This window comes from Microcoleus sp. Z1_B2, from assembly GCF_036700325.1.
In the GTDB taxonomy this organism is placed as follows: Bacteria; Cyanobacteriota; Cyanobacteriia; order Cyanobacteriales; family Microcoleaceae; genus Microcoleus.
In genome coordinates, this window is sequence record NZ_JAUBOQ010000037.1 from 24486 (window position 1) to 74476 (window position 49991).

The window sequence follows — 49991 nt, forward strand, 5'->3', positions numbered from 1 at the left end:
CTCACCAAGATTTAGGAAAAAACCCGGTTTCTGAACCCCTGCCATTAGCAATTCCCAATTCCCAATTCCCTAAATGTTTAACAAAGTTTTGATTGCAAATCGCGGTGAAATTGCCTGCCGAATTATCCGCACACTCGATCGCCTCGGAATTGCTTCGGTAGCAGTATATTCTGAAGCCGACGCCCATGCCAAGCACGTTTTCGCCGCCAGCGAAGCTGTTTGTATCGGTGCAGCCGCCGCAGCCGAGAGTTATTTGCGGTTCGATCGCATTCTCGAAGTTGCGCGCCAAACAAAAGCTCAAGCTATCCATCCGGGTTACGGCTTTTTGAGCGAAAATGCTGAATTTGCCGAAGCTTGTGCAAGCGAAAATATTGCATTTATCGGCCCGACTCCGACTCAGTTGCGCTGCTTTGGATTGAAGCACACCGCGCGGGAAATAGCCGCTGCAAATCAAGTGCCGCTAACTCCCGGAAGCGAACTTTTAGCAAGTTTGGAGGATGCCCAAAAAGCGGCTGGGGCGATCGGCTATCCGGTGATGCTCAAAAGTACCGCAGGCGGCGGTGGTATCGGTTTGCAGGCTTGTTTTGGCGATCGAGATTTGGCAGAAGCCTTTGAAAAAGTACAGCGTTTGAGTCAAAGCAATTTTAAACAAAGCGGCGTTTTTTTAGAGAAATACATTCAAACAGCCAGACACATTGAAGTCCAAATCTTTGGAGATGGCAAAGGAAACGTCATAGCCTTGGGCGAGCGAGATTGTTCCGTGCAGCGGCGCAATCAAAAAGTAATTGAAGAAACCCCCGCCCCTGCTATTAGCGACGAACAGCGAAATCTGTTGTACGGTGCAGCAGTGCGGCTGGGAAAAGCGGTAAATTACCAGTCAGCCGGTACTGTTGAATTTGTATTTGATGTCGATGCGAAACAGTTTTATTTTTTGGAAGTCAACACGCGCCTGCAAGTTGAACACGGCGTTACTGAAGCTGTCAACAACATCGACCTCGTTGAGTGGATGGTAAAACAGGCTTCGGGAGATTTGTTCCCCCTGGAAGAGTACCGCTATCAACCGCAGGGCCACTCAATTGAGGTGCGAATTTATGCGGAAGATGCCGGCAAGAATTTTCAGCCGAGTTCCGGGTTGCTGAATCAAGTTGCGTTTCCCGAAAACGTCCGCTGCGACAGTTGGATAGAAACCGGCACGGAGGTAACTCCTTTTTACGATCCGCTGCTAGCCAAAGTAATCGTTTGCGGGGATAATCGATCGCAGGCGATCGTAAAACTAAAAGCTGCTTTAGATGCCAGTGAAATAGCGGGAATTGAAACTAATTTAGATTACCTCCGCCAGATTTTGGACGATTCCCGATTCAGCCGGGGCGAACTGAGCACGCGCTTTTTAAACTCTTTTGAATACGCACCTTTAACGATCGATGTATTGGATGGGGGAACCTACAGCAGCATTCAGGATTATCCGGGGCGGATTGGCTATTGGGATGTTGGCGTGCCGCCTTCCGGGCCGATGGATCATCTGGCATTTCGATCGGCAAATCGTTTAGTAGGAAATCCCGAATCGACAGCAGGATTGGAATTCACAGCTACAGGCCCAACTCTGCGCTTTAATGCCGATACAGTTATTAGTTTGACTGGGGCAACTATGAAGGGAACGCTAAACGGCGAATCGGTGCCGTTTTGGACAGCTATTCCCGTAAAAGCTGGCAGCATTCTCAAGTTAAAAGCCATTCAAGGCGGCGGCTACCGCACTTATTTAGCAGTCAAACACGGCTTTAATGTCCCCGATTATTTGGGCAGCAAATCAACTTTTGTACTGGGCAAATTTGGCGGACACGCGGGCCGCACGCTGCGTCCGGGAGATGTGTTAAAACTCAACCAAACTGCAACTCTGGAAGCGGAAATATCTTTGCCTCCAGAATTAATTCCCACCTACAGCAATAATTGGGAAATCGGCGTTTTGTACGGGCCTCACGGCGCGCCGGATTTCTTTACTGAGTCAGACATCGAAATGTTTTTCTCCACAGAATGGCAGGTGCATTATAACTCGACGCGGACGGGCATTCGGCTGATCGGCCCGAAGCCCACCTGGGCGCGTCAAGACGGGGGAGAAGCGGGTTTGCACCCGTCTAACATTCACGATAATGCTTACGCGATCGGCACGATCGATTTTACGGGCGATATGCCTGTAATTCTGGGTCTGGACGGCCCGAGTTTGGGAGGTTTTGTCTGTCCTGCTACTATTGTGCAGTCGGAATTGTGGAAAATCGGGCAACTGAAACCGGGGGATAGCATTCGCTTTCACTGTTTGAGTTTTGCTGAAGCTTTGCAGCGGGAATTAGCACAAAATAGGCAAATTGCTACTTTTTGTTTGCCTGTTTTTGGGGAAACTTCGGCGGAATTGCCCGCAGTTCCCGCTTCTCCAATTTTGCACGAAATTCCAGAATCTCCGGGACAGGTTGCTGTTACTTACCGTCAAGCTGGGGATAAATATATTCTAGTTGAATACGGCCCGTTGGTGCTGGATTTAAATTTGCGTTTTCGGGCGCACGCATTGATGGAACAGTTGAAAGCAAATCCGTTGCCGGGTGTTATCGAATTAGTGCCGGGAATGCGATCGCTCCAAATTCACTTTGAGGGCAGCCAGATTTCGCAACAGCAGCTAATGCAGGCGCTGATTGCGGCGGAGGCGGAACTTCCGGCGATCGAGGATTTGGAAGTGCCGGCGCGAATTGTGCACTTGCCTTTATCTTGGGAAGATGAATCGACGCTGTTGGCTATTGAAAAATATATGCAGTCTGTGCGATCGGATGCACCTTGGTGTCCCAGCAATATTGAGTTTATTCGCCGCATAAACGGGCTTGAGGGCATCGAACAAGTCAGAGAAATTGTATTTAATGCTAGCTATTTAGTGATGGGTTTGGGAGACGTTTATTTAGGCGCGCCCGTCGCAACTCCCCTCGATCCGCGCCACCGTTTGGTTACTACTAAATACAATCCCGCCCGCACTTGGACTCCTGAAAATGCAGTTGGCATTGGCGGCGCGTATTTGTGCGTTTACGGGATGGAAGGGCCGGGAGGTTATCAATTTGTCGGCCGCACGGTGCAAATGTGGAATCGGTTCAAACAAACGGCGGATTTCCAGTCTGGTAAACCTTGGCTTTTGCGCTTTTTTGACCAAATCCGATTTTATCCGGTTTCTCATGAGGAATTGCACCGCTGTCGGGAAGAATTTATTGAAGGTAAGTTTAAATTAAAGGTTGAGGAAATCACTTTTAATTTGAGAGAATACAATGAGTTTTTGCATTCTATTGCTAACAGTGCGGCTGAGTTTAAAGCGCAGCAGCAGACCGCATTTAATGCAGAGCGCGATCGCTGGGCCGCCTCCGGGGAATTTGACGCTGAAGCTGCCGCAGAATCCTCGGCGGATGGGGCTTCTGACACGGCGGCGGAGGTTACTTTGCCGATCGACTGTGAGGCAGTTGTCGCTCACGTTTCGGCTAATGTTTGGCAGGTGCTGGTTAATGTGGGAGATGTGGTTGCTGAGGGCGATCGTCTGTTAATTTTGGAAGCGATGAAAATGGAAATTGCTATTACTGCTGATGTTGCTGGCACTGTGGCTCAATTGTTTTGTGAAAAGGGGCAAACGGTGACAGCAGGGCAAATTCTAGCGGCTATTCAACCGAATTAATCCCTCTGGTGTCAGGAGTGAACACTTACGCGCTTATGCGGGAAACACTTCTGTAATGAGGCACACTACTATCGTCTTTTAAATGCCGAACAGCTTATCGCCCATGAGTCCTGGCGCAAAACAAAGGATATACTTAGGAATGAGAATTAAATAATTTCCACTCTTGAAAGTGGGATGGGCGTCCCGCCCGTCCACTCATGACGGGCGGGACGCCCATCCCACAATAACAATTAAAATTGTAAGTTATTTAATTCGCGATCCTTACCTACAACTCGTGGGATCAAGATTTCAAAATAAGATTGAATCAAGCTTTGGTGACTTGGTTGATCCTTGTGGGTTATGCCGCAGGTTTGTTGCTCAAATACTTACCAGATAAAGCAAAACAGTGGTGGTATTTTCTGGATGAGTCCTCGATGTCTCCGGATAATAATTTAGCAGAACTTTCTCTATGGCTAGCTGTAACTAAACGGAAAGTTTTTGGCGGATCTCGTTCGATGAAACGATTTGAGGAAACTGCTAATCTCCGCTCGTGTGATTCAAACCTGTCGTTTTCAAGCTCGTTGAGTAATGGCTTTTTTCCGTGAGGCTATTTCTGCACATTCTTGTGCCTTGCCTATGCCGCTCGTTTATTCCCATTTTTCAGACCTGAATCCTTACACTGCAATAATAGCTTCAATTAAATTCATGGAGCTATGCACAGAGTTTGGATAGAACGGGCGATCGTCCCCTAGCCTCGCGCCGGTTCTATTATATAATCATCCGGTCAGAATAAATCCGCCCGGCCTGGCTTCTAGCCGTGGGGAGTGTCAATTTGCGACTCAAGCCCAAGCGCAGCGAGTGTTAGAGGCATATCCGGGCGATCGGTTTAAGGTCGATCGACATCGAGACTCGATCGCTTGCGAAACCCTGGGTTAGATTTTATCTGCCAACAGCCTCGGTTAATGATGAAGGCTTTTTTCGGTGATTGTACGAATTGAAGAACACAAATTGATCGGCTAAAATTGTCTAATTGTTGAGCTTGCGGTGCGGGTGCAGCTATGACTTACAGCTTGAGAATTGCCGATTTGCCAACGAGTGAACGGCCACGGGAACGGTTGATGGCGGGTGGCCCGAAAAGTTTGGCAACTGCAGAATTGATTGCGATTCTCCTGGGTACTGGTCAGGGCCCCGGCAAACTTTCCGCCGTAGGGCTTGGACAGTATATTTTAAATCAGTTGAGTTTGCATTCCCGCGATCCTCTGGCTGTGCTACGCAGTATTAGCGTTCAGGAGTTGACGCAGATTCACGGGATTGGCCCGGCTAAGGCGACTTCGATTTTGGCTGCGGTGGAGTTGGGGAAGCGGGTTTTTCAGTCGCGGCCGCCGGAAATGGCTGTGGTTGACTCTCCCCAAGCGGCGGCTGATGCCCTGAGTCAGGATTTGATGTGGCAGTCTCAGGAACGTTTTGCTGTGGTGTTGCTGGATGTGAAAAATCGGCTGCTGGGTACTCAGGTAATTACGATCGGCACAGCCACGGAAACTTTGGCTCACCCACGGGATATTTTTCGCGAGGTGATCCGCCAGGGGGCGACGCGGGCGATTATCTCGCACAATCACCCATCGGGGATTGTGGAACCGAGCCCGGAGGATATTGCTTTGACGCGACAGTTGCTGGCGGGAGCGCAGTTTTTGTCGATTCCGCTACTGGATCACTTGATTTTGGGGAATGGCGATTTTCGGAGCTTGCGGCAGACGACGACGCTTTGGGACGAGTATCCCCAGGGTGATTGAACTCTTCTACTTAACTAATTTCATTACTATCATTAGTTATTTGTATCTTTGGGCTCTCGAACGGCTGAATCAGCCCTGACAGCAGGCAAATTTTCCGGCTGGAGTCCCCCGCGAGAGCCTGTTTTGGGTGAATGTTGCTGCTGATACTTCGTTTCGATCGCAACTCGGTTAATCTAGTATACGTAGGCTGAAGAGGTCGCTAATCCGATTTTTTTTGAGCATACTAAACGTATACTGAACCAGCACCTAAAGACCCACTTATTAAGAAATTATTAAATGGGATGTAAAATACACGGTGTGGTGATAGGAGGAGAACTGTGTTTCTGAGACTTGCAGAACAACACCGTAAATTCGTTCAAGATTTGGTAATGAACCTCCAAGCTTTAGCGATCGTGCTAGAGCATCGGGGTTATCTGGCATCCTGCTACACTTGCGGGGGTCAGATGAACAGTGCCTCATTTATGGTCAGTTTGACGGACAACCATCTGATTCGATTTTTAGTGTCAGATTACGGTATCACTTGGACTGAGATGCGGGACGACCGCGAACTCATGAAACTAGAAGGTGCAGAAGCGATTAATCAGTTACAAGAACTGGCAAATCTCGTAAAGTATCAAATCCAACCTTCGGAAGCTACTTTAGCGACGGCCCAGTGAGTGTAGCGATTGCACGGTTCCGAGGAAGGCGACGCAAGAAAGTGGCTGCTTGTCTGCTAAAACCGAATCCCCAGCGAGTTAGTTGGGAGGATTCATTTAGGTGCACAGCGATGGCTGCTCAACAGCCAAGAGTGCTATCAGGGTGCCTTGAGACTGTTTAGCGATCGGTCGATCGAAGTGAGCCTGGGCAGACGGCATACTTGATGCCAGAAGTCTCAAACTTGGAACCTCTAGTTTTTTTTCAGCAGTTGATTCTCCCTTGAGAACGATTAGCAAAATGTAGAAGTGTGACGGCTCGTCGGCTGCGATGTTAAATTTCCCCTTGGGCATTCAAAAGTCAAGGAATTGAAATTAACTTTGAGCAGGCAGGTATAATTTAACATCCAGAGTGAGGATGAGGCTGTGAAGATTGGGCAAAAGGCAGCCCACGGGGTGTGATGTGCGGGCGAATGGCGTTTATTTTTGCTCTTAGATTTAGCCGATCGGGCTAATAATTAACTTGAAGCAGCATCACTGCTGTAAAACATCTCACAGCCGGCCCAAGCCGGCTAAGTTTTGCGTATATCTAGGCTTTTGGCCAATGTTGGGCTGTTAGGTTAAACGGCTCTTTGAAGTGCACGATCGCACTTGCTACACTAATATTTTATAATATTTTAATGATTAGTCCGAAAATATTTATCGCCAAGTTTGGAGTCAGTATCAAATGGTAAATTTAAGCGAACTACTAGAACCCATCGCCAGTCAATTTCGCAGTCTAGGAATTCCCGAACCAATTACCCATTGGGGACACCCTGTAATGATGGGGATCGTGGTAGTGGCGATGGGCAGTTTTGTCGGGTATACGGGATGGCAGGGACGTTTGGCCACCGATAAAGATGTCGCACTCAAAAGTCGCTCGGATCACCGCAAGCTTGCACCGTGGATGTTTCTGTTTCTAGCTTTGGGCTATACAGGCGGCTTGCTGTCGCTGGTGATGCAGCACCAGCCAGTCATGGAAAGTCCGCATTTTTGGACGGGTTCGGCAGTGCTGGTTTTGCTGGCTATTGGCAGCTTGATTTCGCTAACGGGTTTTGGGGGCAATAAGCTAGCACTGCGCGCGGTTCACGCTTATTTAGGCACGACGGCCCTTGCACTTATGGTGCTGCACGCGGCTTTCGGTTTAAAATTGGGGCTGTCTATTTAGAAGAAGACTTATCAGGCAGTGGTAGTATATGTAGGGTCGCAATGTGTACCCTACATACAGAGGTTATATGAAATCCTCTCTTCATCGGCATTATTCGTCTCTCTCTCTTCTCTTCCTCTGCGTTCTCTGCGTTCTCTGTGGTTAAATCATTCCGATATAACCGGAATTGATATTATGTGTTCTGGACTGAAACCAACTCTACTTTGGACAGTAAAAATTGCTAATTACTTGCTAATTAATGAATCAAGCAACGGGTGTCATTTTCTGTCTTGCCTACATTTTGGGATTGATTTCTACAGCGGTTTCTTGGGGTAGATACGGGATACTTGCTTTGGGAATAACGGTAGCGATCGCCCTGCCGAAATTGTTGCGAAAATATACTAAAAATTCTGTCAAAGTTACTAAGAAAAGACGCAGCAGACAAAAAGAAAATGCTCTTGAAGCACCCTTAGATGCGAGGGAAGAGTTGAGTTTGTTGGAGATGCTGCCGAGAGCGAAATGGGTGTGGGCGGTTGCTGGTTTGCTGGCATTTCTAGCTAGCGTTTATTTTGCAGTTCGATCGCCCCAACCGGCAATAGATGACATCAGCAAACTGATTCCGGCGGTTGGAAACACTCAAGAAGTGGCAGTGACAGTTCGCGGTAGAGTTGTCAGTACGCCTCGATTGACTCGATCGGGTCGATCGCAATTTTGGCTAGAAACAGATTTAGTTAGCGAAATCAACGGCGGCGAGGGAGGAGCAGTCGTAAACCGCCCAGTATCCGGCAAACTCTACGTTACAGTGCCCCTGCTGCAAGCAACGGGTTTGTACGCCGACAATACGATCGCAGTTGTGGGTTCCTTGTACAAACCGCAGCCGCCGTCGAATCCGGGGGCTTTTAATTTTCAAGCATATTTAGCCAGAGAAGGAGCTTTTGTAGGGCTCAAAGGGCGTCAAATTGACTGGAAGAGAGAAAAGGCGATCGCGGATGTAAATCGAGTTAACAGCCAAACGGCTGCTTTCTTGGAACCAAGCGGGATGCAGCCATCGAAAATTCAAGCGATGCGGCAGCGGATCGTGCGATCGCAACTATCGCAGTTAAATGTTCCCGAAGGCCCGCTAATCAGTGCGATCGCCCTCGGCAAACAAGCAGTAGATTTACCTTACAACATCCGCGACTATTTTGTGCAGGCTGGATTAGCCCACGCGATCGCAGCTTCCGGCACTCAAGTTTCGATGGTTTTGGCTTTAGTTCTAGCTTTAACCAGGCGTTTTTCCAAACAATTGCAATTTAGTTTTGGCGTCGGTGCTTTATTTTTGCTAGTGGCATTAACTGGCTTTGAACCATCAGTATGCCGCGCTGCTTTGATGGGATTTGGAACACTATTTGCTTTGGTGCTCAGCCGCCAAGTTAAGCCGCTGGGATTGCTGTTAATCGCTGCTACTATTTTACTGCTGGTTAACCCTTTGTGGATTTGGGATTTAGGTTTTCAACTAAGTTTTTTGGCAACTTTGGGGTTAATCGTGACAACGCCACCACTGATGGCAAAATTGGACTGGATGCCTCCTGCGATCGCTTCGATTGTTGTGGTTCCGATCGCCGCTTCAGTTTGGGTGCTGCCGCTGCTACTTTACGTTTTTAGCGTGGTATCACCTTACAGCATTTTAGTTAATATTATTGCGGCTCCTTTGCTGTGGATTTTGAGTATTGGGGGGATGGTTAGCGCTTTAGCTGGATTGATTTTTCCGCCCGCTGGCAGTGTTTTAGCACAACTGCTGGACTATCCGGCAAAGGGGTTAATTGCGATCGCCCAATATTTCTCGCAATTACCCGGTAATTCGGTAGCTGTCGGTCAAGTATCGGTGTTTCAGCTAATCGCGCTTTACAGTTTAATTTGCTGGGTTTGGATCGGGGGAAGAAAGAAGAAGGAAGAAGGAAGTTCGGCAACGGATTCTGTAACGGATGTAACGGATAGAAGGAGGAAGGAAGAAAAAAGACGGAAGCCGGAAGCAGTCCGAGGAAAAAATCAGGAAAAGGGGAAAGGGAAGAAGGGGAAAAGCAGAGTTATTGCGCTGCCGAGTTTTTCATCTGCTTGGATTTTACCGCTGGCGCTGGTAGCGGGAATAAGTATCATAGTTTTGCCAGCTTGGCACGTTCAATCATCTTTATTTCAAGTTACTTTGCTGGCGACATCTGGCGAACCTGTTTTAGTAATTCAAGATAGGGGAAAAGTGGCGCTAATTAATAGCGGTGATGAAAATACCGTAAGGTTTACAGTGTTGCCTTTTTTGCAGCAGCAAGGAGTTAATTCTGTGAATTTTGCGATCGCCACTCACGGTCATTTAGGATTGAGCAGTGGTTGGGGAAAATTACTAGCACGCTTGCCAATAAAAACCTTTTATGATAATAACGCTCCCAAACAAATTTACCGTAGCAACAATCAGGAATTTATGACGGCTGTGCAATCTCGCCAAGGCGTTTACTTTCCTTTAGAAACTAACAGTACAGTTGATATGGGTGCGACGCGGTTGCAGTTGGTGAATGCGGAGATTCCGGTGGTAGAATTCCTGGTGGGAAATCGAACTTGGTTGCTCGTCGGTGAAATGACACCGGAAGCGCAAAAAAAATTGGCAGCAACGGGAACCTTGAAGCCGGCTCAAGTGCTGTGGTGGTCAGGAAAAGCCCTGACGGCTGAGTTGTTAAGCGCAGTTGGGCCACAAGTGGCGATCGCCTCTGCTGACGAAATCGACCCAGAAACCGCAGCCCAACTGCGCCAAAGCAAAACCCAGATTTTCTGGACAGGGCGCGACGGAGCCCTCCAGTGGACTCCAGCAGGGGGATTTAAGACCACTTTGGAATCTGAAGAAAATCAAACTTCTTTTTTATAAAGATTTACAATCTGGCACACTGTGCGGTAAAATACTTTTAGCTCACATCTCAAATCAATTGGAGAGGTGGCAGAGCGGTTGAATGCGGTAGACTCGAAATCTACTTTAGGGGTAACTCTAACGTGGGTTCAAATCCCACCCTCTCCGTACATCCCTTACTCCACAAGGCTTTGAGGCTATCCGCTTTTTTAGCCATCTGTGCAATTTATCGGCAGTGGTATACAAAAGTGGTATATAAACCACTCTTGTATACCACTTTTTGCTTTCACTCCACACCGCATCAGGGCGATCGGTCAAGACAAAAGTATTTCTAAAATTGCCTCGAAATCTATTTTAACTACCAGCCGGGAAGTCCCGGGCGTATATTCAGAGGGGATGAATCTGAGCGCTAAGCGAAGTACCCCGAATGAATTACGCCCGCGTGATGAAAGGCTCGTCGGATGGAGGAACGGAAGCCGACAATTAGACTTGCCTACTATGAATCAATCTTCGGGAGCATCTTGATTTTCGATGTTCTTCCCAGTGCTAAAATAGTAATTTGGTGTTGCATTTTAGACGTACATAAACTATACTATGCAAAGGTCGAAAATAGGAAGTTTAGAAATGCAACTAACTTACAAATACCGCCTCAAACCAACCATTGCCCAACTAACGACGATTGTGGCTCACTTAGAACTTTGTCGCCGGCAGTACAACTACCGACTCAGCGAAAGATTTAGGTGGTGGTCAGCCACGAGAACGCCCATAAACGCTTGCCCATTGATTGTTTCGATAGTCCCTGTTGAGGAGATTTATCGAAATATTCCTTTGACGAGAGTGCAAACTAGAGATGGCAGAAAGAAGGATGAATCAGGCAATCCTTTGACCAGGAAAGGTGACGTTTTCTCGAACATTGAAGGCGGATATGTACAGTGGCAGACGATACAACTTGCTGACATAAAAAACACTAAAAAGCTGTTTCCTAATTATAAAGTGTTGGATTCTCAGGTTTTGCAAGATGTCGTCAACAGAGTAGAAACTTCCTTTTCAAACTTTACTACGCCCGACAAAAATGGCCATCGTAGAGGCAAGCCTAAATTCAAGGGGCGACCCTACTACAAATCCTTCACTTATCCTCAATTAGACAACCTAAATATTGTCAAGGATGAGCAAAATAGGATTTGTATTAGCCTTGCCAAAATAGGTCAAGTACCTATGGTTTTTCACCGCCCAATACCAACAGGGTTCAAAGTTAAGACGGGTAGTGTTATCTCAGAAGCGGATGGGTGGTATATTTCCTTGACGCTAGAAGATAAGACGGTTCCCGTAACGGTTGCAGAAATTCAACCGACTGATGAAAATACTGTGGGTATCGACTTGGGAATTACTAATTACGCTTACCTTTCCAATGGTGAAAGAGTTGAGAATCCTAGATTTTTGAGGAAATCGGCTCAGAAATTAGCAAGGCTTCAAGCGAAGTTAGCTAATAGAGTCAAGGGTTCTCAACCTTGGAAAATAATCAAGGACAAGGTTTCCCAACTCCATCAGTTCGTGGCTAGATCCCGATTAGATTTTCAGTTCAAAACTGCACATGAGTTATTCGGTAAATGTGATGTTTTAGTTGTTGAAGACTTGAGTGTCAAAAATCTGACTAGACGTGCCAAGCCCAAGACCGATATTGAGAATGGTAATTTGGTTTATTTGCCTAACGGTCAGTCAGCTAAGAGTGGTTTGAATAAATCCATGCTTGATGCTGCTCACGGGCAATTCGCCAACGTTCTGAAATATGTCGCCTGGAAACTAGGTAAAAGTGTTTTATTTGTTGATCCAAAGGGAACTTCCCAGCACTGTTGGAACTGCCTCAATAAAGTCCCGAAAGAATTATCGGAACGGTGGCATTCTTGCCAGTGTGGGGAATCTTTAGATCGAGACGAAAATTCAGCTAAACTCGTCAGAAAGATTGGTCTGAGTTATGAAAGTGGCGGGGGAACTCCGTCACTCAAAAAAGCCTTTGAAAAAAAGGAAAAAGAAGCCTGCGGTCTAACTGTACCCAGTTGACCGTCAGGTTAGTTCACCTCCACAATCTGAGTAGCATGATAGCTGCTTTCATTTCGGCAAGGTAGAGGCTTAAAATCTCAAGGGAACTCTTGACTCAAAACGGGCACAAAAAAAGGGGAGAGTGTTGGTAAAGCGGGCGGTTGGAAACCGCTGTCTCAATCACGAATAAGGTGCGGGCTGATGATGGGAAAATTAGCCTCGATTCTTTGTTTTCCAAGTCCGTAGTCGCCAGTTTCTAGCACGACAACCCCTAGCCTGTTGCTCGTTCCCCGTGCCCAGTTTCCTGTTTATTCTAACAACGTGGCTTGTCATTTCGAGGGTCTGCTAATTGCCCTCAAGCCTTACTACAAAAGGCTCACACCGGAATAGAAATCACAAACTCCGAACCCTGGTCTAAAGAAGAATTCACCACTAATGTACCTCCATGTTTTTCCACAACAATTTGGTGGGCGATCGACAATCCTAATCCGGTTCCTTGACCCACAGGCTTGGTTGTAAATAAGTGGTTAAAGATGTTTTCCTTGACTTCGGGCGACATCCCCACTCCATTATCCTTAATCCGAATCACAACCTGATTGTTGTCTTCGCTCAGAGCAGTTTGAACCGTGATTTGATTAGGTAGGGCTTTAATTTCACTAAAACAGCGCCCCTTATTTGACTCCTCCAGAGCGTCAATGGCATTAGCCAGCACATTCATAAATACCTGGTTTAACTGTCCAGGAAAGCATTTCACTAGGGGCAAGTTACCATACTCTTTCACAATTTCAATGGCAGGGCGGAACTCGCTGGCTTTTAAACGGTGCTTGAGAATTAGCAGAGTGCTTTCAAGTCCATCGTGAATATTGAAAGCAACTGGTCGATCGCTATCTGCCCTGGAAAACGTTCTCAAACTTGTACTGATATTGCGGATGCGATCGACTCCCTCTTTCATTGAACCAATCAATTTGGGCAAATCTTCTCGCAAATACTCCAAGTCCATATCTTCAATTTCTGCTTCAATTTCTCCTCCCGGATTAGGAAATTTTTCTTGATACAAATCAATCAAATTGAATAAATCCCCCACATATTCTATAGCCGGTTGCAAATTTCCCGCGATAAAGCCTACGGGATTGTTAATTTCGTGGGCTACCCCTGCGACTAAATTTCCCAAAGCAGACATTTTTTCACCCTGCACCAATTGCAACTGCATCTGTTTGAGATCGTGGATAGATTGTTCTAGTTTTTGGGCATATTCCTGGGATTGTTGATACAGTCTGGCGTTTTGTAAGGAAATTGCTGCTTGGGAGCACAGGATGTTGAGGATGGCGACGCGATCGCCCGTGAATACCCCGGTTGCTAAATTATTTTCCAAATACAAAATCCCCATCATTTTCCCTCGCTCGCTGATCGGAGTGCACAGCAGGCTTTGAGGTTGGTGGTGGATTATGTAGGGGTCAGATGCAAATCTTGGTTGATTGCTAGCATCATCAAAAATCAGGGTTTCTTTTGTACGTTTGACGTAGTTGATCAGGGTGAGAGGAATTACTTCACTCTCCTCAACCGGCATTGATTGCAGAAGGCACTCTTGGCGGTTTGTGCAGTGGACGTTTATCCTCCAGTTTCCCTCTTCATTCAAAATTAATGCTCCGGTTTGTGCTCCGGCATTCTTTACCACCACTTGCATGAGGGTAGTGAGCAATTGATCGAGTTTAATTTCGCTCGATAGAGCTTGAGAAGCTTTGATTACTGTCGGCAAATCTACTAAGCCCCAACTGCTAGTGCTACCGATAATTGTTCTATTCGTGTTAGATACGGATGATTCACTGCTGGATGTGTGAGTTGTTTCGGTCGGATTCTGGCGAGTTCGCTCCTGTTGCAGGATCACAGCCAGCAATTGGGGATAACGCTGTTCTAAATGGTCAATCTTTACTTTTGCTCCCCAACGAGCGTAAGCATAGTAAGCATCAATTAAATAAGGTTTTGCCAGTTTTTCTTTACCCCATTCTAAATAGAATTTAGCAGCGAGTTCGTGAGCTAGAGCTTCCTCGTTGAGGTATTCGTTTTCTTTGGCGAGGGCGATCGCCTTGTCGTACATCTCAAGCGCTTCTATTTTTTGGTTTAAAACCCGATGCCGCTCTGCCTCTACTAGATAGAATTTATGCAGATGATTCATGGGGGCATGATGCGCCCATTTCTGGATTTTTTCTTGATTAGCTTGTACTCTGTCAAGAAGTTCCTGTTGTTCGGACTGTGGAGTATCGGCATACACTGCCAGCCGTACTAGAGAATCGTAGAAATAGAAGAGGACAACAGTTATCTGCCCTGAAGCTGCGCTCAAATAACTTTCTATTTGAGCGATATTTTTTAAGGCTTCCGGGTAATTTTCAAACAGATAACAAAGCACAAGTTTGTGCAAGTATAAGTAATGAATCCCCAGGTAGTTATTGGTTCGCTCATACAGTTGCAACATTGTCTCTTCGTCGTAGGCTTCTCCCTTTAAATGGCATGGGTCTTGCGCTCTTCCTATCAAGTTCAAAACGGCTTGCCAACAAATTTTCTGATAAGAAAGTGCTGCTTCCTGATGAATTTTAGTGACGGCATCTGCGTAGCTTGCTATCTCTCGTTCGAGTTGCGTTAGTTGCTTGCCAATAAAATACGAGTAATAACTGTATTGAAAGATAGCATAGCCAGCAAATTCTAACTCTCCGGTTTCCAGCCCACAAAAATAATCTGACAGCAAAGGTTCTAAGCTCTTTCTGAAGTGTTCTTTCCAAGGTTGAATACTAGAATGTACCATTGCGGATGTCTTGGCTTGGATTTCTTTGGCATCCAACTTTGACAAGAGACGTAAAGCCATTTGACCGAACTCATAGCCCCGCTCAATATCTCCCATGCCACAGAGAAGATAACTATATATGGCAAAAGCATAGGGTGACAAAGAAGCATTGCCATATTGGACAGATAAATTGACTTGTTTGCAAACTACCAAAGGCGCGAGTGGCGGCAGCGCTATGTAGGCAGGAGTAAATAGGCTTGACAGAATGGTTATAGTTGCTATTTGTTGAGGATCTGTCATTAGAGGGAGATCGATTAAGTCCTCAGTTCCCTTTCCGCTCAAAATTGACGCGGTTTCTCCTAGTGCCTGTCCAATATCAGAGAAATTTGGCTCGGAGGGAAACTCTACCCCCAACTGCTGTAAGACTGGCAACCCTGTATTCAGAGCTTCCTGTAGCTTATTTTGCGCCATATAAGCTTCTATCTGTACTTCATATACCTTCACTTTGTCCAGTAGCGTTTTGGCGCAGCTTTCCACGAGTGATGCTAATGTCTCCATCCGGTCAAAGTCACCGCTTAGATATGCCGCTTCTGCTGCTTCGGTATGCAGCGCTAATGTTAGTTCGTATTGATTCTCCCAACTATTTACTGCCAGTAATTCTGTGCCAATATTTAAATATTCAACCGCAGCAGAATAGGCAGTAGCAGCTTTAGCTTTCTTTCCGGCAACCAGATTTAACCGTGCTAATTGCTCCCTATCTAGCTCGTGGGTAATTAGATTTACTCCCATATTCAAGTGGTTGACAATATCAAACATTCTTTCTTCTCGATCGGCTTCGCGCGTATTCTTTAACAGCAGTTGACCGATTTTTAAGTGAGTAGAGCGCTTTTGGTCTTCAGGAATGAGGGAATAGGCTGCTTGTTGGACGCGATCGTGGAAAAATTTGTATTTAACTAATTGGTCATTGTTAACTGGTGATTGCTCGGATTCTTCTCCAGTGATTGATGTTGATAAACTGTTACCACATTTTTGATAAAATTTATAAACATCGCTAACTGGTAAAATCAACCCTTCTTGCAATGCTTTCCACAAAGCTGTTGCTGTTTCTGTTGGTGAATTCTCATCAACAATTGCTAATGTAGCCAAATCGAACTGATTGCCAATACAAGCAGCTAACTTTAAAACTTCCTGTGTCCGGGCTGGCAGCTTTCGCAACTGAAGTGCCATGAATTCTAGTACATCATCCGTTAGAGCCAAGGTTCGGACTCTAGCAATATCGCACTGCCAATACCGAGCTGCAAAATTAAATTCAATTATCCCATCTTCATGCAAAGATTTGAGGAATTGTGTGCTAAAAAATGGATTGCCTTTGGTTTTCTGATAAACGAGTTCTGTCAAAGGCTGAGCCAACGCTGTAGAACAAGCTAATGTATCGGCAATCAGACAATTCAAATGGAAGCGCTCAAGCGGATCTAGAGTAATGGTGTTTACCGTAGCTCCGGTTGTTTGAATGTCGGCTAATGTCACCATCAAAGGGTGTGCGGGAAAAACTTCGTTATCTCGATACGCTCCAATTAAAAAGAGATAGCGCCGATCGCGATCGCTCGTCAGGAGTTGAATCAACTTCAATGAGGCTGAGTCTACCCATTGCAAGTCGTCTAAGAAAATAACGAGGGGATGTTCTTTAGTGGCGAAGATAGAGATGAAGTTCTCGAATAACCGATTGAAGCGATTTTGGGCAGCACTGGCGACGAGTTCTGGTGCCGGGGGTGGCGAGCCAATAATCCGCTCTAGTTCGGGAATTACCTCAACGATTACCTGAGCATTTTCGCCCAATGCTGCCAGGATTTGAGTCTTCCACTCCTCAACTTTAGCATCGCTTTCCGAGAGCAATTGTCCCATTAAATCGCGAAAAGCTTGTACAAAAGCTGAGAAGGGCTGGCTGCGCGCAAATTGGTCGAATTTGCCTTTGATGAAGTAGCCACGCTGTCTCACAATTGGTTTGTGAACTTCGTTGACAACAGCGGTTTTACCAATGCCGGAGAAACCGGCAACGAGCATCATTTCGGTGCTGCCGCCACTCACGCGCTCGAAGGCCGATAGCAGGGAGAATACTTCGGTTTCTCTACCGTATAATTTTTCTGGGATGATGAAGCGATCGCACAAATCTCGCTCCCCTATTTTAAAGTTAGTTAACCTCCCTGTCTCTTTCCACTGGAATAAACAAATTTCCAAATCAAACTTGAGTCCTAGGGCGCTTTGATAGCGAGCTTCAGCATTCTTCGCCATCAGTTTGCTGACAATCTCCGACAGCACCAATGGAACGCTCTGGTTTAAACTTGAGGCTGGGAGGGGCTGTTTGGCGAGGTGGCAGTGTACCAAATCCATTGGATCGTCTGTTTGGAATGGTAACTTTCCTGTTAATAATTCGTAGAATGTGACTCCCAGCGAGTAAAAATCTGTGCGGTAATCAATGCCTCGGTTCATCCGCCCAGTTTGTTCGGGAGAAATGTAAGGTAAAGTGCCCTCAAGCACGTTGGGATTTTGAATTTCTTGGGTTTCGCGCGGTAGTAGGGAAGCGATGCTGAAGTCAATCAGCTTGACTTGTTTGCTGGTGGGGTTAATGAGAATGTTGGCAGGTTTGAGGTCTTTATGGATGACGTGGTGGCGATAAAGTCCGTCGAGGGAGTTGGCAATTTGAATCGCAATAGGCAGAAACTCGCTCACGGGCAAGCCTTCTAGGGGTTCGTTGCTCTCAGATGCTAGATTAGCCAGGTAGCTACATAAGGAAATTCCGCCAAAGTCTTCCATCACCAGAGCATAGTGGTTGTGGTAAGTCTCTAGGCTGTATGCCTTGACACTGCCAGGGATATCTAAGTTTTTAGCAATGACGTACTGGTTGCGGAAGTGAACCAGTTCGTTGAAGCGGGGAAAGTCATTTCGCAGCAGCTTGATCGCTACGGGCAGCCGATCTGAAGACCGACAACCGCGATAAACTAGAGTTCGATTGCCTGCGTATATTTGCTCGTTAATGTGATATCCTAGAACAAGATTTTTTATGCTAGCCATTTCTACGTATTCCTACTTCTTTCAAGTCGGAAGCTTCTTAGAGTTACTTTCTACTATTTTCCCTCTATCTGCCTTGCTATTCATTAATTACATTTTTCTTAACATATTTTGGAAATTCCAATTATGAAAGAGGGATTTTAAAAACTCGACTTAATATTTTATGTAAGAGCTGTTGATACTTGAGTTGAGACTAAGTAGAAAATGACTTAGCTAAGGCTTATGGAACAACCGCAGTTCATGGAAGAGGAACTTAAGACGCTAATCAGGTACTTAAGAGTGTTTTTGAAACCGATGCTTGAAGGCGATCGCCTAGAAAATCTAATGTCTAGTTTACATCATAATTTAATGTCATCATTACAATTCGGGCGGCTCAGGGTTTAAAGCCGGAAGCAGAGGAAATCGAGTTTCTGCGTCAGATTGCGGAGCACTTGGGAGTCGCCCGTGAGCAAGCTGAATTATTTGCCCAGATGCCACAACAAGCTGCCCAACTCTCAGAAGTAAATCAGGTATTAAATGCCAAAGTTCAGAAGCGGAAAATGACATCGGCAGTCGGCTAAGTTGTTTTACTTAGGAATGAGAATTAAATAACTTCCACTCTTGAAAGTGGGATGGGCTCTTATAGCCCGTCATGAGTGGACGGGCGGGACGCCCATCCCACAATAACAATTAAAATTGTAAGTTATTTAATTCGCGACCCTTATATCGCTACGCCAACGGACGATGCCGACGCTTTCCGATCGCGGTTTTCATTTCGGTGAGCTAAAAAACCCGGTTTCTGAGCGTCGCAGTGCGTCCCTGTCGGGGCAGAAACCTCTCATCAAGAGGGTTTCTGAGCTTTTGCGTATCATCCTGTCTCTTTTTGCGGAACAGAAATCCTGCTGGTTCTCGAAAGACGTAAACTTGAGGCTCGATCGACCTATAATAATGAGAATTGTTATCATTCGCAAATCAGCAATTCTCATGCAAGCGAACTCAGAAGCCACGCCGCCCCAAATTGATTTAGCTTTAATCGGCGCTGGGCCCCACGCCCTGACTCTTACTGCACACATATTAAAAAAACGCAAGAGCCTCCGGGATAAATTTTTAGCATTCGATCCGAGCGGCGAATGGCTGACTCAGTGGCGGAGGCAATTTGCAGCTTTAGAAATTGGGCATTTACGATCGCCCGCAGTGCACCACCCCGATCCCAACCCTTACGAATTGCGGAGGTTTGCCGAAAATCGCTCCTCGGAATTGTTTCCCCCCTACGATTTGCCCGGAAGTCGGTTATTTGAGGAATTTTGCGGCGACACAATTAAACGGTGGCAATTGGGCGATCGAGTTATCAAAGCAAAAGTAACCCGCATTCAGCCGAAATCCGGCCGTTTCCACCTGTGGTTTGAAGACGGAAAAAGTGCGATCGCCCGCCGAGTAATCGTCGCCGCCGGCAGTGGAAAACCGCATTTACCAGCGTGGGCAAATCAAATTCAAACACAGCATCCCCCCGAAAGAATTCGCCACTCCCATCAAGTAGATTTGCGAAATTTGCAATTGCACGGAGAACAAATATTAATTGTCGGCGGCGGACTAACCAGCGGACATTTAGCAGTAGGAGCAATTGCCAGAGGAGCCAAAGTCCTGTTAATGACTAGGCGCTATTTCCAAGAAAAACTATTTGATGCCGAACCCGGTTGGTTGGGGCCAAAATACCTCAAAGGATTCGCCGCCGAACCAGATTGCCATTCGCGTTGGGAAACCATTCAACAAGCCCGCAACGGTGGCTCGATGACACCGGAAATTATGACACAGTTGCGGAGGCTCTCCCACAGCGAACAACTGACATTTCACGAACAGTGCGAAGTTGTTGGCGTTCGGTGGGAAAATAACAGATGGACTGTTGATTGCAGCGGTGGGGAGACGTTATTTGTCGATCGAATTTGGCTAGCAACCGGCACCAAACTAGACATTGCAGCCGAACCAATGTTCAAAGAAATGCTAGAAACGCATCCCATTGAAATAGTTAAAGGTTTGCCAGTCTTAGACAAACACCTGCGTTGGCCCGGATGCGAATTATTTTTGACTGGTGGTTTAGCGGCGCTGCAAGTGGGGCCAGTCGCCAGAAACCTTTCTGGGGCGAGAATGGCGTGCGATCGCATTGTACCGGCGATCGTCAAATCCAGCATTGCACTCTCGCCCGCAATAATTAGTTAGCAGTCATTAGTTCTCAGTGAGTAGTCATCAGTTATTAGTTAAGTTGTGGTACATTTAAATTACATATTTCCCTCGACCTGGGAGCAACGGTCAACACCTTGTTATATTATTTATTGACACACAATTTTAGGGCCGAGTGAGTTGATTAGCAAATTACTTTTTAATTGTGCGCTAAGCATATAAAATTCAAAAAATCCTACTACAAACATTGGATTTCTTTACTGATTCCAATACCTGCGCCAGTGAAACAAATTCTCCCATAAATTCCGCGAAAAAGTATTTCTGCCCAAGCGCTGCGACTCCCAAACAGCAGCAGTTTGACCGCTAATTTCCGAAAAACTAGACCAAATATAAGGAAGTTGGGCGATCGCCTCAACCTTCATCCCGTGACGCACAGCCAAAGCGATCGCGTGAATCAACTCAGCAGCTTGCGGCCCCACAATGCTCGCTCCCAAAATCTCCCCGTTGCGACGCCCGACAATCTTACAAAAACCAGTTGTATCCCCGGACATTTGAGCTCTTTCAACATTCTTGAAATATTCCCGACAAACAATCAGATCGTCTCCAAAACGACGCCTTGCTTGCGCTTCAGTCAAGCCAACCCTCGCCAATTGCGGGTCAGAAAAAATCGCCCAAGGAATCCCGCGATAATCTATTTGAAACAGCGGCAAAAACAAAGCATTTTTCACAGCAACTGCAGCTTCGTAATTAGCGATGTGAGGGAACGGATAACCCCCAGCAACATCGCCGATCCCGTAAATTCGGTGATTAGTTGTTTGCAGCTTTTCATTTAAAATCACCCCCCGATCGCTGAATTTAACCTTAGCCGCTTCGAGATTTAACGAAGAAAAATTGTGTCCTCTACCCGCAGCCAGAAAAATCTCCTCAGCTTCGATCGCCCTTGGCCCAGCTTGAATCCACTTTTTACCATCAATCACCCTAGCTTGAGTCACCTCAGTAGCAGTCAGAATCCGCACTCCCTCAGCTTCCATTCCAGCTTGCACCAAACCAGCAGCCTCCCGGTCTTCTTTAGCCAAAATGTGCGAACTTTTCACCACCAAAGTGACAGCAACCCCCAAGCGAGCAAAAGTTTGAGCCACTTCGACACCGCTGGGATCTGCGCCGATTACAGCCAAACTTTTAGGCAACTGGGGAAGTTTTGCTAATTCCCCAACAGTTTCCGAAGTAAAAAAGCCAGCAGACGAAAGTCCTTCAATATTGGGAATCGCCGGCAGAGTTGGACAAGCTAGCAAATAACAGAGCGATCGCAATTTTCGCCCGCCCACAACAAAAGCCAAATCCGGTTTCGCAACAAACTCGCCGCTGCCAAAAATAACATCAACCCCGCGAGTAGCCAAAAGGCCGAGAGAATCAATTTCTGACAAATTAGAAACAACATCATCTGCCCACTTTAGAACCCCGTCAAAGCGCAATTTGAGTGGCATAGAGGAATTCGCGACTTCCCAGCGAACTCCCAACTGCTGGCGGCTGATCTGCTGAGCAAAACGAGCAGCCTCCCTCAAAGTTTGGCTGTATCTCAAACCAAGGTCGATCGACTCTTTCCCCCCACTCGGCAAATCTTGGGAATTACTTAGCGGTTCCACCAAAGCAACGCGGGCCGGGAAATTAGTTGCAGTCAAAGCAGCATAACGTCCGGCCGGAGTTCCACCAATAATCACTAAATCATAGTCAAGCATAAATAAAGAAGTCAATCGATTTTAGATTTTAGATTTTAGATTTTAGATTTTAGAATTGAAGCATTGACCACGGATAAATACGTTCGGCAAGTTTCATCTGATACAGGTTTTTTATTTCGGGACGGATGAATCACGTGGCGGGTATCCTGGATGCGGGAATTGTCAGTAGTCATTAGTCATTAGTCAGTAGTCATTAGTTAGTAGTTTAGGGCGATCGGCGCGCGGGGTCAGAAACCCGGTTTCTGCCTAGATACTTCGCTGCAAAATCCAAGATTTATCAGAGAAACCGGGTTTCTTGGGTAGGTGCGCTCGAACGACCAATAAAATCGGTTTATCAACGGACAACTGACAACTGACTACTGACTAATGACTTCTTTAAGTCCAGCAATCAACCGCAGATTGTCCGCCCTTGAGCGCACAGCCACCCGAAAAAAGCGATCGCCCAACTCAGGAAAACTCAAACAATCCCGAATCAAAATCCGGTGTCGTTCCAACAGACTTTTTTGAATCGAAGAAACCGACATCGACGACTCAACCAACAAGAAATTAGCCGCCCCGGCAATTGGCTGCAAACCCGGCAAATTAGCCAAACCCTCAAATAGCTCTCGGCGAGCAACAGGCAGCCAATCCCAAGTTTGCTGCTCAAAAGCCGCATCTCGAACCACAGCAGCAGCAGCAGCAGCAGCCAAAGCATTCACAGGCCAAGGATCGCGCAGTAACTGCCAGCGGCGCAGAATATCGGGATGGGCGATCGCACAGCCCAACCGCAGTCCCGGCAGAGAATAGAATTTAGTGAGCGATCGTAAAATCACCAAATTCGGAAACTCCTCAACAGCATCGATCAAAGTTTCCTGCTCAGAAGGCGGTAGAAAGTCCATAAAGGCCTCATCCACCACCACCATACCTAACTGCTTCACATAAGGCAAAATCGCCTCCCTAGCAAACAGCAAACCCGTAGGATTGTGGGGGTTGTTCAGTAGCAAACCTCGTCGAGAGGGGGCATCGAGAGCCAGAGGAACTGGGATACGAAAAGAAGGGGAGACAAGGGAACCGTTAGAAACCGACAAATCATCCGTTACTAACCGGCTTCCTGCCCCAACGTCCAACGATTTCAGATCCAACTCAGATGTTGCACCATTTTCAATTACTTGTTTAGGAACAGGCAAGATGCCTGTTCCACCAGAAAATTCCTCTCTTGTGGAATGGGCAAGATGCCCATTCTTGACAATGGTGCAAGATTTAAGATCCAAAGGGCATTTGAGCACCTGCGCGCCGAAAGCCGAAAGAGCCCGCGAGTAATCGCCAAAAGCCGGAGTCACCAAATAAGTCCCCTCCAGCTTCGACAAATCCCAAGCCGCCCAAGTCAACAATTCCGCCGAACCATTCCCCGGCAAAATCCAATCCCGGTCAACATTCAAAGCCTCCCCCAAAGCAGTCCTGAGCTCCCCATAATCTGGGTCTGGGTAAGCCGTCAGACTGCTCAAGTGTGATTGAATTGCAGCCAGTGCCGACTCAGGAGGGCCCAAAGGACTGATACTCGCAGAAAAATCGACAATAGCAGAGGCAGGGCAGCCTGCCAGTGCGGCTGCCCAAGCTAAATTCCCACCGTGTAAAGGTCTAATCAAGACTCAGTTTGCCAGCTATTCTGCGTTTTTCGGCGGTGCAACTCTGTCCTTAAACAACTTCCCTGCGGAAAATGCAGGAACTCTGGTTGCCGGGATTTCCATCTTGTCTCCAGTTTTGGGATTGCGACCCTCGCGGGCCTTGCGTTCCCGCGACTCAAACGAGCCAAAACCGACCAGCGTCACCTTGTCGCCATCGGAGACAGCTTCCATGATTGCTTCCAGGGCCGCACTCAAAACAGCATCTGCCTGTTTTTTCGTCACGCTAGCCTTTTCCGCCACTGCATCAACCAATTCACCTTTGTTCATTGCGAAGTCCTTCTCGATTTGCAAAATTACGTTAAACAGAGTTAGTTCAACTATTAGCTGTGAGTTATCAACTGGATTGAGGTGTGGATTGGGAGGTTTGGGTGGTTCCCGATTGCTCCCGTCCGCTTCCCCGAATCACAACTCCTGCTGAATACCAATTACCCTAGGGTAATTGGTCAGAAAAGGAATTTTTGTTTCTAACTGCTGAAAACCCCACAGCATCTAATTTTCACTGCATTATTCTAAAGTCTTGCCGACCGTTATGGATCGGTGGAACCTTTAATTTATATGGAACTGGCTAATTTTTGTAATTAATCCCAAAATTTAGGTAAAAAAATACCACCTTGGAGACAAGATTTCTCGCCTCGGTGGATTTGCAATCTCAAAAAAATAGAAATAGAAGGAATAAAATGTAATTTGTCAAGGGCTAAAGGAAAACTTTTTTCCTTCTTCCTTCTTTCTTTCCCCTTTCTTTTCCCCGTGGGCCAGGACTGTTTCATTCTCCCGAAACCCGCCAGGGACTGAAGTCCCTGTCTCATAGCTGAAGTCGTCTGAAGACGACTGAAAGTAATTTATAGTCGTCTTGCAGAGGACTAATCAGTTCTTTAGTCCTCTTGAGCGAGGACTGTCTTCTTTGAGGCAGGGGTTTCAACCCCTGTCGGACTGTCGGACTGTCGGACTCAGGGGAAAGAGCGTGGAAAGTTGACACCCATGTCTTCTTCCTTCGTTCCTACTGTCTCGGCTGGACGGGCTGACTGCGCTGCAACAGTTGGCGCGCGTCGGGACTGATGCTGTTTTGGTAGCCAAAGTTCGATCGATCGCTATCATCCAAAATCTGCGGAGTCAGCAATACAATCACTTCCGCCCGCTGGTTGGTCTTATCAGTGCTCCTGAACAGCGAACCAATTATCGGCAAATCTCCTAAAATCGGAATCTTCCTCGCTGTAACCCGGTCTTGGTCGCGGATAATCCCCGATAAAATCAAAGTCTGACCGTCCCGCAGGCGAATTAGCCCCGACTGCAAAGACCGCCGAGCCAGCAGGGTGATAGTGTTATTTTCTCCTGCGCCAGTGCTCAGGGGTCTGTCCGGGCCGATCGCACTGACGATTGGGTTGACTCGCAGAGAGACAAAACCGTTATCGTCGATGCGATCGATCGCCACTCCCAACTGCAAACCGGCCTGGCCTTTTTCTGCCGTCACCGTTCTGGTAGTTTGACCTTCTGTTGTCTGCGATTCCGATCGAATGTTAGTAATCACTTCTTCGGTGATATCCACATTCGCCGTTTCCCCTTCTTGGACAACTAAAGTCGGATCGGTCAGGATTTTGGCATTCTGGCTAGTAATACTTGCTTGCAGGTTAGACAGAAAACGTCTTGGATATTGGAACAGCGGGAACAGGCCGAAGTCTGCACTTCCTGAGCCTGTCGTCGATCCAGGAATGTAATCTGTAATTCCAACTCGCCTGGGGTCATTAGTAAGTGGGGCTGTCGGCTGGAGGAACACACCTTTGGCGGGGCCTTCAAGACCTTGACCTGTAAACGGCACGATACGCCGGCCGTTCGCATCGTAGAAAGGCGTGTCCCTGAATTCTGTGGGAATGTCTCGGTTCTCAATAATCGGCCGATTAGCTATGCCACTAGTTACAGTCGTCCGATCGGGCGGATTGATGCCGCCAAAATTGACGATCGCCGCCCCGCCGTCATTGACAAAGAAACTGTCATTAATCCCGAAAGAGAAGCTGGTGTTAGTTTGGTTGTTTCCCGACAAGTTGATATCGATCACCTTGACGTTGACAGCGACTTGACGGCGGCGCAAATCTAGCTGTGTCAAGAAAGCCACAGCCATGTCCACTTTGCGCGGGTCGCCCACCAAAGTGATGGAATTGAGCCGAGAATCCGCCAGCACCGACAGTCCCCTCAGCAACAGCGGCCCCGTGCCTTCCCTAGCGCCGATCGCCTTAATGTCGGGTTCCCGAATTTCCACATCCCGCGCAGCATTTCCCTGGCCCACGCTTTGAATAGTCACGCGAGTAATCGGCAGTTGAGTTTCCGCGCCTTGAGCGCTCAAAAAGTTAGCTGCATCTGTAGAGCGAACTTGATTGAGCCGCAGAGTCCGAATGATAATATTGCGTGAATCGATCGGCAAGTTAGTCCCTACAAAAATCGTCCGCCCCTGGCGGTTAGCTTGCAGCCCGCTGAGCCGCAGCACGTAATTAAAGACATCTTGGACCGACTCATTTTCGATGTCCAAAGAAATCTTCGGCCCTTCATCTGACCCCGATACTCCTGGCTGACCAGGCACTGCGGGCTGCCCCGGTTGAGCAGGGGCCCCGCCACCTGTAAAAGCAATGTTCAAGCCAGCAGCGCGGGCCAGCAGAGCCAAAACGTCCCGGACTGGGGCATCCCGCAGCACCAAGCGGGGGATGCGTTCTCCCGAACTCAGTTCAATATTTCCCACGCCGGGGGCGATGTTAGACACCGCGATATCTCCCAAGGGCGGAGCCACGGCCCGCGGCTGGAAAGGCGCAGCCTGATTGCTTTGGGATTGTATTTCGCTGGGGAGGGGCGGGCGATCGTTTCTGGTAACAGTAACTTGGGGATTTGGCAGCAGCACGCCTGGGTTTTGCGAGGTGCGGACTTGGGGAGCCGGCGGGGGAGCTGTTTGGCTCAGCGGCAGTCCCGGAGGGGGCGGGGGTGGAGTTTGGGCAGACTGTGCTGTGCCACCCTGTCCGGCAACGCTGAGGACGATGCTTTGGCCTTGTCCCGGAACAATTTGTCCGTTGGGAACTCCGTTGGTGCCGGCTACCACAACGCGGATGCTGTTAGCCTCTACCTGGCTGATTTCTACTGAAGAAATTCCCGGAGCTGGGTTATCTTGACGGAAGCTGTTGCCTTGTGGTAAGCGGAGCTGGGTGTTGATAATTGTGGCTTGGTAAGTATTGCCGTTATTGATGGCGAAAACTTGCGGGCGATCGCCCTTTTCTGTAGCCAGAACAATATTTACGCCATTATTACCTTGACTTACTTGCACTCCTGTTACCTGAGTCGGCAATGCCAAGACTGGGGCTTGGGCGATCAGAACTCCTGCAACGCTGCATAAGAGTCCTCCACTTAACCGTAGATGCTGTTTCACGTTCTCTCCTCCACTACAATTTGTTATTTGTTGTTCGCAGTCTTTTGTCGCTAGCTGCTAAACTGACTAAAATATTCTCGCTTCGAGCCTTTTTAAAGGAAGAAGTTATGCCCTTTTCGATGTTTAATTTTCGATTGGGAATAACAGATGACATAAGGGTTAGAAGCTATCCTACAGCAATCCTCGCATCATTTGTGGATTTCTTACTTCCTCCCCTTACAAATGGGAGGTTTGGGGTAGGGTAAAAAAAATACGACTCCTGCAAGGATTGCTATACAGTTCCATTACTTTTTGAAACTGGTATTAGAAGAAATTAGATTTTAGAGCCAATTTTTGATTGCCATCTAAAAAATATTTTTCTGACCTTCATACTTTTTTGACTTCTACCTTCAATCTTTCCATTTCAAACTTCTGCCTTCTGACTTCTTGTGAAATAGCGAGTTGGGAACAATAGCTAATATCTGCCAAATAATAGCTACTTAGCACCAGGACTCGGAGCCGGAGTTGGCGGTTTTTCTTCTTGCTTTAGCGGCAGCAGCGCGTGCAAGTCAAAAGCAGTTTTAATTTTAGTTGGCGGTTGCTCCACAGGAACTATTTTCCCTTTCAAAAAATCAACTTCAATTGGCTGATTTGATGCTAGCAATTCAGATTTCAAATTCCTAACTACCAACAGCGACTGCATCAACTCCAAGTTACGCATAAAATTGCGGGTTTGATCAAAAGTGCCTTCAAACTCTACCTTAAATTTTTTGCGTCTGAGCTTGCCAGCCAGGGACGCCCCGAAGGAGCTATCGGCCAGAATATCAGGGTCTGGAGCTCCCGGCGTGGCGGTTGCTGTTGCTGGCGGCATATCCGGCTCAAATTTGGTAATTTTAGCCTTGAGGTCATCTCCTTGCACGCCGGCGTTGATTCTATTAACGAGTTGGGTCATGTCAAGCAAAAGCGTGTTGGCGCTGGCGTCGCTGGCAAACATGGCCGTGACGTTGGCCCGGCGCTGTTTTGCTTCTTCTTGCTTGGCTTCTGCTTCTGCCTTTTTTTGAATTTGAGTTTGCAATTGCACTTGCGTTTGCTTGCTTTCGCTAAGTTTTTGCTTGAATTCGCCGCTTTTTTGGAATTCGGGAAGTACGAACTGGTAGCCGAGGCCGCCAGCAATCAGGAGCCCGAGAACCGCGATGCCGATTGCTTGGACTTGGGGTGTCAGCTTAATGCCGAATATTTCCTTAGCCCCTGTATCTTCTGCTTGTCCGCTAGAAATAAACTCTGCTGTCATGGTTTTTTCACTTCTCCTTTTTGTGGTTCTAGCACTCCTTTTTCTTGAAGTGTTTCTATCCGTATTGCGAGCCCGTCTGCTTGCTTGCTTCGCAGCTCGGGGAGCAACTCGGAGGCACCCGTCGGGCTGAGCGTCGTTTCAATTTTATATTCCACCACTGGTCGCAGTTTGGGAAGTTCTGCTGGTGCTGCGTTTTGGTTACGCACTTGTAATTGTGCGGGGTTGTTTTTTAATGTGGCCGCTATCAGTTTGGTATCGGTGTTAAGGAAGAAGGGAGAGCGCTGGACTAGCAACATAAAGTCGTTAACTTGAGCAAAGGTACTGGCTATCCCTGAAATTTGCACTTTTGATGCCTGCTGCGGGACGACGGGGACGGGAGGTGCTGCCGGGGCGGGGCTGGCTGCTGGAGACGGACTCGCCCCCGGAGAAGCAGCGGGTGTTGGTGGGGGGGGAGGAGGAGGTGCTGCAACGGGGGAGGGACTTGGGTCGATTTGCTCGATTTTGCCAATTTGCACTCCGGCCGGAGTACGGGCACTGAGGTCTTGCAGCATCGCCGACCAAGGTTTAATTTGGTCGAATACTCCAGCTAATGCTTTGTATTCGGCGGTAACTTGGTCGGTTTCGGCGTTGATGGCTTTGATGGTGTTGGCTTGAGTGTTTAACAGGGCCAGTTCTGTGTCGATGGTTGCTTGTTGTGCGGCCAAGTCGGTATTTTCCTTAGTCGCCCACCACCAGGCGCCCATGACTGCGGCGTTGATGCCAAAGGCAAACAGCACTGCCCCATATATGGGCAGTTGGTCTTTGGCTCCACCGGAACTTTTTTTAGCTGGGCTTTTGGTTGCAACGGGTTTGTAGTCGGGACGGTCGTTGAGAAAATTAATATCTAGGCTGTACATGGCTTCACTCGGTTTTATAGCAGAAGGAAGAAGGCAGAAGGCACAATGTAGAAGGTAGAAGGCACAATGTAGAAGGCACAGTGTAGAAGGTAGAAGGTAGAAGGCAGAAGGCAGAAGGTAGAAGGTAGAAGGAAAAAGTGATCTACCGCTAATGTTTCAGCAATTAAGAAGGTACTAACAGTCTTGGCTGTTGCTATAGATTTAAATTAGAAATTTTAGATTTTAGACAGAACCCAAGATTGCTGGTACAAGTGAAGGATTTATTTAGGGAAGAAAGAAACAACTTTCTGCCTTTTACTGAAGGAAGGGGCTGCTTCTACCTCAGATATATTCTACCTTTTACCTTCTACCTTCTACCTTCTATCTTCTACCTCCAATATTCTACCTTCTGCTTTCTGCCTTCTTCTTTTGGAAGGGGTTTTTACCTCAAATTCTCAAATCGGTTTTTCTCTCATCTAAAACTGTTAGGTCACATAACCTCCCTTAGTCCTAAACCTAGGGCGACTCCTAAACCTGCTCGCTGTTCTGGGGTAATTTCTTGGCTGATTTCGACTCCTAGGGTTTCGATGGGATCGACTTGAGATGCGGGCAAGCTTAATCTTTGCATAAAAAATTCGTCGAGTTTGCCGATCGCAGCTCCCGGACCCGCTAGCAGTAGTTGCGCTACTTCGAGTTCTTCGCTCTGGTTGAGGTAAAAGTCTACTGAGCGGCGCAGTTCGTCTGCTAGTTCTCCCAATACTTTAATCATCGCATTTGTTCCCGGATTGGCGTCTCCCGATGCGCCCATTGTATCTGTGACTGGCAGGGTCATGCCTTGCAGTTCGCTGGTGTCTCTGGTTGGTGGCAGGTTCATGGCTTGGTTGAGGGCGGTCTGGATTTGGTAGGTGCCGATCGGGATGGTACGGTTGAACTGAGGTATGCCGTCCACTACTATAGCTAACTCGGTGCTGTCAAATTCTATGGCGGTGAGAACTGCTGCTTCTTGGGAGGAAAATTGTTGCAGTTGTTCTTTGAGGGTGCGGATTAGGGCAAAACTGGTTACTTCTAATACGTCTATAATCAATCCGGCTTCTTTGAATGTTTCGATGTATGTGTCGGTAACTTCTCTGCGGGTTGCTACTAAGACGACTTGCACTTTTTCTACTCCGTCGTCATCTACAAAAAGGCCTATTTTTTGATAGTCTACGTCGGCGTCTTCTCTAGGAAATGGCAAGTACAGTCCTGCTTCTGCGTTCATGTAATCCCGCAGTTCTTCTTCGTTGAGTTCTGCGGGAACTGGGATGAGGCGGATGACTGCTTCGCGGCCTGGAATGGCTGTGGCTACTCGCTTGGCTTTGATTTTGTTGTCCGTGAGGACGGTACGTATTAGTTCTGCCATTCCCGGCGGATCGACTATTTGTCCTTCTTGTACATAGTCTTCTGGAACTTCTATTGAGGCTAGGATGCCTAATTTTAATGCCTGAGCTTTCTTTTCAAGCTGAATGATGTTGATGCGGTCTGGGGCTATTTCGATCCCGATTCCTGGCTGGCGTTGGGAAAGTAGACCTTTGAAAAAGTTAACCATGTGATTGGGTCGCCGATAATTGCTATTTTTTTCTTTTGTAGTTGGCCAGCCTGATTCAGCGCGCAGGCGTGTTGGAGGGTTGGTTTCCAACTGCAGCCAGAGTGCTGTAATCTCGGTATCCCGCCTTCTTCTGCACAGCTCAGTCTGTGTTGCGCGATCGCTAGTTCCGATTTTATGCTATCCAATTTACTTGACAATAGCTATTCTGCGGAGAATGTCAATAAATTCCAGCTCGATCGACCGAAAACCCGCCGATTCTGCACAAAAACCGACTATCTCGCTCCTGAACCCAGGTACAAAACTCTGTTACTGACTCGTGAGCGCTTGATTCGGGCGATTCCCTACGGGATAGCTTCGCCGCGCGTGCCTTTGTCTGACAAGCGAATTTCCAAGGTGTTACCCGCCACGTGATTTATCTCGCGCAAGTCAATCGAAAGCATCTCAAATCTAAAATCCTTGCGTCCCCCGAATTTATCTCGCGCAAGTCAATCGAAAGCATCTCAAATCTAAAATCTAAAATCGAATGACGGTTCCCATAACTCTCAAATTTTATTCTATGAAACGTAAATCTTGGCAACTTTTTGCTGTTTTTGGGCTGGTGGGGCTGCTGCTGTCTGCGGTGGTGAGTTGCAGCAAGCCGGCTGTTAATTCCCAGGCAAATAATACGCAGGAAATCGAGTTCTGGACTATGCAGCTTCAACCTCAGTTTACTGAGTATTTCAACAAGACGATCGCCGGTTTTGAAGCGGAAAATCCGGGGGTGAAGGTGCGTTGGGTGGACGTTCCTTGGTCGGCGATGGAAAGCAAGATTTTGGGGGCTGTTTCGGCGAAAAATGCGCCGGATGTGGTGAACCTAAATCCCGATTTTGCTTCGCTGTTGGCGGGACGCAATGCTTGGCTGGATTTGGATTCTCGAATTCCGCAGCAAGTTCGCGAGCTCTATCTCCCAAATATCTGGAAAGCTAGTGTACTCGACGGCAAGACTTTTGGCATTCCTTGGTATCTCACGACTGGGGTGACAATTTACAATACGGAGTTGTTGAAGAAGGCTGGAATTGCTAAGCCTCCTGCTACTTATGCCGAGTTGGCAACTGTGGCGAAGCAGGTGAAGGAGAAGACTGGCAAGTTTGCTTTTTTTGTGACTTTTGTGCCGGAAGATTCGGCGGAAGTTTTGCAATCTTTTGTGCAAATGGGTGTACCTTTGGTGGATGCTAAAGGCAAGGCGGCTTTTAATACTGCTAAGGGCAAAGCTGTTTTTCAGTATTGGGTAGATTTGTACAATAACGGACTTTTGCCACAGGATGTTTTGGTGCAGGGACATCGCAGGGCGATCGAGCTTTATCAAGCTGGGGAAACTACTTTTTTAGCTTCGGGCCCTCAGTTTTTGAAGGCGATTGCTGAGAATGCTCCGAGTATTGGTGCTGTTTCGGCTGCTGCGCCTCAAATTACGGGGGAAACAGGTAAGAAGACTGTGGCGGTGATGAATTTGGTTGTGCCCCGCGACAGCAAGCGCCCTGATGATGCTGTCAAGTTTGCTCTGTACGTTACTAATTCTCAAAATCAGTTGGCTTTTGCTAAGGCTGCTAATGTTTTGCCTTCTACGGTTGAGGCTTTGCAGGACGATTATTTTAAGACTGTTTCTGCTGATGCTCCTGCTGCCGATCGAGCTCGGGTTGTTAGTGCTTCTGGGTTGACTTCCGCTGAGCTATTGATTCCGCCTTTGAAGGATGTTAAGAAGTTGCAAAAGGCGATTTATGACAATTTGCAGGCGGCAATGTTGGATGAGAAGTCGGTAGACCAAGCTGTTGCTGATGCTGCTAAGGCTTGGGATCAAAGGTAGTTTTTAAGTGAAGCTGGGGCGGGATTTTTTTTATTTCGCCCCTTGCTTTTTTAGGTCACTTGACGTATTATTAAATAATGGGAATCTGTGCCGCCATATATAAGCAGATATCAGCCTTTAAATGTAAGGTGCGTCGCCTCGCAGAGCTTCCAATCATCGCGAAAAATTCGATGGCGACGCACCTTACGATTAGCAATCGCCCCTTGTTTTTAAGGTTGAATTGTCCAGTCTTCCTGCACTAAATCAGGCACTTGCGAAAAATCTCGGTAGTTGCGCGTAACGAGGATAGCCTTATTAGCAAGTACAATAGCAGCAATCCGCAAATCTTGCGTGCCGATGCGTATTTTTTGACGGCGTAACTCAGTGTAAATAGTGAAAGCATTCGGGTCAAATTTCAGAATGTTGAGATTTTTGAAATCATCTAATGTATCCCATAACCTGGTGTAACCCCATACTAATTTGTCCGCTTGCGAAGATGTCGAAGCCTTTCTGATAAAATCGAACCAGCCGCGAATTACTTCCTCTACGGTTACGATAGTTACAGCAAGGTTTTCTGCGTTAACCTCGATTCGCTGCACCATCATTGGATCATTCTTTTGCCAATCGGAGAAACAATTCGTATCAAGTATGTATAGGCTCATTCTGTCTCAACCGCATCGTCAATTTGACTGTAATAAGCTTCGGTTTCTGCATCGAGTTCGCGGCGATATTCTTCTATGTGTGCCAATACCTCATCGTAATACGGATCGTTTTCATACTTACCAGCTAACCTCACCCAAGGATTGTTCGATCGACTATTCGTGAGTTTGACAGAGACGATTTCTGCTTCGGCTAGCTGGGCATTTACTAAATCGTGAAGGTTTTGCAGTGCTTGCGATCGCGTCTCGCCAAAAGCTTTGCATTCGGGCCATCCCAGCAACGCTGCACTGACTGTTGTGTCTGATTCGTTTTTAATGATTATGTGAGCAGTTGAGCTGTCGAGGTCGCCCCCAAAGTTAGTGCGATCGGCTGCGCGAATGTCGCAGGTAGCGTTACCTGTTAACAGTGTTTTTGTCTTGACTGTCTGCTTGGTGTTTTCCTGGCGCGGATTTTCTCTTTCTCCAATGATAAGCGGGTCTGCTTTGCGAAGCGCGTCAAGAAATTTGACCATGTTTACTCTCTCCTTGGTGTTTTCCTGGCCTAACTTTTCTATTACTGGCCCGATCGCCGAGGCAGGAGTTACCTTGACTGTAGAATCGATGTTTTCCTGACGCTGCTTGATTATGTTTCGCCTGAAAAGCTCGTCAAATAGTAAAGTTTGCTCTTGGGCTGGCAAAGCTTCTATATATTCAATTAGCCTTTGCACCGATATAAGGCTGCTCATAAACTTCTATCTCTAAATTTTTCTAAACTCACTTGTATTGTAACAAAAATTTGGCATTGGGCATTGGGCATTAGGCATTAATCTTTTTTGCTCTCGCCCCTTCCTTTTTTCGACCACTTGACGTATTATTAAATAATGGGAATCTGTGCCGCCATATATACGCAAATATCAGCTTTTAAGTTATTATCGAATGATGAAATTACCGCCTCTTCACAACGCGGAGTCGGAGGAGAACTCTGGATAAGTCAATCTCGACTATTTTAGAGGTAAATGTTTGTTGATAAAAACGATCGCTCATCCCAGAAACCGGGTTTCTTTATCCCGTGCGATCGCCTTTCTCAATTCAGCTTAATTGATGATTTGTACGAATACAGCCTGAATTCCTCAAATATTCAGAAATTTGACTCGTGTTAAAATCAAAACTCAGCTCAGAATAGGATAAAATTCTTATGCCAGCGATGACACTCAAAGATTTAAACCAAGTTCAAACCCTTTTTTCCGAAGCGGGTTTAGATTACAAAATTGAACTAGAAGACGGGAGACTTTCAATTGTGGGGCCATCAGACATCGTATCCAGTGAAATCAGCAGTATTTTGATTCGTTTGCTGGGTAACTGGGTTTATCCCCGTCGCTTGGGGAGAGTCTTTGACTCCGCAGGCGGTTTCATCATGCCGGATACGAATGTGAAAGCGCCGGATGTTTCTTTTGTGCGCGCCGCCCGCTTGCGCCAAAGTCCGCGTTATTTTGGAGAACTTGTCCCCGATTTGGTGGTTGAGATTAAATCTCAGATCGATCGCATTAAGCTTATAGAAACCAAGGTTTTGAAGTTTATAGAGTTGGGTGCGATCGTCGGAATTCTGATCGATCCTGATGAAGAAACAGTGACTATTTATCGCTCTACAGGTGAACCGACTGTTTTAGGAAATGGCGATATATTAACAGTAGCAGAACTTTTTCCCGGTTGGGAATTGCCCATTTCGGAATTGTGGCCTCCTATCTTTACTGAGGAAGAAACACAATTCTGATGCGTTTAAGCTTGGGATTGTTGTTGTTGCAGAAAATAGCCGACGAGATAAAGCGAACCGCAAAGGATTGTTAGGTTGTCGCCTGTAACAGCAGCATCTAAAGCTGTTGTTAAGTCGGGGAAGGCTTGACAGAAAGTTAATTCGGGGCAGATAATTTGAGCTAGGGCGGCTAATTCTGCGGGGGATGATGAGTTTTGATCGGGTACGGGTACTAGGTAAAGTCGATCGCCCTTTTTGAGTAATGCTTTCAAAATATCGTCGCAGTCTTTAGTCGCAAGAATGCCGATTACCCAGTTAATCGGTGACGGGTGATTGTTCAGGCGATCGACATATTCACGCAGGGCGATAGCTGCAGCCGGGTTGTGCGCGCCGTCAATTAATATGTGGCGGTTTTTCCAAGTTGTCTGCTGGAGTCTTCCGGGCCATTGGGTTGTGGCTATACCGTTTTCGATCGCGGTTGGGGAAATTTGCCATCCTTGGTTTTGGAGAGTTTGCAAAGTGGCGATCGCAATTGCTGAATTCATTAGTTGAATTTTTCCCAGCAGCGGCAATTGATATTTTATTTTAACCGCATTTTGATTTAACTGATATTCTGCGAATCCTTGTCCTAAATCTATTGCTGGTTTTACCCAAGTTGCCGGACAGTCTAATTCTTGAATGCGTTTTTCTACTACTATTCTAGCTGATTCTGGCAATTCTCCGATAACTGCCGGACATTTTGCTTTAAGAATTCCCGCTTTTTCCCCAGCAATATCTGCCACGGTGGGGCCGAGTATTTGCCAGTGGTCGAGACTGATAGAAGTGATGACGCTAGCGAGAGGTGTTTCGCAAACGTTAGTCGCGTCTAATCTACCGCCCAATCCAGTTTCTATGACTGCGATGTCTGTTTTTTGTTCTGCGAAATACAGCCAAGCTGCGGCGGTGATTATTTCAAATTGAGTGGGAGTTTCGGTGTTGTTTTCGGTGGCGGCGACAACTCGTTCTAGACACTGTTGCAATTCTGTTGGGGAAATCGGTTTTTGGTTGATGCAAATTCTTTCTGTCCAATCGATTAGGTGCGGGGATGTGTAGCGCCCGACTCGATAGCCTGCTTCTGTTAGTACGGAAGAGAGATAAGCGCAAACGGAACCTTTGCCATTGGTGCCGGCAATGTGGATAATGGGTACTTGTTGGTGGGGGTTGTCTAGTTTTTGGAGAAGTTGGTGAATTCTTTCTAGCCCCAGATGGACGCCGAAATGTTGGTAGGATTGGAGGATGGATTCTGCATTCATTGAGGATGATAAGTTCTGTTTGTGTGTGAATTAGATTTTTTTTTATTAACCGCAGAGGGCGCAGAGGGCGCAGAGTGAGAGAAGAAAGAGATAGATATGTAATAAAAGAGAGGTTTATAATTGATTTATTGTATTTATTGCGGGTGAAAAAAGGTGGCTTTGGATATTATTTCTCTGTTTTCGGGTTGTGGGGGGTTGGATTTGGGTTTTCGTTTGGCTGGGTTTAATGCGGTTTGGGCGAATGAATATGATAAGTCTATTTGGGATACGTATAATTTCAATCATCCTGAAACTATTTTAGATCGCAGAGATATCAGAAAAATCAAATCTGATGAAATTCCCAACTGTATTGGGATAATCGGCGGGCCTCCTTGTCAAAGTTGGAGTGAAGCAGGGGCTAAGCGGGGGATTGATGACTGTCGGGGTCAACTTTTCTGGGAGTATATCAGAATTGTGCGGGACAAGCAGCCTTTGTTTTTTTTAGCTGAGAATGTTAGCGGTATCTTGGCCCCCAGAAACAAGGATGCTTTCACTTATATATTATCGCAGTTTGAGGACATCGGGTATCGGGTTTCGTACAAGTTGGTGAATGCTAGAAATTTTGGGGTTCCGCAAGATAGGCAAAGGGTGATTGTTGTTGGCTATCGGGAAAATCTGGGTTTTGGTTTTGAGTTTCCCGAACCTGGAACCGATGTTTTGACGCTGAAAGATGCGATTTTTGATTTGCAGGCGATCGCGCCTATGTCAGTTAAGGGTAAATTAGATAATTATCACGATTCTGTCCCAAATCACGAATGTGCGGATTTGGGGTTTTCCAGCATTTATATGTCGCGCAATCGAGTTAGAAGTTGGTCAGAACCTTCTTTTACAATTCAGGCAAGTGGCAGACACGCGCCTCTGCATCCTCAAGCTAGTAAAATGATTTTGGTTGGCAAAGACAAACGCATTTTTGACCCCAATTCGCCTCTGCCTTACCGTCGGCTTTCTGTGCGAGAGTGCGCGAGAGTTCAGACTTTCCCGGATGACTTTATTTTTAAGTACAAGTATATTGCGGATGGATACAAAATGGTCGGCAATGCTGTTCCTGTTAATTTGGCTAGAAATTTGGCCAATAAAATTTTTGAAGATATTAGTATTCCTGACAGATTAGCCAATACTCCGGACTGTTTTTAGAACTAAACCACAAGCTTTGCAGCGTATAGATCGTAGAAATTACGAATAAAATGCAACTCAGGCTCAGATGTGACATTGATTTAATTATCGCTAGCAACCTGAAACCCTAGAGGATAGGTCATCCAGCACTGAAAAAAGTGTCCGAACCATTGTAAATATCCATATTATAAGTTAAAATTAGTGTGCAATCAATATAATTGATTGCACACTTGATATTTATTTTGTTGATACAATTCTGATTTTGTCAGTAGAATTTGTATGATTATTCTGCCTGAGAATTTCATATAAGTCTAATTGGTATCTGCTATTTATTTGATTAAAACCAGACCTAGGGATAGTGATTTGAAGCAACTTATTATGAGAACTTTCAGAATAATAATCTGTGTATAAGTCAATAGTTACGCTTGAAAAGTCTTTCTTCTCTGTGATAAGAAGATTGGTAGAACAAGCTCTTCCTGTTGCTTGAAAACCAAGTTCGTCAATGAACTTGTAATAAAAGCAATTTTTTTTATTTGGGATTGAAATCTCATTAGCATTCCACGCTCTTGATTCAAGGCTGAAGCCATCTTTTTTTCCACTATCATACAACCCTTTTTTTCTATTGTTAGGATTGCAATTATCGGGGTTAAAAAGATTAGTTTCACATCCGACAACGATACTATCACCTTCGAATATCCCTGTAGAAAACAAGTTTTTCCCAATAGTGCCAACAGAACTCAGAGAAACAAAAAATAATAGAATATACAATCCAATATAACTAGGTACTACCTTTGCAGATTGAAATATGATAATGATAATAATCTTTACTGGATTCATTTTTTTTCCTATTTTCTACTTTTTTGTAATTAGCATAAAACCTGAATTATGTTTCAATCCCCTTGCGCAATACTCCGGACAGTTTTTGGAATGATACTACAAGCTTACGCGGGGCAAGGATCATAAAAAAGTCGAATTAAATGTAAGTCAGGCGTGGAGCTGACATTGATTTAATTATCCACAGTAGCTCAAAGTCTTAGAGCATAAGCCATTCATCCCTATAAAAACTATCCGGACTATTGATTAGCACGCTAGACTTTACATTAATATTCTGGGTTAGTTTTGCAATTGGTTGTCTAGAGTAAAATTGCGTGAATTTTTAAGAATAAATACTTGATTCTTTTTGATTAAATCTCCCGTACATAAAACGGGCAAGCGTTCTTGATAAGATTTGATTGCGAGGATGTAGTCTTTGTCTGCAAGTTCCGCTTTGATTTTCCGCAGTTGGTCGGCAATGACACCTAGTAAGGTAATCTCGCCACTTAATTTGTCGGCGTTAGGAGTGTGAATTTGAATCACGATTCCCTGAATAGTTGTATTAGGAATCCCGGTAATTAAATCTGCTAAAATTTCCAGTTGAGAGCGATTTTCGATGATTTCCAATGTCTCTAACATCAAGTTCATTGACACGGGAAAGTCAGGAAGAGTGGAATTTAAAGGTAGAACGATTTGAGGGGCTTCTGGCTTGATATCGCTGCTTGTCCAAATAATAGCGCGGTTATCAATTTTTTGTGCTTGTTTCCAACCTTTTGCTTCTAAGTAGTAGCTGATTTGCTGAGGTTGGAGATTTTTGAGCAATTCAATATCCTTTATTGTCACATTCATAGTTGTCTCCCGGTTGCGATACGCTGCATGATAGTTGTCAGAGTCTCAGCCGAAAATATATTTGTTCTGGGTATGGAAATAGTGACGGTTTCTTTATTGTCAGTAGGTGCGGCACCTTCTAATGATAGCCAATAAGCGCAGCGTTTTAAGCAGAGTTCCGCTTCTGTTTGTTGCAGCCAGTCATTGACTCTATCGGGAACAATGACCACAATTATAATTCTAGGAGGATAGGCGTTGCTTGTGCTCAATTCTTCGTAGTTTTTAATGTTCAGGGGATAGCGAAGGCTATTTTCGTTGAGGATATCTCTTGAGGTACATTTGACTTGAATGTAAAGAATGGGAAAGTTTGGTAAACCTGATGCTGCTATTCCCGTGATAATTAGGTCTACACCCAGCTTGTCTAGAGGGGTAGTTGTTCGCTGGCAGATGCACCCTGCTGCTGAGGCAATGGCGTAAATGTAGGCATAGCTAAATTCTTCTTTTTTGGTGTTGATGTCCATTAAACTGCTAATTCGGTCTTATTGCCAATAGGAGAATGATATAAAAGCATTAATTGATGTTCGGACAGAGATTTTATTGCAAAAGCCACACCTGTTAAATCGCTCACTTATACTTCAAAGACTCTGGGTTCGTATTCTTCTATGAGGGTGAATAATAACAGCAGTATATCATCTGTCATTTGAATTTTGTTAACTGACCGAGGTTATGCTGAATCGCATTTGTCCCGCGAATATGAGACAAGGGAGAACCTCCATACAAAAAGCTATTCAAACTAACTTGATAATTTTGTTGAACTGCTAAATCCAACCACAAATTGTTAATCGCGTCTCCCGGCTTGTAGTCGGGGATGTTGTGCTGATAATAAGGAAAACTGTCTATACAAGTATTGAAAAAGTTTTTCCGCCCGCAATGCTTTAAATACTGATATCGCGGTTTGAATTCTGTTTGATTTTCCAATACTGTATATATAGTATCTGCGAGAGATTCTGGGTCAAATTTGGCGTAAAGACCCGCACCTTCGGGGAAAACTGGCGATTGGCCTCTGGCGTATTGGTTGAATTCTTCAAAGCAAATTACTGGTACGTTGCAACTCATGGCTTCGGTAATTCCCCGGTTTTTTCCTTCGAGGAGGGAACCGAGGACGAATGCTTGTGCCCGCGAATAATATGTGGGGATTTCGCTGTAGTAGTCAACTCTCGGTACTAAGTTAATGTAGTCCGACGGATTGCCTAAAATTGCCTCTACTTGCCGCCATTCTTTTAAGGCGTACTCGTCGAGAGTTTTCAGGTTGCTAGCATCAAATTCGTGGCCGGTGACTACTGTTAATTTTATCGGTTTTTGCGGATATTTTTGACGGTAAACTTTTAAGGCTTTGGCTATGATTGGCAAATTTTTTTCTTCGGAAATTCGGGCGACGGCTAGCAAGTCGATGTCTTTGGCGGGGACGTTGCGCGGGGAAATTAAGTATTCGTTGATGAAGTCGGTGTCTTGTAGTGGTATGATTGGTTTGTGGGCGCGATCGGGATAAGTTTCGCGAAACCACTTTTCTCGCTGCGGGTTTTTGTATAAACTGGAGTAGGCGTCAGCTATGGGGGCCCAGGAGTAGGAGATTCCGGGGGAATAGGTGAAGGAGAAAAATACTGAGGAAAGTTGGGGAAATAGTTTGTTGATGAGTTCGACTGCTTCGCTGAAGTAAATTCCTTTGATGAAACGCCCTTCGTAAAACAATGGGGGAAGCAAGACGTAGAAACTGACGGTATCGAAGCGGTGGGGTTGGTCTTCAAATATCTCCCAGGTAAAGGCGTCTAAGTCTGCATAGATTTCGGCGATTGGTTTGTTGATGTGGGGGTTGCGTAAATATGGTTTTTGTCGATCGTAGTTTCCGCGTACCATATAATTCTGAGTGTGAGTATCTAGCTTTTTTTATTTAACCGCAGAGGGCGCAGAGGGCGCAGAGAAGAAGAGAGTTATTCACAAGTCATTCACGGGTTGTTCTAGTGATTCATGGTCGCCTATTGTGAGGGCGAGTTGGTAGATTTGGCGGCGGGGAAGGGATGTTTGTTGGGCTAGCTGGCGGCTGGCTTGGGAACGACTTATGCCTTCTGCTATTAATGTTTGCAATTCTGCTTTAATTGCGTCTTCGGAAAATATTGGTGAGGCTGTTTGGATGCCGGCTATTACGAGGGTAAATTCTCCCTGGGGTTCGCGATTGGTGTAAAGCTCGATCGCACTTTCTATACTACCACGCCAAAACTCTTCGTGCATTTTGGTTAATTCTCTGGCCAGCACAATCTGTCTGTCGCTTCCCAAACTATTTGCTAAATCTTGTAAAGTTTGTCGCAATCGGTGCGGAGATTCGTATAATATTATAGTGCGGGATTCTATTTGCAAAGCTTCTAAACTCTGTTGGCGTTCTTGACCTTTCACGGGTAAGAAACCTTCAAATACAAATCTCTCTGTGGGTAATCCTGATCCAGTTATGCCAACTATGCAGGCGGTCGGGCCGGGAATCGGAATAATGTTAATATTAGCATCGGCGCAAGCTTTGACTAACTCGTATCCGGGGTCAGAAATTCCCGGCATTCCGGCATCGGTGACGAGGGCGATATTTTTGCCTAAATGCAGTTTGTCGATGAGTTCGGGAAGTCGCTGGTGTTGGTTGTGTTCGTGATAGCTGATTTGAGGAGTTTTGATTTGGAAATGTTGCAAAAGTTTGCCTGTATGGCGGGTGTCTTCGGCGGCGATGAAGTCTACTGTTTGCAAGATTCGGATGGCGCGAAAGGTCATGTCTTCGAGGTTGCCGATCGGGGTTCCTACGATGTAAAGTGTTCCTGTATTGGGATTTGCTTGCATTTTAAGATTGAGATTTTTTAACGATAGGACACGGGCGGGACGCCCATGCCACAGGCCCATGCCACACATTTAAGAAGATATGAAAACTGGATTGTTTTTGGGATTGGCGACTTTAGATTTAATTTATTTGGCCGGGAAGCCTCCGGGTGAAAATCAGAAAGTTGTTGCTTCTGATTGTACCATTGCTGCGGGCGGGCCGGCGGCAAATGCTGCGGTCACTTTTAGCTATTTGGGGAATGCGGCGGTATGGGCCGGCGTTTTGGGCACTCACGCGATCGCCCAATTAATTCGTGCAGACTTAGCGGAGTATAATGTCAGGATAATCGATTTGGAACCGGGGCGATCGCACTCGCCGCCAGTTTCCTCGATTATTGTAACTGAAGCAACGGGCGATCGATCGGTAATTTCCATCAATGCTACGAAATCGCAAGTTGACAGTCAAACAATTAACCAGGATATTTTAACCTCAGTTAATATTGTACTGCTTGACGGACATCAAATCGCAGCCAGTCAAGAAATTGCTCAACTTGCCAAGTCAAAAAACATTCCCATTGTCCTCGATGGCGGCAGTTGGAAACCCGGATTAGAACAAATATTACCTTTTATTGAATGGGCTGTATGTTCGGATAACTTTCATCCGCCCAACTGCGACAATTCCGAACAAGTCTTTGCTTACCTCTCAGCAGCCGGAATTCCCAATATTGCCATCACTCGCGGCGAAAAATCAATTTTATACCTCAGCAATGGCAGTTACGGCACTATAGAAGTACCTCAAATTCAAGCCACAGACACTTTAGGCGCGGGCGACATCTTTCACGGCGCTTTCTGTCACTACATTTTGCAAAATAATAACTTTACAGATACTCTCACCGCATCAGCTAAAATCGCTTCCCATTCCTGCAAAAATTTCGGAACCCGCGCCTGGATGAATAAGAGTTAATTTTCAATTAAAATTAACCAAACTATCCGGTTAAAACCCCTCAAAGCTAGAAAACTTGAACTAGCAACACCTGTTAAGTTAAAATCCTGACAGCAACCTCGACAAAATTTGTGAACTTCCCTTTTCTCTTCCTTCGCGCCCGTGGAACAGGCGTCTCGCCTGTGAATTTTCGCAGTTCGTTAAAATTGCTATATTAGTAAAACAACCTCAAATCAAACCAAACAGTCCCAAAACAACATACCCGAATCATGTCTGACACCCAACCCCTAACTATCACCCTTCCCCCTTTGCGGATTACCCTAACAGAACAACAGCAAGTTAACCTAGAATGGCTGACACAAAACTTGCCCAATCTACTCACCCCAAGCAAACAAGAACTTCCCGACAATATGAAACAGTGGGTGGCGGCTAACAAATTATTAAATCAACCCGATGCAGAAATCATTCAAGGACTAATAAATACCGGCATAGATGCGGAAACAGCCACCGCAGAAGTTAGGGAAATCTCCTCTCATCCCTACTTTCAAGCAGGCAGTCAGTACGTGCAGTTATTGCAGAAATTAGAATCGCATCTCAGGATTAGCAATCAATTAGCTGCATTGTCTTCCAAGTTTGGCACAATCGAACGCAAAAGCAGTCTTTCCAGAGAGTATTTTCTCGAAAATTACTACGCCAAAAATACTCCAGTAATTATTACCAATATCATGCACAACTGGAAAGCGTTGCAGTTGTGGACGCCGGAGTATTTGCAAGAAAAATATGGCGATGCAGAGGTACAAATTCAAGCCAACCGCAATTCCGACCCGAATTACGAAATCAAGATAGAAAATCACAAAAAAATTGTTTTGTTCCGCAAATATGTAGACATGGTGGTCAAGGGCGGGCCTAGCAACGACTACTACATGGTTGCTAACAACCAAACTCTTGAAAGAGAGGAATTTAAACCGCTATTTAACGACATTGAAATTTTTCCCGAATACCTCAATCCAACGGATACAAAAGGCAGAGTTTTCTTTTGGTTCGGGCCGAAAGGCACGATTACACCGCTACACCACGACCCAGTTAATTTAATTTTAGCTCAAGTGTCTGGTCGCAAACTAATTAAATTGATTTCTCCGCAACAAACACCTCTGCTTTACAATCACGTCGGAGTTTTCAGCAAGGTTGATGGCGAAAATCCAGATTATGACAAATACCCGCTTTACAGAGATGCGAAAATTATTGAAGTGATTTTGGAACCGGGAGAAGCTATCTTTATTCCTGTCGGTTGGTGGCACCATGTAAAATCATTGGAAGTGAGTATTTCGGTTTCGTTTACTAATTTTGTGTTTCCTAATTATTATGAATGGAAATATCCTCATATTAATTGGTAATTGCTAATGTATGGTTCCCAGGGGCGGGCACGGGGGCACCGCCCCTACAGAAATCGGCGTTTATCTGCGGTTCAAAAAAAAAGAAATTCATGAAAACTCTCGAAGAAATCAGCGAAATTTCACGATCGATCGCCTGGAGTGCATCAGATATCCTACAATCCTATTATCGGCAGGATTCCAACACTCCTAACCTCGACATCCAAGAGAAAAAAGATGGCCCCGTCACCGCCGCCGATGTCGCTGTCAACTCTTACATTCTCGACGAATTGCAGTCGGCTTTAGGGAATGCAGAATTTGGCTATCTCAGCGAAGAAACTTACAAATCTTATTTAGAAAAAAACGGTCAAATTCCCTTACCTCAAAGTTGGGTTTGGATTATTGACCCTTTGGATGGAACGCGAGATTTTATTGACAGGACAGGTGAATTTGCAGTTCACATTGCTTTAGCCTTCGAGGGAAGACCGGTATTGGCGGTTGTGGCTTGGCCCGAACAGCAAAAGATTTATTACGCAATCCGCGATGCGGGTGCTTTTATGGAAAGTCGGGACGGTTCTGCGGTCAAATTGCAGGTTTCGGCGCGAAATATAGTGGCAGATTTATCTATAGTAACTAGCCGCAGTCACCGGGGCGATCGCTTTAATCAATTGTTACAAAAACTGCCTTGTCAAAATCAAATAGCTGTCGGTAGTATCGGCTGTAAAATTGCGACAATTGTCGAACAAAAGGCTGATGTTTATATTGCGCTTTCGGGAAAGTCGGCACCGAAAGATTGGGATTTAGCGGCACCGGAATTAATTTTGACTGAAGCGGGCGGTCAATTTACTCGTTTTGACGGTTCTGCTTTGCAATATAACCGGGGAGATGTGAGTCAGTGGGGGGGATTGTTGGCGAGTAATGGTTGCTGTCACGCTGCTTTGTGCGGGCAAGCTGAGGAGATTTTAGCAGGGATAGATGGGGGTTTGAAGTAAGTCCGCGCGTGCGAAGCTATCCCGTAGGGAATCGCCCGTAAAGATGGTAACGAATCAGTTTTAGGGGCGGGTTTACGAGAAATAATTGCTTAAAACCAATTATCTAGTAAACCCGCCCCCACTTTTGCCCGAAAGTCCGCTAGGGCTTGAAATGAACGGCCAAACCTGAGCGCAGATATCTATCAAAAATCCCGCTCTTAATATTTCAGTATAATGACACTTGCTATTAAAGAGTTTTTGTGTTATGTCATCCACCTCGCTCTGGCTAATCCGTAATATTACTTAATAAAATCACCCAACTTTATCAAAACTTTAATTAAAAAGCTGTTTATAAAGAAAAATTTACATAGATGTTTGGAAAAATGAGTTAGGGTTACTACAACATTGACAAATAGTTTCGCATACCCGTCGCGAAACAGGGAAATCATTGTCTTTTTTTAACCCCCAGTAGGTGTATTATGCCAATTTTAAATAATCAAGTTTCACCAAGTGCGATCGCCTTTATCGACACTCAAGTAGAAAATTATCAAAGTTTGATTGCCGGGGTAAAACCGGGTACGGAAGTAGTCGTTTTGGATGGGAACCGGGATGCGATCGACCAAATTACTCAAATTTTAGCTCTTCGTACCAATATTGACAGCATTCACATAGTTTCTCACGGTGCTCCCGGCAGCTTGCAATTGGGTAATGGCTGCTTGAGTGCAGATAATGTGGAAACTTATTCCGAGAAATTGCAGCAGTGGCGGAGTGCTTTAAATCTGGGTGCGGACATTCTGATTTACGGTTGTAATGTCGCATCAGCCTCTGGCGCTTACCCGAAAGTCCGCCAGGGAATGAATTCCCAGGCTCAAAGCTCAAGTCGGTTGAAATCGACTGCTTACCCGAAAGTCCGCCAGGGAATGAATTCCCTGTCTCATAGCTCAAGTCGGTTGAAACCGACTGGTAACAACCTCAATAAACAGTCCTCTTCAGAGGACTTTCGCTATGAGACGGGGGTTTCAACCCCCGGCGGTATCGGGGAACAAGCGAGAGATTTGGATGTAGATTTAGATATAGATGGTGTAGCCTTCATCCAACGAATTGCCCAACTCACAAATTCAAACGTTGCAGCTTCCCAAAATCTCACGGGAAGTGTAGCAAAAGGCGGCGATTGGGAACTGGAAGTCAGAACCGGGAAAATAGAAACGCCGCTGGTATTTGAACCCGAAGTATTAGCGGGTTACGAGTACGTTTTGAATAGTTTTGGTGCTGCGACTAATTTTCCCATAACCTATAGTCTCCGTAAAGTTGCCAGTGGCGATTTTAACAAAGACGGCAATCTTGACCTAGCCTTTGCCAGCACTGGAGTTAATCGCAACGTCTCGATCGCACTGGGAGATGGCACTGGCCTATTTGGCCCTGCCACTAATCTTAACACCAGCCCGCCAAGCGATCTCGCTAGCTGGTCTGTCGCTGTAGACGACTTTAACAAAGACGGTAATTCTGACCTGGTTACGGCTAATAATTTTACTAACAACGTTTCTCTCCTGTTAGGAAATGGCGATGGTACTTTTGGTGAAGCCACCTACTTTGGTGTGGGGTCAAGTCCGTATACCGTTGCTGTGGGAGACTTCAACGGGGACGGCAATTCTGACGTAGCTACAGCCAATCAAAGCTCTAACAACGTCTCCATCTTGCCCGGTAATGGTAATGGTACTTTTGGCGCAGCTACTAATTTGAGCGTGGGGTCAACTCCCTATTTTGTGCTTGTCGGCGACTTTAACAAGGATGGCAAGTCAGACTTTGCGACAGCGAACTCGGGTTCTAGCGACGTATCCATCGTGTTGCAGAATGCTGATGGCACTTTCGGTATCGCCACTAACTTTCCTGTTGGAAATAGCCCTAATTACATTGCTTTAGGAGACTTTAACGGAGACAATAATCCTGACTTAGCAACGAGTAACGAAGGCGGCTCAAACAACGTATCAATACTGTTAGGAGATGGCACGGGAAACTTTAGTGCAGCTACCAACTTTGGCGTTGGAACACAACCCCTTGCTATTGCTAGTGGTGACTTCAATGCCGATGGAAAAATTGATTTAGCTACAGCCAACAATTCATCGGGCAATGTCTCTGTCTTGTTTGGAAGTGGCGATGGCAGCTTTGGCACTGCCACTAATTTTGTTGTGGGAAACAGTCCCCAAGGTATTGTTGTAGGCGATTTTAACAAAGATGGCTTACCCGATTTAGCTACGGCGAACTTTGACTCTCAAAACACCTCGATTCTGCTGAATACATCCCCGGCGGTAAATTTCGGTGCTGCAACTTACAGTGGCACTGAAGGAACTGCGGATACGGTAGTCAATATTCCCGTTACTCTCAGCGCCACTCCTGACGCTGACGTGACAGTGCCAATTGTCATCGACCCCAGCAGCACAGCCACCGAAAATTCAGACTATACCTTTTCCCCTACCTCGATTACATTCCCCGCAGGTGCAACAGGTGACGCACTCACCCAGAATGTTGCATTTACTATCAAACCCGACAACATAGTTGAAAACGCCGAAACCGCAATCTTCAACTTTGGCACAATCAGCGGTGGCGTTGCCGGTACAACCAAACAAACCACACTAACTATTGCTGCTAACGGTCAACCTTCAAGTCTGAGTCCGTACCAAATCGACCTCAAAACAGGCACAATTACTGGTGGGCCAAACCCATTTATTTCTTTAGTAAATACCCCTACCGACTCAAACGCCGATAGTTGGTTAGAAGCCGTAGCCAAAATCAATTTTGATGGCAACATCAAAAAAGCGAAATTTATCGTTGAATACGACCAAACCCCATCAGGCTGGACGGTAAATCTCGGCGACTCTGCGTCAAACGACGGCTATGGAGGGGATGGCAGCACTCAAAGCCGCGATGCCGAGATGCAGATTGTTAACGCGAATATGAGCGTTAACGGGAATGACTACAATACACCTGCAGGCGGGGAACTTACCCCAGGAAATGTGCCTAACTTTGTTAGTAATGGTTCCCGTGTCGAGTTTGAAGTCAGTAACGAACAACTTGCCTGGGATAACAAAAACGGGCTAAAAAATAGCTTGAATTCGCCCTATCTTTACGCCCTCAACGGTCAACCTGATGATGGCGGGCCAGTCAATTCCGAGATTTACGCCGGATTTAACAGGGTGATTGCCGAGCGTCCCGATCGCATCGGATCGGGTGCTAGCAAGGTGACAATTCTGCTTAATCCGATCGACTACGCGATTAGTGCTGGTACTGCAACCGTTACAGAAGGCAACTCCGGCACAACTGCTGCCACTTTTACTGTTACCCGCAGCGGTTGCACTGAGTTGGCGAGCACAGTAGATTATGCGATCGCAGGTACTGCTGACAGTAGCGACTACAACAACATCGGCGGCACATCGGGTGCAACTGCTGCGACTGGTACGATTAGTTTTGCAGCGGGCGAGACATCGAAAACCATTACTCTGGATGTTTTAGGCGATGCGGCGATCGAAGCCAATGAAACCCTTGAAGTTACGCTGTCAAATCCCTCGGTATTAGATTCTACACCGACACTTACCACTGCTACCGCTACCACAACTATTACTAATGATGACACCGCCGGTTTCACTGTTAACCCAACAGGATTAACTACCAGTGAAGTTGGTGGCACTGCTACCTTCACTGTCAAACTCAACTCTCAACCCACTGCTGACGTTACCATCGGTTTGAGCAGTGACAATGTTGCAGAAGGAACAGTTTCAACTAATAGCTTAACTTTCACTACTGCTAACTACAATCAACCGCAACCAATAACGATAAGTGGTGTTGACGATTTAGTAGCTGATGGCCCTGTCCCTTACAAAATTGTCACCGCTGCTGCTGTTAGTACCGATGTTAATTACACTAACCTCGATCCTGATGATGTCACCGTCACCAACAGTGACAATGAAACTCCGGGAATTACGGTGAATCCGACGGCGGGATTAACTACTGCTGAAGATGGCACCAAGGCTAACTTTACTGTGGTTCTGAATACTCAGCCGACTGCTGATGTGACTATCGGTTTGAGCAGTGACAATGTTGCAGAGGGAACAGTTTCGACTAATAGCTTAACTTTCACTCCGGCTAACTGGAATACACCGCTGCCAGTGACAGTAACAGGGGTTGAGGATAGCATTGCTGACGGCGATATTGATTACAAAATAGTCACGGCTGCTGCTGTTACCACCGATCCGAATTACAACCTAGATGCAGCGGATGTTAGCATTACCAATAAAGACGATGATACCGCTGGTATTTCTATTACTCCCACCGCAACAACTGCTACAGAAGGCGGCGCGAATGGGACGTATAGTGCGGTGCTGAAATCGCAGCCGATCGCCCCTGTAACTATCACTCTCACAACAGGTGAGCAGATTCAGGCGATCGCCCCTGTGACTTTCACTACGGATAATTGGAATGTCGCTCAAACCCTTACCGTGAAAGCTGTTGATGATACGATTGTCGAAGGCGCGCACAGCGGTAATATCACTCACAGTGTGAGTAGCACTGATGCTAAGTATAATGTGGTTGTGGTGCCAGGGGTGACAGTGGCGATCTCCGATAACGATGTAGCGCCACCGTCCCCGACACCAACTCCGACGCCAACACCGACGCCGACAACTGGCACTCCGACGCCAACACCGACGCCCACAACTGGCACTCCGACGCCAACACCGACGCCGACAACTGGCACTCCGACGCCAACACCGACGCCCACAACTGGCACTCCGACGCCAACACCGACGCCGACAACTGGCACTCCGACGCCAACACCGACGCCCACAACTGGCACTCCGACGCC

The 49991-nt window shown here is 46.3% G+C and carries 34 protein-coding genes, 1 tRNA gene and 1 pseudogene; 19 read left to right on the forward strand and 17 right to left on the reverse strand.

Going from position 1 to position 49991, the window contains the following annotated elements; all coding sequences use genetic code 11:
- Positions 1-73 precede the first annotated feature (73 nt).
- The 4 genes and pseudogenes from uca (at position 74) to QT984_RS20845 (ending at position 6116) form a co-directional block, all read left to right on the forward strand.
- The gene (gene uca, locus QT984_RS20830; protein WP_333340572.1) at positions 74-3691 is read left to right on the forward strand and encodes an urea carboxylase; all 3618 of its coding nucleotides are present in this window, start codon (positions 74-76) and stop codon (positions 3689-3691) included.
- A gap of 335 nt (positions 3692-4026) precedes the next feature.
- Positions 4027-4252: pseudogene (locus QT984_RS20835) on the forward strand (IS66 family transposase); the annotation flags it as partial.
- 476 nt (positions 4253-4728) lie between these two features.
- Entirely contained in the window at positions 4729-5460 is a 732-nt protein-coding gene (radC, locus tag QT984_RS20840; RefSeq protein WP_333055122.1) for a RadC family protein, read from the forward strand.
- Positions 5461-5777: 317 nt separating this feature from the next.
- On the forward strand, positions 5778-6116 hold the full coding sequence (locus tag QT984_RS20845; protein ID WP_015176985.1) for a DUF1815 family protein: 339 nt from the start codon (positions 5778-5780) through the stop codon (positions 6114-6116).
- A gap of 96 nt (positions 6117-6212) precedes the next feature.
- Here the strand turns inward: QT984_RS20845 and QT984_RS20850 are convergent, their stop codons facing one another.
- Positions 6213-6446 carry a hypothetical protein gene (locus tag QT984_RS20850; protein ID WP_333055123.1) on the reverse strand — a complete coding sequence of 78 codons (234 nt, stop codon included), beginning with the start codon at positions 6444-6446 and terminating at the stop codon, positions 6213-6215.
- A 373-nt stretch (positions 6447-6819) separates the two neighbouring features.
- Between QT984_RS20850 and QT984_RS20855 the strand changes: the two genes are divergently transcribed.
- The 4 genes from QT984_RS20855 to QT984_RS20870 all read left to right on the forward strand — a co-directional run bounded on the left by QT984_RS20855 (position 6820) and on the right by QT984_RS20870 (position 12205).
- Positions 6820-7299, forward strand: a complete 480-nt coding sequence (locus tag QT984_RS20855; protein ID WP_333055125.1) for a DUF4079 domain-containing protein — start codon at positions 6820-6822, stop codon at positions 7297-7299.
- Positions 7300-7537: 238 nt separating this feature from the next.
- Positions 7538-10168 (forward strand): ComEC/Rec2 family competence protein, encoded by a 2631-nt coding sequence (locus tag QT984_RS20860; RefSeq protein WP_333055126.1) that lies wholly within the window; start codon positions 7538-7540, stop codon positions 10166-10168.
- 60 nt (positions 10169-10228) lie between these two features.
- Positions 10229-10315: transfer RNA gene (locus QT984_RS20865), tRNA-Ser, on the forward strand.
- A gap of 456 nt (positions 10316-10771) precedes the next feature.
- Positions 10772-12205 carry a transposase gene (locus QT984_RS20870; RefSeq protein ID WP_333055127.1) on the forward strand — a complete coding sequence of 478 codons (1434 nt, stop codon included), beginning with the start codon at positions 10772-10774 and terminating at the stop codon, positions 12203-12205.
- 355 nt (positions 12206-12560) lie between these two features.
- On the opposite strand, the gene QT984_RS20875 is transcribed toward QT984_RS20870, so the two are convergent.
- On the reverse strand, positions 12561-18029 hold the full coding sequence (locus tag QT984_RS20875; RefSeq protein ID WP_333055128.1) for an AAA family ATPase: 5469 nt from the start codon (positions 18027-18029) through the stop codon (positions 12561-12563).
- Positions 18030-18457: 428 nt separating this feature from the next.
- Here QT984_RS20875 and QT984_RS20880 point away from each other — a divergent pair, with 428 nt between their 5' ends.
- Both QT984_RS20880 and QT984_RS20885 read left to right on the forward strand, forming a co-directional pair.
- Entirely contained in the window at positions 18458-18586 is a 129-nt protein-coding gene (locus tag QT984_RS20880; protein WP_333055130.1) for a hypothetical protein, read from the forward strand.
- Between the two features lie 367 nt (positions 18587-18953).
- Entirely contained in the window at positions 18954-20219 is a 1266-nt protein-coding gene (locus tag QT984_RS20885) for an FAD/NAD(P)-binding protein (protein ID WP_445243055.1), read from the forward strand.
- 218 nt (positions 20220-20437) lie between these two features.
- On the opposite strand, the gene QT984_RS20890 is transcribed toward QT984_RS20885, so the two are convergent.
- The 7 genes from QT984_RS20890 to pilM all read right to left on the reverse strand — a co-directional run bounded on the left by QT984_RS20890 (position 20438) and on the right by pilM (position 30710).
- The gene (locus tag QT984_RS20890) at positions 20438-21931 is read right to left on the reverse strand and encodes an NAD(P)/FAD-dependent oxidoreductase (RefSeq protein WP_333272328.1); all 1494 of its coding nucleotides are present in this window, start codon (positions 21929-21931) and stop codon (positions 20438-20440) included.
- 341 nt (positions 21932-22272) lie between these two features.
- Positions 22273-23541 (reverse strand): aminotransferase class I/II-fold pyridoxal phosphate-dependent enzyme, encoded by a 1269-nt coding sequence (locus QT984_RS20895; protein ID WP_333055133.1) that lies wholly within the window; start codon positions 23539-23541, stop codon positions 22273-22275.
- A gap of 15 nt (positions 23542-23556) precedes the next feature.
- Entirely contained in the window at positions 23557-23847 is a 291-nt protein-coding gene (locus QT984_RS20900; RefSeq protein ID WP_006634837.1) for an HU family DNA-binding protein, read from the reverse strand.
- Positions 23848-24577: 730 nt separating this feature from the next.
- Positions 24578-26980 (reverse strand): AMIN domain-containing protein, encoded by a 2403-nt coding sequence (locus QT984_RS20905; RefSeq protein ID WP_333314503.1) that lies wholly within the window; start codon positions 26978-26980, stop codon positions 24578-24580.
- A gap of 475 nt (positions 26981-27455) precedes the next feature.
- Positions 27456-28250 (reverse strand): pilus assembly protein PilO, encoded by a 795-nt coding sequence (locus QT984_RS20910; RefSeq protein WP_333055137.1) that lies wholly within the window; start codon positions 28248-28250, stop codon positions 27456-27458.
- Complete coding sequence (locus QT984_RS20915) at positions 28247-29146, reverse strand: PilN domain-containing protein (RefSeq protein ID WP_333055138.1); 900 nt, start codon at positions 29144-29146, stop codon at positions 28247-28249. The genes QT984_RS20910 and QT984_RS20915 overlap by 4 nt, the downstream gene beginning before the upstream one ends.
- A gap of 469 nt (positions 29147-29615) precedes the next feature.
- Positions 29616-30710: a type IV pilus assembly protein PilM gene (pilM, locus tag QT984_RS20920; protein WP_333055140.1), complete on the reverse strand. Its 1095-nt coding sequence runs from the start codon at positions 30708-30710 to the stop codon at positions 29616-29618.
- Between the two features lie 174 nt (positions 30711-30884).
- Here pilM and QT984_RS20925 point away from each other — a divergent pair, with 174 nt between their 5' ends.
- Together QT984_RS20925 and QT984_RS20930 are read left to right on the forward strand one after the other, a co-directional pair.
- On the forward strand, positions 30885-31121 hold the full coding sequence (locus QT984_RS20925; RefSeq protein ID WP_333055142.1) for a hypothetical protein: 237 nt from the start codon (positions 30885-30887) through the stop codon (positions 31119-31121).
- 145 nt (positions 31122-31266) lie between these two features.
- The gene (locus tag QT984_RS20930) at positions 31267-32550 is read left to right on the forward strand and encodes a sugar ABC transporter substrate-binding protein (protein WP_333055143.1); all 1284 of its coding nucleotides are present in this window, start codon (positions 31267-31269) and stop codon (positions 32548-32550) included.
- Between the two features lie 209 nt (positions 32551-32759).
- Here QT984_RS20930 and QT984_RS20935 read toward each other — a convergent pair whose 3' ends face one another.
- Together QT984_RS20935 and QT984_RS20940 are read right to left on the reverse strand one after the other, a co-directional pair.
- The gene (locus QT984_RS20935; RefSeq protein ID WP_333055147.1) at positions 32760-33191 is read right to left on the reverse strand and encodes a type II toxin-antitoxin system VapC family toxin; all 432 of its coding nucleotides are present in this window, start codon (positions 33189-33191) and stop codon (positions 32760-32762) included.
- Complete coding sequence (locus tag QT984_RS20940) at positions 33188-33913, reverse strand: hypothetical protein (RefSeq protein ID WP_333055150.1); 726 nt, start codon at positions 33911-33913, stop codon at positions 33188-33190. The genes QT984_RS20935 and QT984_RS20940 overlap by 4 nt, the downstream gene beginning before the upstream one ends.
- 270 nt (positions 33914-34183) lie before the next feature.
- Between QT984_RS20940 and QT984_RS20945 the strand changes: the two genes are divergently transcribed.
- On the forward strand, positions 34184-34327 hold the full coding sequence (locus QT984_RS20945; RefSeq protein ID WP_333055152.1) for a hypothetical protein: 144 nt from the start codon (positions 34184-34186) through the stop codon (positions 34325-34327).
- A 35-nt stretch (positions 34328-34362) separates the two neighbouring features.
- On the forward strand, positions 34363-34938 hold the full coding sequence (locus tag QT984_RS20950; RefSeq protein WP_333055154.1) for a Uma2 family endonuclease: 576 nt from the start codon (positions 34363-34365) through the stop codon (positions 34936-34938).
- A gap of 5 nt (positions 34939-34943) precedes the next feature.
- Here QT984_RS20950 and QT984_RS20955 read toward each other — a convergent pair whose 3' ends face one another.
- Positions 34944-36209 (reverse strand): folylpolyglutamate synthase/dihydrofolate synthase family protein, encoded by a 1266-nt coding sequence (locus QT984_RS20955; protein WP_333055156.1) that lies wholly within the window; start codon positions 36207-36209, stop codon positions 34944-34946.
- Positions 36210-36362: 153 nt separating this feature from the next.
- On the opposite strand from QT984_RS20955, the gene QT984_RS20960 reads away from it, so the two are divergent.
- Entirely contained in the window at positions 36363-37382 is a 1020-nt protein-coding gene (locus QT984_RS20960) for a DNA cytosine methyltransferase (RefSeq protein WP_333374827.1), read from the forward strand.
- Positions 37383-37598: 216 nt separating this feature from the next.
- Here QT984_RS20960 and QT984_RS20965 read toward each other — a convergent pair whose 3' ends face one another.
- From QT984_RS20965 to rsmI, 5 genes are all read right to left on the reverse strand, one after another.
- Complete coding sequence (locus QT984_RS20965) at positions 37599-38198, reverse strand: hypothetical protein (protein ID WP_333374829.1); 600 nt, start codon at positions 38196-38198, stop codon at positions 37599-37601.
- 276 nt (positions 38199-38474) lie between these two features.
- The gene (locus QT984_RS20970; RefSeq protein WP_333340727.1) at positions 38475-39023 is read right to left on the reverse strand and encodes a hypothetical protein; all 549 of its coding nucleotides are present in this window, start codon (positions 39021-39023) and stop codon (positions 38475-38477) included.
- Positions 39020-39523: a DUF4365 domain-containing protein gene (locus tag QT984_RS20975; RefSeq protein ID WP_333340725.1), complete on the reverse strand. Its 504-nt coding sequence runs from the start codon at positions 39521-39523 to the stop codon at positions 39020-39022. Before QT984_RS20975 ends, QT984_RS20970 begins: the two co-directional genes overlap by 4 nt.
- A 175-nt stretch (positions 39524-39698) precedes the next feature.
- Positions 39699-40916: a glycosyltransferase gene (locus QT984_RS20980; protein WP_333374831.1), complete on the reverse strand. Its 1218-nt coding sequence runs from the start codon at positions 40914-40916 to the stop codon at positions 39699-39701.
- Positions 40917-40994: 78 nt separating this feature from the next.
- Positions 40995-41876, reverse strand: a complete 882-nt coding sequence (gene rsmI / locus QT984_RS20985) for a 16S rRNA (cytidine(1402)-2'-O)-methyltransferase (RefSeq protein ID WP_333374833.1) — start codon at positions 41874-41876, stop codon at positions 40995-40997.
- A 79-nt stretch (positions 41877-41955) separates the two neighbouring features.
- On the opposite strand from rsmI, the gene QT984_RS20990 reads away from it, so the two are divergent.
- The 4 genes from QT984_RS20990 to QT984_RS21005 all read left to right on the forward strand — a co-directional run.
- Entirely contained in the window at positions 41956-42816 is an 861-nt protein-coding gene (locus tag QT984_RS20990) for a PfkB family carbohydrate kinase (RefSeq protein WP_333210643.1), read from the forward strand.
- Positions 42817-43064: 248 nt separating this feature from the next.
- Complete coding sequence (locus QT984_RS20995; RefSeq protein ID WP_333055165.1) at positions 43065-44189, forward strand: cupin-like domain-containing protein; 1125 nt, start codon at positions 43065-43067, stop codon at positions 44187-44189.
- Positions 44190-44278: 89 nt separating this feature from the next.
- Positions 44279-45157 (forward strand): inositol monophosphatase family protein, encoded by an 879-nt coding sequence (locus tag QT984_RS21000; protein ID WP_333055167.1) that lies wholly within the window; start codon positions 44279-44281, stop codon positions 45155-45157.
- A 458-nt stretch (positions 45158-45615) separates the two neighbouring features.
- Positions 45616-49991 (forward strand): DUF4347 domain-containing protein (locus tag QT984_RS21005; RefSeq protein WP_333374836.1); only part of this gene is annotated, 4376 nt, incomplete at its 3' end.

Bases quoted from the DNA above. Each gene is read 5' to 3' on its own strand.
- uca (WP_333340572.1), top strand. From the start codon at position 74: ATGTTTAACAAAGTTTTGATTGCAAATCGCGGTGAAATTGCCTGCCGA.
- radC (WP_333055122.1), top strand. From the start codon at position 4,729: ATGACTTACAGCTTGAGAATTGCCGATTTGCCAACGAGTGAACGGCCA.
- QT984_RS20850 (WP_333055123.1), bottom strand. From the start codon at position 6,446: ATGCCCAAGGGGAAATTTAACATCGCAGCCGACGAGCCGTCACACTTC.
- QT984_RS20855 (WP_333055125.1), top strand. From the start codon at position 6,820: ATGGTAAATTTAAGCGAACTACTAGAACCCATCGCCAGTCAATTTCGC.
- QT984_RS20860 (WP_333055126.1), top strand. From the start codon at position 7,538: ATGAATCAAGCAACGGGTGTCATTTTCTGTCTTGCCTACATTTTGGGA.
- QT984_RS20870 (WP_333055127.1), top strand. From the start codon at position 10,772: ATGCAACTAACTTACAAATACCGCCTCAAACCAACCATTGCCCAACTA.
- QT984_RS20875 (WP_333055128.1), bottom strand. From the start codon at position 18,029: ATGGCTAGCATAAAAAATCTTGTTCTAGGATATCACATTAACGAGCAA.
- QT984_RS20885 (WP_445243055.1), top strand. From the start codon at position 18,954: ATGAGAATTGTTATCATTCGCAAATCAGCAATTCTCATGCAAGCGAAC.
- QT984_RS20900 (WP_006634837.1), bottom strand. From the start codon at position 23,847: ATGAACAAAGGTGAATTGGTTGATGCAGTGGCGGAAAAGGCTAGCGTG.
- QT984_RS20910 (WP_333055137.1), bottom strand. From the start codon at position 28,250: ATGACAGCAGAGTTTATTTCTAGCGGACAAGCAGAAGATACAGGGGCT.
- QT984_RS20915 (WP_333055138.1), bottom strand. From the start codon at position 29,146: ATGTACAGCCTAGATATTAATTTTCTCAACGACCGTCCCGACTACAAA.
- pilM (WP_333055140.1), bottom strand. From the start codon at position 30,710: ATGGTTAACTTTTTCAAAGGTCTACTTTCCCAACGCCAGCCAGGAATC.
- QT984_RS20925 (WP_333055142.1), top strand. From the start codon at position 30,885: ATGCTATCCAATTTACTTGACAATAGCTATTCTGCGGAGAATGTCAAT.
- QT984_RS20930 (WP_333055143.1), top strand. From the start codon at position 31,267: ATGAAACGTAAATCTTGGCAACTTTTTGCTGTTTTTGGGCTGGTGGGG.
- QT984_RS20935 (WP_333055147.1), bottom strand. From the start codon at position 33,191: ATGAGCCTATACATACTTGATACGAATTGTTTCTCCGATTGGCAAAAG.
- QT984_RS20940 (WP_333055150.1), bottom strand. From the start codon at position 33,913: ATGAGCAGCCTTATATCGGTGCAAAGGCTAATTGAATATATAGAAGCT.
- QT984_RS20945 (WP_333055152.1), top strand. From the start codon at position 34,184: ATGTTTGTTGATAAAAACGATCGCTCATCCCAGAAACCGGGTTTCTTT.
- QT984_RS20950 (WP_333055154.1), top strand. From the start codon at position 34,363: ATGCCAGCGATGACACTCAAAGATTTAAACCAAGTTCAAACCCTTTTT.
- QT984_RS20955 (WP_333055156.1), bottom strand. From the start codon at position 36,209: ATGAATGCAGAATCCATCCTCCAATCCTACCAACATTTCGGCGTCCAT.
- QT984_RS20965 (WP_333374829.1), bottom strand. From the start codon at position 38,198: ATGAATCCAGTAAAGATTATTATCATTATCATATTTCAATCTGCAAAG.
- QT984_RS20970 (WP_333340727.1), bottom strand. From the start codon at position 39,023: ATGAATGTGACAATAAAGGATATTGAATTGCTCAAAAATCTCCAACCT.
- QT984_RS20975 (WP_333340725.1), bottom strand. From the start codon at position 39,523: ATGGACATCAACACCAAAAAAGAAGAATTTAGCTATGCCTACATTTAC.
- QT984_RS20980 (WP_333374831.1), bottom strand. From the start codon at position 40,916: ATGGTACGCGGAAACTACGATCGACAAAAACCATATTTACGCAACCCC.
- rsmI (WP_333374833.1), bottom strand. From the start codon at position 41,876: ATGCAAGCAAATCCCAATACAGGAACACTTTACATCGTAGGAACCCCG.
- QT984_RS20990 (WP_333210643.1), top strand. From the start codon at position 41,956: ATGAAAACTGGATTGTTTTTGGGATTGGCGACTTTAGATTTAATTTAT.
- QT984_RS20995 (WP_333055165.1), top strand. From the start codon at position 43,065: ATGTCTGACACCCAACCCCTAACTATCACCCTTCCCCCTTTGCGGATT.
- QT984_RS21000 (WP_333055167.1), top strand. From the start codon at position 44,279: ATGAAAACTCTCGAAGAAATCAGCGAAATTTCACGATCGATCGCCTGG.